Source organism: Novosphingobium sp. Sphag1I (genome assembly GCF_056279125.1).
Window position 1 is genome coordinate 1 of sequence record NZ_JBWBQS010000014.1, and the last position, 55721, is coordinate 55721.

The 55721-nt window shown below is 62.8% G+C and carries 55 protein-coding genes and 1 pseudogene (1 of these 56 running past the window's edge); 32 read left to right on the forward strand and 24 right to left on the reverse strand.

The window, feature by feature from the left end:
* Positions 1–202: 202 nt before the first annotated feature.
* Complete coding sequence (locus ACZ9HU_RS16070) at positions 203–757, forward strand: toll/interleukin-1 receptor domain-containing protein (protein ID WP_038575785.1); 555 nt, start codon at positions 203–205, stop codon at positions 755–757.
* Positions 758–773: 16 nt separating this feature from the next.
* Here the strand turns inward: ACZ9HU_RS16070 and ACZ9HU_RS16075 are convergent, their stop codons facing one another.
* Genes ACZ9HU_RS16075 through ACZ9HU_RS16085 form a run of 3 tightly spaced genes read right to left on the reverse strand, consistent with a single transcriptional unit; the run spans position 774 to position 3087 of the window.
* Positions 774–1430 carry an SLOG domain-containing protein gene (locus tag ACZ9HU_RS16075; RefSeq protein ID WP_038575783.1) on the reverse strand — a complete coding sequence of 219 codons (657 nt, stop codon included), beginning with the start codon at positions 1428–1430 and terminating at the stop codon, positions 774–776.
* Positions 1431–1432: 2 nt separating this feature from the next.
* On the reverse strand, positions 1433–2593 hold the full coding sequence (locus ACZ9HU_RS16080) for a toll/interleukin-1 receptor domain-containing protein (protein WP_292624075.1): 1161 nt from the start codon (positions 2591–2593) through the stop codon (positions 1433–1435).
* Between the two features lie 5 nt (positions 2594–2598).
* Positions 2599–3087 (reverse strand): TIR domain-containing protein, encoded by a 489-nt coding sequence (locus ACZ9HU_RS16085; protein ID WP_476106398.1) that lies wholly within the window; start codon positions 3085–3087, stop codon positions 2599–2601.
* 209 nt (positions 3088–3296) lie between these two features.
* Here ACZ9HU_RS16085 and ACZ9HU_RS16090 point away from each other — a divergent pair, with 209 nt between their 5' ends.
* The 14 genes and pseudogenes from ACZ9HU_RS16090 to ACZ9HU_RS16155 all read left to right on the forward strand — a co-directional run bounded on the left by ACZ9HU_RS16090 (position 3297) and on the right by ACZ9HU_RS16155 (position 13049).
* Positions 3297–4430, forward strand: a complete 1134-nt coding sequence (locus ACZ9HU_RS16090; protein WP_476106543.1) for a tyrosine-type recombinase/integrase — start codon at positions 3297–3299, stop codon at positions 4428–4430.
* Positions 4423–6240, forward strand: a complete 1818-nt coding sequence (locus ACZ9HU_RS16095; protein WP_476106400.1) for a site-specific integrase — start codon at positions 4423–4425, stop codon at positions 6238–6240. The genes ACZ9HU_RS16090 and ACZ9HU_RS16095 overlap by 8 nt, the downstream gene beginning before the upstream one ends.
* A 4-nt stretch (positions 6241–6244) precedes the next feature.
* The gene (locus ACZ9HU_RS16100) at positions 6245–8053 is read left to right on the forward strand and encodes a site-specific integrase (protein ID WP_476106402.1); all 1809 of its coding nucleotides are present in this window, start codon (positions 6245–6247) and stop codon (positions 8051–8053) included.
* Complete coding sequence (locus ACZ9HU_RS16105; RefSeq protein ID WP_476106403.1) at positions 8037–8495, forward strand: hypothetical protein; 459 nt, start codon at positions 8037–8039, stop codon at positions 8493–8495. The genes ACZ9HU_RS16100 and ACZ9HU_RS16105 overlap by 17 nt, the downstream gene beginning before the upstream one ends.
* Positions 8496–8598: 103 nt before the next feature.
* Positions 8599–9201, forward strand: a pseudogene (locus ACZ9HU_RS16110) (hypothetical protein); the annotation flags it as partial.
* A complete protein-coding gene (locus ACZ9HU_RS16115; protein WP_476106405.1) occupies positions 9198–9548 on the forward strand; it encodes a DUF3768 domain-containing protein in 351 nt (116 codons plus the stop codon). The pseudogene ACZ9HU_RS16110 and the gene ACZ9HU_RS16115, both read left to right, overlap by 4 nt.
* 45 nt (positions 9549–9593) lie before the next feature.
* Positions 9594–9788, forward strand: a complete 195-nt coding sequence (locus ACZ9HU_RS16120; RefSeq protein ID WP_476106406.1) for a hypothetical protein — start codon at positions 9594–9596, stop codon at positions 9786–9788.
* On the forward strand, positions 9785–10114 hold the full coding sequence (locus ACZ9HU_RS16125; protein ID WP_476106408.1) for a hypothetical protein: 330 nt from the start codon (positions 9785–9787) through the stop codon (positions 10112–10114). The genes ACZ9HU_RS16120 and ACZ9HU_RS16125 overlap by 4 nt, the downstream gene beginning before the upstream one ends.
* Positions 10115–10187: 73 nt before the next feature.
* Positions 10188–10508, forward strand: coding sequence for a DUF7673 family protein (locus ACZ9HU_RS16130; protein ID WP_476106410.1), 321 nt, complete (start codon positions 10188–10190; stop codon positions 10506–10508).
* Between the two features lie 163 nt (positions 10509–10671).
* Positions 10672–11184, forward strand: coding sequence for a DUF736 domain-containing protein (locus ACZ9HU_RS16135; protein ID WP_476106412.1), 513 nt, complete (start codon positions 10672–10674; stop codon positions 11182–11184).
* Between the two features lie 190 nt (positions 11185–11374).
* Entirely contained in the window at positions 11375–11638 is a 264-nt protein-coding gene (locus tag ACZ9HU_RS16140; protein ID WP_029993263.1) for a type II toxin-antitoxin system Phd/YefM family antitoxin, read from the forward strand.
* Positions 11638–12075, forward strand: a complete 438-nt coding sequence (locus tag ACZ9HU_RS16145; RefSeq protein ID WP_476106414.1) for a hypothetical protein — start codon at positions 11638–11640, stop codon at positions 12073–12075. Before ACZ9HU_RS16140 ends, ACZ9HU_RS16145 begins: the two co-directional genes overlap by 1 nt.
* Before the next feature lie 66 nt (positions 12076–12141).
* Entirely contained in the window at positions 12142–12327 is a 186-nt protein-coding gene (locus ACZ9HU_RS16150; RefSeq protein ID WP_476106415.1) for a hypothetical protein, read from the forward strand.
* 401 nt (positions 12328–12728) lie between these two features.
* Positions 12729–13049, forward strand: a complete 321-nt coding sequence (locus ACZ9HU_RS16155) for a single-stranded DNA-binding protein (RefSeq protein ID WP_029993262.1) — start codon at positions 12729–12731, stop codon at positions 13047–13049.
* A gap of 32 nt (positions 13050–13081) precedes the next feature.
* Here the strand turns inward: ACZ9HU_RS16155 and ACZ9HU_RS16160 are convergent, their stop codons facing one another.
* Positions 13082–13729: an AbiU2 domain-containing protein gene (locus ACZ9HU_RS16160; protein WP_476106418.1), complete on the reverse strand. Its 648-nt coding sequence runs from the start codon at positions 13727–13729 to the stop codon at positions 13082–13084.
* A 510-nt stretch (positions 13730–14239) separates the two neighbouring features.
* Here ACZ9HU_RS16160 and ACZ9HU_RS16165 point away from each other — a divergent pair.
* The gene (locus tag ACZ9HU_RS16165; RefSeq protein ID WP_476106420.1) at positions 14240–15214 is read left to right on the forward strand and encodes a DUF2493 domain-containing protein; all 975 of its coding nucleotides are present in this window, start codon (positions 14240–14242) and stop codon (positions 15212–15214) included.
* A 212-nt stretch (positions 15215–15426) separates the two neighbouring features.
* On the forward strand, positions 15427–16005 hold the full coding sequence (locus ACZ9HU_RS16170) for a hypothetical protein (protein ID WP_476106422.1): 579 nt from the start codon (positions 15427–15429) through the stop codon (positions 16003–16005).
* 73 nt (positions 16006–16078) lie between these two features.
* On the opposite strand, the gene ACZ9HU_RS16175 is transcribed toward ACZ9HU_RS16170, so the two are convergent.
* Positions 16079–16243, reverse strand: coding sequence for a hypothetical protein (locus tag ACZ9HU_RS16175; RefSeq protein WP_476106425.1), 165 nt, complete (start codon positions 16241–16243; stop codon positions 16079–16081).
* A 700-nt stretch (positions 16244–16943) separates the two neighbouring features.
* Between ACZ9HU_RS16175 and ACZ9HU_RS16180 the strand changes: the two genes are divergently transcribed.
* Both ACZ9HU_RS16180 and ACZ9HU_RS16185 read left to right on the forward strand, forming a co-directional pair.
* The gene (locus tag ACZ9HU_RS16180; protein WP_476106426.1) at positions 16944–17435 is read left to right on the forward strand and encodes a hypothetical protein; all 492 of its coding nucleotides are present in this window, start codon (positions 16944–16946) and stop codon (positions 17433–17435) included.
* A 373-nt stretch (positions 17436–17808) separates the two neighbouring features.
* The gene (locus ACZ9HU_RS16185; protein ID WP_476106427.1) at positions 17809–18033 is read left to right on the forward strand and encodes a hypothetical protein; all 225 of its coding nucleotides are present in this window, start codon (positions 17809–17811) and stop codon (positions 18031–18033) included.
* Between the two features lie 112 nt (positions 18034–18145).
* Here the strand turns inward: ACZ9HU_RS16185 and ACZ9HU_RS16190 are convergent, their stop codons facing one another.
* Positions 18146–18364, reverse strand: a complete 219-nt coding sequence (locus ACZ9HU_RS16190; RefSeq protein ID WP_476106429.1) for a hypothetical protein — start codon at positions 18362–18364, stop codon at positions 18146–18148.
* 658 nt (positions 18365–19022) lie between these two features.
* Here ACZ9HU_RS16190 and ACZ9HU_RS16195 point away from each other — a divergent pair.
* From ACZ9HU_RS16195 to ACZ9HU_RS16225, 7 genes are all read left to right on the forward strand, one after another.
* Positions 19023–19313, forward strand: coding sequence for a hypothetical protein (locus tag ACZ9HU_RS16195; RefSeq protein WP_476106430.1), 291 nt, complete (start codon positions 19023–19025; stop codon positions 19311–19313).
* Positions 19303–21597, forward strand: a complete 2295-nt coding sequence (locus ACZ9HU_RS16200) for a type IV secretion system DNA-binding domain-containing protein (RefSeq protein ID WP_476106431.1) — start codon at positions 19303–19305, stop codon at positions 21595–21597. Before ACZ9HU_RS16195 ends, ACZ9HU_RS16200 begins: the two co-directional genes overlap by 11 nt.
* A 3-nt stretch (positions 21598–21600) precedes the next feature.
* Positions 21601–24660, forward strand: a complete 3060-nt coding sequence (gene mobF, locus ACZ9HU_RS16205) for a MobF family relaxase (RefSeq protein ID WP_476106433.1) — start codon at positions 21601–21603, stop codon at positions 24658–24660.
* 46 nt (positions 24661–24706) lie between these two features.
* Positions 24707–24907 carry a hypothetical protein gene (locus ACZ9HU_RS16210; protein WP_298672322.1) on the forward strand — a complete coding sequence of 67 codons (201 nt, stop codon included), beginning with the start codon at positions 24707–24709 and terminating at the stop codon, positions 24905–24907.
* A gap of 45 nt (positions 24908–24952) precedes the next feature.
* Positions 24953–25591, forward strand: coding sequence for a hypothetical protein (locus ACZ9HU_RS16215; RefSeq protein WP_476106435.1), 639 nt, complete (start codon positions 24953–24955; stop codon positions 25589–25591).
* A 177-nt stretch (positions 25592–25768) separates the two neighbouring features.
* Positions 25769–27427, forward strand: coding sequence for a hypothetical protein (locus ACZ9HU_RS16220; RefSeq protein ID WP_476106437.1), 1659 nt, complete (start codon positions 25769–25771; stop codon positions 27425–27427).
* Between the two features lie 13 nt (positions 27428–27440).
* A complete protein-coding gene (locus ACZ9HU_RS16225) occupies positions 27441–29063 on the forward strand; it encodes a hypothetical protein (protein ID WP_476106439.1) in 1623 nt (540 codons plus the stop codon).
* Here ACZ9HU_RS16225 and ACZ9HU_RS16230 read toward each other — a convergent pair.
* Positions 29060–29575, reverse strand: coding sequence for an SOS response-associated peptidase family protein (locus tag ACZ9HU_RS16230; RefSeq protein ID WP_476106440.1), 516 nt, complete (start codon positions 29573–29575; stop codon positions 29060–29062). The two genes, ACZ9HU_RS16225 and ACZ9HU_RS16230, sit on opposite strands and share 4 nt — an antisense overlap.
* Before the next feature lie 57 nt (positions 29576–29632).
* On the opposite strand from ACZ9HU_RS16230, the gene ACZ9HU_RS16235 reads away from it, so the two are divergent.
* Entirely contained in the window at positions 29633–30250 is a 618-nt protein-coding gene (locus ACZ9HU_RS16235; RefSeq protein WP_066703426.1) for an SOS response-associated peptidase, read from the forward strand.
* Positions 30251–30254: 4 nt separating this feature from the next.
* Here ACZ9HU_RS16235 and ACZ9HU_RS16240 read toward each other — a convergent pair whose 3' ends face one another.
* From ACZ9HU_RS16240 to ACZ9HU_RS16250, 3 genes are read right to left on the reverse strand one after another with little or no spacing between them, the layout of a single operon-like run.
* Positions 30255–30866 (reverse strand): hypothetical protein, encoded by a 612-nt coding sequence (locus ACZ9HU_RS16240; RefSeq protein ID WP_476106443.1) that lies wholly within the window; start codon positions 30864–30866, stop codon positions 30255–30257.
* A complete protein-coding gene (locus ACZ9HU_RS16245) occupies positions 30835–31032 on the reverse strand; it encodes a hypothetical protein (RefSeq protein ID WP_476106445.1) in 198 nt (65 codons plus the stop codon). Before ACZ9HU_RS16245 ends, ACZ9HU_RS16240 begins: the two co-directional genes overlap by 32 nt.
* A gap of 52 nt (positions 31033–31084) precedes the next feature.
* Complete coding sequence (locus ACZ9HU_RS16250; RefSeq protein WP_476106446.1) at positions 31085–31999, reverse strand: hypothetical protein; 915 nt, start codon at positions 31997–31999, stop codon at positions 31085–31087.
* A gap of 128 nt (positions 32000–32127) precedes the next feature.
* Here ACZ9HU_RS16250 and ACZ9HU_RS16255 point away from each other — a divergent pair, with 128 nt between their 5' ends.
* The 3 genes from ACZ9HU_RS16255 to ACZ9HU_RS16265 all read left to right on the forward strand — a co-directional run bounded on the left by ACZ9HU_RS16255 (position 32128) and on the right by ACZ9HU_RS16265 (position 34641).
* A complete protein-coding gene (locus tag ACZ9HU_RS16255) occupies positions 32128–32664 on the forward strand; it encodes a hypothetical protein (RefSeq protein WP_476106448.1) in 537 nt (178 codons plus the stop codon).
* Positions 32661–34064, forward strand: a complete 1404-nt coding sequence (locus ACZ9HU_RS16260; RefSeq protein WP_476106450.1) for a hypothetical protein — start codon at positions 32661–32663, stop codon at positions 34062–34064. Before ACZ9HU_RS16255 ends, ACZ9HU_RS16260 begins: the two co-directional genes overlap by 4 nt.
* A gap of 79 nt (positions 34065–34143) precedes the next feature.
* Positions 34144–34641 (forward strand): GNAT family N-acetyltransferase, encoded by a 498-nt coding sequence (locus tag ACZ9HU_RS16265; protein WP_476106451.1) that lies wholly within the window; start codon positions 34144–34146, stop codon positions 34639–34641.
* Between the two features lie 79 nt (positions 34642–34720).
* On the opposite strand, the gene ACZ9HU_RS16270 is transcribed toward ACZ9HU_RS16265, so the two are convergent.
* From ACZ9HU_RS16270 to ACZ9HU_RS16290, 5 genes are all read right to left on the reverse strand, one after another.
* Positions 34721–35818, reverse strand: coding sequence for a DUF4238 domain-containing protein (locus ACZ9HU_RS16270; RefSeq protein WP_476106452.1), 1098 nt, complete (start codon positions 35816–35818; stop codon positions 34721–34723).
* A 17-nt stretch (positions 35819–35835) separates the two neighbouring features.
* A complete protein-coding gene (locus ACZ9HU_RS16275; RefSeq protein ID WP_476106453.1) occupies positions 35836–37989 on the reverse strand; it encodes a hypothetical protein in 2154 nt (717 codons plus the stop codon).
* Positions 37990–38216: 227 nt separating this feature from the next.
* Positions 38217–41486, reverse strand: coding sequence for an error-prone DNA polymerase (locus ACZ9HU_RS16280; RefSeq protein WP_476106455.1), 3270 nt, complete (start codon positions 41484–41486; stop codon positions 38217–38219).
* Complete coding sequence (locus tag ACZ9HU_RS16285; RefSeq protein WP_476106456.1) at positions 41483–43039, reverse strand: DUF6504 family protein; 1557 nt, start codon at positions 43037–43039, stop codon at positions 41483–41485. Before ACZ9HU_RS16285 ends, ACZ9HU_RS16280 begins: the two co-directional genes overlap by 4 nt.
* Positions 42960–43691 carry an ImuA family protein gene (locus ACZ9HU_RS16290; RefSeq protein WP_476106457.1) on the reverse strand — a complete coding sequence of 244 codons (732 nt, stop codon included), beginning with the start codon at positions 43689–43691 and terminating at the stop codon, positions 42960–42962. Before ACZ9HU_RS16290 ends, ACZ9HU_RS16285 begins: the two co-directional genes overlap by 80 nt.
* Positions 43692–43865: 174 nt before the next feature.
* On the opposite strand from ACZ9HU_RS16290, the gene ACZ9HU_RS16295 reads away from it, so the two are divergent.
* On the forward strand, positions 43866–44399 hold the full coding sequence (locus ACZ9HU_RS16295; protein WP_476106458.1) for a hypothetical protein: 534 nt from the start codon (positions 43866–43868) through the stop codon (positions 44397–44399).
* Here the strand turns inward: ACZ9HU_RS16295 and ACZ9HU_RS16300 are convergent.
* Positions 44385–44603, reverse strand: coding sequence for a hypothetical protein (locus ACZ9HU_RS16300; RefSeq protein ID WP_476106460.1), 219 nt, complete (start codon positions 44601–44603; stop codon positions 44385–44387). The two genes, ACZ9HU_RS16295 and ACZ9HU_RS16300, sit on opposite strands and share 15 nt — an antisense overlap.
* A gap of 172 nt (positions 44604–44775) precedes the next feature.
* On the opposite strand from ACZ9HU_RS16300, the gene ACZ9HU_RS16305 reads away from it, so the two are divergent.
* Positions 44776–44976: a hypothetical protein gene (locus ACZ9HU_RS16305; protein WP_476106462.1), complete on the forward strand. Its 201-nt coding sequence runs from the start codon at positions 44776–44778 to the stop codon at positions 44974–44976.
* Between the two features lie 8 nt (positions 44977–44984).
* On the opposite strand, the gene ACZ9HU_RS16310 is transcribed toward ACZ9HU_RS16305, so the two are convergent.
* The 8 genes from ACZ9HU_RS16310 to traU form a co-directional block, all read right to left on the reverse strand.
* Positions 44985–47804, reverse strand: coding sequence for a conjugal transfer protein TraG N-terminal domain-containing protein (locus ACZ9HU_RS16310; protein WP_476106464.1), 2820 nt, complete (start codon positions 47802–47804; stop codon positions 44985–44987).
* 17 nt (positions 47805–47821) lie between these two features.
* The gene (locus ACZ9HU_RS16315; RefSeq protein ID WP_476106467.1) at positions 47822–49276 is read right to left on the reverse strand and encodes a conjugal transfer protein TraH; all 1455 of its coding nucleotides are present in this window, start codon (positions 49274–49276) and stop codon (positions 47822–47824) included.
* On the reverse strand, positions 49276–50103 hold the full coding sequence (locus tag ACZ9HU_RS16320) for a conjugal transfer protein TraF (RefSeq protein WP_476106468.1): 828 nt from the start codon (positions 50101–50103) through the stop codon (positions 49276–49278). Before ACZ9HU_RS16320 ends, ACZ9HU_RS16315 begins: the two co-directional genes overlap by 1 nt.
* The gene (locus ACZ9HU_RS16325; protein ID WP_476106469.1) at positions 50090–50320 is read right to left on the reverse strand and encodes a hypothetical protein; all 231 of its coding nucleotides are present in this window, start codon (positions 50318–50320) and stop codon (positions 50090–50092) included. The genes ACZ9HU_RS16320 and ACZ9HU_RS16325 overlap by 14 nt, the downstream gene beginning before the upstream one ends.
* A gap of 65 nt (positions 50321–50385) precedes the next feature.
* Positions 50386–52251, reverse strand: a complete 1866-nt coding sequence (locus ACZ9HU_RS16330; RefSeq protein WP_476106472.1) for a conjugal transfer protein TraN — start codon at positions 52249–52251, stop codon at positions 50386–50388.
* Entirely contained in the window at positions 52248–52994 is a 747-nt protein-coding gene (gene trbC / locus ACZ9HU_RS16335) for a type-F conjugative transfer system pilin assembly protein TrbC (RefSeq protein WP_476106473.1), read from the reverse strand. Before trbC ends, ACZ9HU_RS16330 begins: the two co-directional genes overlap by 4 nt.
* Before the next feature lie 11 nt (positions 52995–53005).
* Positions 53006–54628, reverse strand: coding sequence for a group II intron reverse transcriptase/maturase (ltrA, locus tag ACZ9HU_RS16340; protein WP_476106474.1), 1623 nt, complete (start codon positions 54626–54628; stop codon positions 53006–53008).
* A gap of 596 nt (positions 54629–55224) precedes the next feature.
* Positions 55225–55721: the final stretch of a conjugal transfer pilus assembly protein TraU gene (gene traU, locus ACZ9HU_RS16345; protein ID WP_476106544.1), read on the reverse strand. 529 nt of this gene lie beyond the right edge of the window; only the last 497 of its 1026 coding nucleotides appear in the window; its start codon lies beyond the right edge, outside the window — the gene reads right to left on this strand; its stop codon occupies positions 55225–55227.

A 55721-nucleotide genomic window follows, 5' to 3' on the forward strand; every position in this document is an offset into this window, starting at 1 on the left:
CCGGATCGAGGTCACCCGCGAGGGATTTTGGATGGTGACTATCAGCCCAATTTCGACTGAGGGCTATCATTCAACCGTCGAAACCGGACGCTTACGATCAAAAACGGGATCGAGAGCTGGATTGAGGACGCGATAGCGATCCGCTCAAAGAACTGATGGAACTCCGTGAATTCGTGCGATATTCGATGATAGAGTTTCGATTATGATCGAATACATTACAAAATCCGAGCTTCGGAATTTTGCCGATAAGTTAAATGTTAGCGAACAGGCAAGTCTCAGAAAATCTGCTGCTTCTCGTAGCCTCTCAGGCACCACATTTCTTTCGCACTCAAGCAAAGATGATGATTTGGTCGTTGGCGCTATTCGTGTGTTGGAAGGGCACGGAGCCAGGGTCTATGTCGATGAAATCGACCCGGAAATGCCCCCATACACGACGGAGGAAACGGCGGGGCTGTTAAAGAGCCGTATTCGCCAGACCAAGCGCTTTGTCCTTCTTGCAAGCAAGAACAGCAAGGACAGCCGTTGGGTGCCCTGGGAGTTGGGCGTGGCCGATGGGTATAAAGGGCTGACGAAGATCGCGCTGTTCCCGGCATCCGACAGCTCGCATGAGCAAGCGTGGGCATCGTGGGAGTATCTGGGATTATACCGCCGCATTGTCTGGGGGGATCTACAGGGTCATCAAAAGCGTGTCTGGATGGTTCTCGACGAGAAAAGGAACACAGCTACGGAGCTCAGCGAATGGCTGGCTGGCGAATGATGAGTTCCCACCCCGTTTAAGCAGTGGCTGGGGGCTGCCAAAATCGCTCCTCAACGACAGCCGGTTGCAGGGCCGGGCTTTCGAAGCGCTCCTCTCGGACGGAAACGTCAAGGTGGCGGTGAAATAACGCAACATAGTCCCGGTCTTCCGCTAGGTCGGGCGCTAGAGACCCAACTTGCGCCCCCACTTCAAGCGTCGCGCCGCCCGTGGAGATTACTGGTATCACTGCAGCCTCTGGTTGCAGGCGTCGAAACATTTCGTACTCTTGTACGATCCCACCCATGCCACCAATGAATACCGCTGCTTTGAACTTGTGTTCGGAAAACATGCGCTCGCGCATGGCAAGCAGGCTCTTCTCCCGATCCTTCTCAACCTCGTCTGTATAAATCACGTTATTGAATCGCTCGTTGTCCTCGGGAAATTCATCCTCGAAATGGCGAGACTGATAGAGCCGTACCCAATGTCCGTAATTTACTCCGATGTCTTGAGAGACCACCCAGATCATCGGTGTGATTGCGGGTTGTCCACCCCAAACAAGAAGTCTGCGACCAAGTGTGACGTGCACCAAAGCGGAAACTGCGGCGGTAATCGCGACAGTGTCGGCGGTCGCCGCATATTGTGGCCCTCGCTTCGGATCTGGCACACCTGCCGATAGGAAAATGGCCTCAGCCATGGTCAATTCTCCCATGCTGCGAGAGCCCATCCGGCTTCGGAAACCTTAATCGCGCGGACCGCGAGAATATGCTCTCCAAGCCATCGGAGGTGGGCATTCCATGCATCACGGATGCCGATATGATCGTAGACCAGTACCGGTATCTCCTGCTGTTCCGCTCGTCGCGCCTTATCGGCCACATCGTTCAAAATTTCGGCCGTGGGGATTCCAACAATCGGATATGCCCAAATCTTTTGACCATCCAGCAATCGCACAGCGACGGCTCGGTGTGCGCCGACGCCTTCCACCGATGCTCCAATTTTTTCGACGTCAGCGCGAAGCTTGCCGGTTATCGACATATATCGGGATGCGATGCTTCGGCTTCGTAGCCGTTCCACCTCAAGAACGATTGCATCGGCCGTTTTTGCTACTATCGGTCCATCCGCCCCCTCGAGTTCTTCTGGATCAAGATAAATGGTCTCTGCAAGATCAGTCAGTTTGTTCGGTGTATGTGCAGGCCAAATGACACGAAGAACTTGAATTTCCTTTGCGCGTGCTCTTCCTATTTCTTGTCGCGTCCATCGGCTATCAAAATAAGTTGGAGTGTCGAGCATAACCATAACATCAGAATCGACGAGCCTGTGCCAAAGCACATCTTGGAACGGATCGCCGGGCCTAATATCGTGTGTGTCCAGGAAAACGTCGAATCCGCGGGATGCGAGGAGATCGTGGAGTTGCAACGCAGCTGCTCGGGATTCAACGCGTCGATAGCTGACAAATACCCGTCGCTGTCGGCGGAGCAGGCCAACGCATTCCAGCATCGCCGATGCGAGTTCGGTCATCGCTGGATCGTCAGCGCGCCGCGTTAGCCCGTTGATGGGCTGGAGAAACTGGGGGATGTGAACATTGAAGTCTGCGCCGGCAGCGATCGTGGGAATGATGGGCGCGCTCGCTCGGATGAGTTCTTGGGCCGCCTCCAGATCTTGTTGGGCGTTTCCTCCGAAATACGCACATGCGAATGCTGCTGGTTTGTGTCGTCCACTCAGCGTGTCCGCATTATGCACAACTACATCGTCGCCCAACGTCAATCCGAAGTCGGAAACGATATCGGCGAGCGTCGCGGTTAGTGTTGCGCGATCCCCGGGCGTTACGGCGCCAAGTATGGCCAATTCATAGATACTCATTGATGTCAGCGACCGGCCGCCTTTGCTGCAGTTTCAATCCAAGCCGGCATGTTGACATAGCCGTTATCCCGAACCCAATTATACGCCCCGTATAGGTTCGAAAGCGGAACATCCCGGCCATTCTGCTTAATTGTAAAATAGCTGAGTGGGTTGGTCCCCTGACGATCAATCCCAAGTTGCGGATCTTTTACGCTATGGATGTCGATGGCCAAGAGGCCTTTTCCAAGCTCGTAGCTTCTCTTGATCTCGTGCCGGACCCATTCACGGTCATACGTCTCCGCGCCAAACAGCACCACAGTCACGGACGTACCTTTGAGCTGCTCCTCGATCCATTTTTCTATGCCGCCCGCTCGTTTCTTCGCCTCTTCGAACTCTGCCTTGTCATAGAAGGGCTGGGCTTCACCACCGGGCCGAACCACCCAGGAATTGCGGACTTGCACGACCCGTCGAACGTCACGGTCATAGTGAAAGCTAAAGAATACCCGACGTGCCACCACTTACCCCCTCGATCATCGTTCACTCATATCAAGGCGGGAGCCAAGTGTCAGCAGCCACGGTGAGTGGTTGGTGTCGAGTCGCAACGACACCCTTCGACATGACGAGGAAACCGCCCATTCCATCGAAATGCGTCGGTCAAACCGGCCATATTGCGCTACTTTCGAAATCGCATCTGTGCGGGCGAGGGAGATAGCCCGTGGTATCAATGATTCGGGCATTTTCTGGCATGCCCCATGTCCCACGTGGCTTCCCGATCCTGTTCGACGCCGACATGGCGATCATCGAGCCTGCCTTCGTCTGGCTCATGGAGCACGCCGAACTGAGCGGCCGCGCGCAGGCGTCTGAAACCGTCCGGACCTATGGCGAACATCTCCACGACTGGTTCGACTCGCTCGAACAATCGGGGATCGAATGGCGCGAGGCCGACGAGCGTGTCATCGCTGCTTATCGCAACCGAATGCTGGAGAATCCCAGCACGCATACCGGGCGGCCCTATGCCCGGACCACGATCAATGCGCGCGTCTCGACCGTCTGCCGCTTCTACGGTTGGGCGCTCGACCGGGGGCTGATCGACCATTGCCCGTTCCGGTTGACCGAGAAGATGACGCTGATGCTTGACGGTTCCTATCGCCCAGGCTTGCAGCGGCGCCAGGTCAACGAGCTGATCGTCTCGCGCCCCGAAAAGCTGCCACGGCCACTGCGCGCCGATGAACTGGCGCGGCTGTTTGCGCATCTGAGGCCCACCGCCCGACTAGCCGCGCAATGGGCGCTCGGGGCGGGTCTGCGCCGCAAGGAACTTTCAGCGCTCGCCGTCGAACAGATCCCGGATAGCTGGCCGCTCGACCTCGACCGCGATCCGCTAGTCGGCGTGCCGCTGCATATCACCAAGGGCGATCGGCCGAGGACGGTCTATCCGCCGCTTCGGCTGCTCGATCACACACACTGGTATATCGGCGAGGAACGCGCCCGGATCGTCCGCCGTATCCGCCGTTCCGACCGGCGCTATCGCGCGCCGTCCAATCTCCTGCTGAACGAGCATGGACGGGCGATGACGCGCAAGCTCCTGACGGCGCAGCTTGCCGAAGCGTTTGCCGCTTCCGGGCTGCAGGGCACACTGCACTGGCTCCGGCACACCTTTGCGATGGCGATGCTGGCCCGTCTCCAGGTCCAGGCCCGCACCAATCCCGACCTCAACCCGCTCAAGGTCGTGCAGGTGCTGCTCGGCCACGCTTCGATCACGACGACGGCGATCTATCTGCGCTGTGTCGAACTGCACGAGCGCGACCTGAGCGAAAGCCTCGCCTATCTCTATGGCGAGCTGATCCCGGCCGATGGTTAGGAACCGCCTCGATCGGACGCTTCGGCTCGAACCGACGCCGACGGACCATCCGGCGGAGCTCGCCGAAATCCAGTTCCGCGACGAATGGGGCAGGATCGTTCAACGGTTTGACCCGGCGCTGCTCGGAATGCCGGACGACATCAGCGCAGCTATCTCGCGCGCCTTCCGCGATCATGATGTGGCGTCCAGCGCCGCCACCCGCACCTCACGCTGGTTCGCGCTCCGCGTGTTCGGCAGGTTCCTGTGCGAAGATGGGCGTGTCAGGCGCGCGGTCGATCTCGATACGGCGACGATCCGCCGGTTCATTACATGGCTGGCGAAGCCCACCAACGGGCGCAGGCGCGGCGTCCAGTCGCAATCCGGTCAGCTCGGTATGATCCGGCCGGTCCTTAAGCGCGCGATCGCGGACAATCCCGGCTTGTTCGCACCGGGCTTCGCCGTTCCCAACAATGCGATCCCGCTCGCCGGCGTCCAGCGGCTACCGCAAGACAGGCTGACGACCTCCGCAATGCGTGCCCTGCTGGCAGTCTGCTATGCCGAGATCGACACTGCCTGGGACAGGTTCCAGCACGGGCAAACCATCGTCGCTCTTCCGAACTTGCCGCTCCGTGGTGGCCGGACCGCCGAACGGGATCGCTGGATATGGAAGCTCCACCGCCTCGGCCACGGCGTCATGCCGCCCGCCCGAGGCTCGGACCTTAACAAGCCCGATCGGCAGCGGATCGCCGACGCAGGCGGGTTCCGTGAGCTGGAAAGCTATCTCCACCTCACGACCGACACGCTGGTTGCGTTCTATATCGTGCTGCTGGTCCAGACGGCGGCAAATGCCGGTCCGCTACGCCAGATCAAGCGCGACTGCCTGGTGCCCCATCCGCTCGAGCGGCATCGCGTCATGGTAGAGTGGGTGAAACCCCGCGCCGGCGGTAAGGTGAAACGCATGCAACGGCGGTCATTCGACAATCGCCGGCCCTATGCGGCGCCTCGCCTGATAGAAAAGCTCCTTGCGATGACGGCGCCGTTGTTGCCGCATGTGGAACCGTCCAGGCGCGATCGGCTGTTCCTGCATCGCTTCCTCATGACGACTGGCCGCCTCGAGCGTGATCATCACGCCGGCCATATCGTGCAGGCCACGTTGCGATCGGCAATGTTGCGCTTCTACGAGCGCCAGAACGCTGCAATCGCCTCGTGGAACGAAGCGCATCCCGAAAAGCCTCGTGCGCTGCTTCCCGACTTCTCGCCCAAGCTGTTCCGCAGCAGCATGGCAAGCGCCCATTATACTGCATCGCAGGGCGACATCATGGCGGCCAAGGCGGTCCTTAATCATGCGAGTGTCGCCACCACAGATATCTACGTCGACGGCGATGCCGTTCGCCGCCTCGAACGCGATACGATCGCCCGACTTCAGGCGCTGATGATCACATGGGTCCGCGGCGAGACAATCTCGGATCGCTCGCAACATAGAGGCGCGGATACCGGCGCGCCGGTGACGGCGCTGTTCGGCCACGACTGCCTTCGCCCGACTGACAGCGGACATGCCCATCCTGGTCGCGTGTGCCCGAAACTGGGAGGCTGCCTTGCCTGTCCGGGCCTGATCGTCCCGATCGACCCGGATCATCTCGCGCGGATCGTCCAGGCCACCTGGCATCTTGAAGCTGCGCGGGAGCGGATCGACCCGATCCGGTTCGGCCTCTTTTACGCGCCCAGCCTTCAGGTGCTGACGCAAGACCTGCTACCGGCATTCCCGCCCGAGATGATGCCAGACGCCGAACGGCTCATGTGCGCCCTGCCTTCGCTGCCGGATCTGGAATAGCCTCATGGCCTCCGTCCCGACATCCACGTTCACCCAGGTTCCGGCTCCATTGCTCGGGAACGAAGGCGTGCCCGCCGCGATGACGTTCAACTGGGGGTTCGAAATGCCGGACGGAAGCCGGTTCAGCGACGATCAGTGGACGCCGCTCCGGCACGCGGCCGAACTGTTCCTGCTCTCGCTGCGGCACGATCCACCCGAAGGCCGGATGCCGCTCCGAAAGGAAACGATCCGCGGCCACTTCAGTCATATCCGCTTCCTTGCCCGATGGATGGCGGCGGAAAACGTCCGACGCTTCAGGGATCTCGATCAGGACACCGTGGGTCGCTTCGTGGCGATGCTGCGCGCGCGCCCGGGCAGGAACGGCGCGTTGCTCTCGCTCAGCACCGCCGAAGGCCATCTCGGCACGATCCGCACCTTCCATATGCAGCGCGACAAGCTGGACGACGCGCCGCCGACGGCACCGCCTCGCGCCGCCTCGGTCGGGAAGCGGCACTGGAAGCCTTATGGCGGTCATCCCTATACCCCTGACGAGATCGCCGTGCCGCTGATCAGCGGGGCAATCGAGTTGCTCGGCGATCCGGCGGACCAGATAATCGCCCTGCGCGACCGTCTCGCAGACCTGTATGAACGGCTCCGACCACGGCACCAGGGACGAATGCTCCACTGGCATATCAGACGCGCGATGCTGGCCGAGCCATGTCCCTGCGCCGATCGGTATCCGAATCCGGAATGGCCACTGCGCCGCCTGGCGTTCATGCTCGACCGGCTTGGCGATGCCTGCTTCACCGTCATCGCCTATCTTGTTGGCGCGCGCGCCTCCGAGATACTCAGGCTTGAAGAGGGCTGCCTCGAACGGCGCGCGACCGACGAAGACGGCGAGGAACACGTCTATCTGGTCGGCACGATCACGAAGACGTCGCTGACGGAACATGGCGACCTCCACCGTTGGCTCGCGCCCGAGCCGGTCCAGCGCGCAATCCACATACTCGAGTGTCTCTCCGCTCCGCTCCGCGAACTCAGCGGCGAGAAGAATCTCTGGCTCCACCAGCTCGGTCGGGGACGATCACCGCTCCCGACGATGATGCCCGTCGCCCGACTGCGGTCACCCATGGTCAATGTCCGCTTGAACGAGCGGCTTGCGCCGTTCCTCGCCTTGCCGGACCACCAAGGCGGCACCTGGCGCCTGACCACCTATCAGGGGCGCAAGACGTTCTCGCGGTTCATCGGGCGGCGCGACCGCACTGGCCTGACGGCGCTGCAACGCCATCTCGGGCATGTCCACCGCGCGATGACCGACCGGGCCTATGTCGGCACCGACTTCGAGCTTGCCGAGTTGATCGACGAGCAGGCCGCCGAAGAAACCCGCAAGGCGCTGGAAGACCTGCTCCTGGCTCCGCACGTTGCGGGGAAGGCGGGCGTCATGCTCTCCGAGCGATCGCCGTTCCGCGGGCGCGCGGGATCGGGCGATGTCGATGCCTATATTACCGAAATCCTCGCCGAAACGGATATGCGCCTCGGCGTCTGCGACTGGGGCTATTGCCTTTACCGCCGGGAGACATCCGCTTGCCTCGGCGGCGAGCGCGAGCCGAACCCAGTGCTTCGCACGCAAAGCACCTGCTCAAGTTGCGCCAACTTCGCCGTGACTGACCGGCATAGGCCGGTCTGGGAGGCGCGCCTTGAACGTAACACCGTGCTGACCCAGCGCGATGACCTCGATGCCGAGAGCCGCGCGCTTGCCGAAGCACGCATCCAGGAATCTCTCCGCATCTTGGCCCAGCTCGACAAAGGAAATGCCGATGGCGTCCGAGACTGATCTGTCCACCCCACAGGCCCGTCGGCGGGCGAACACCGATGCACGCCTGCGCGAAGCCCTTGGCGTCCTCGCTAATAACGCGTCCACCGCGCCAACGGTCGCCGGGCTCGCACGAGCAGCCGGGGTCGGTCGCAACATCATCTATACCCACCATGCCGGCGTTCTCGACGCCCTGCGTGAGCTTCAGTCGCAGCGTGAGGCGGCCACTGAAACGGCCGCAGGCGAGGCTGATCGCATACGCTCTGCTCTTCGCGATGCGGAAGCCAGGAACATCGCCCTTGCGACACATAATGCCAGCCTGCTGAAGCGCGCTGTCGAAGCCGAGCAGCGGGCGGAACGGCTCGAACGCCGCAATGCGCAGCTCGTGCAGGAACTCGATCGGATGCGCCGGCCCGTTCCGATCCGCACCAACGCCGAAGCGCCCGATCCCTCTGCTGCCTGAAGGCGGTCACGCCCTAATCGGGCGTCATGCAAGGGGAGAGGGTGAAGGAACGACGGAAATGCGAGCTTTGCGAGGCCAATAAGACAGGTCGATCCAGACCTAATGCAGCCTCAAATGGAAGGTCGCGCCGCAGGACGCCTTCCTGAAGACATGGGCGCCGGCGCGGGCCGCATGGGCGAACGGGCAGAAGGTCGTGCGCCTGATCGGTTACGACACATCGCCCGCCGATTCCCGGCGCCATGCCCATGCGTCGGCGCTCGACGACCCGCTGTTCGAGTGCCGCTATCCGCTACGCGAATGGAATTGGACGCGCGATCGCTGCATCGCCCGGATCGAGGCCGCAGGCCTCCCGGTGCCGCCCAAATCGAGCTGCTTTTTCTGCGGCGCCATCCGACCCGATGAAGTGCGCGCCCTGCCGGCCTGGTGTCTTCGCTTGATCGTCCTGATCGAAGCCCGCGCCGAGTCGCGGCTGCGCACCGTCGAGGGATTGTGGCGCCGATCGACCAGGACCCGGCCCGGCAGGATCACCGATTTCATTCGCGCCGAGCGGCTGCTCCCCGAGGCCGAGATCGACGCGATCCGGCGCGATGCGCCGACCGATCTCATCCGCTTCCAGGACGCCGCCAGCATCGTGCCGATCGCCGAGCGGCCGACGATGGAAGAATGGATCGCGAGTTTCAACGCTGGCTTGATGGAGGCAGCATGACCAGCACCATATCCCGGATCGCCGAGCTTAATGACCGCGTGCGGCTCGGCCTCGATCGAAATGCGCGCATCGTGATGACGGCGACCTGTCTCGCCACATTGGCAGGCGACGACCGCATCGTCAGCGAAGCCATCGCCCAGGCTGCGGTGCTCGCTGCCGTCCGGCGCTACGAATTCAAACCCACCGACGGCCCGGAGCGCAATTACGGCCAATTCGAAATCGAGGGTCACGTCGTGCGCTTTCGCATCGATTATTACGACCCCTCACTCGAATGGGGCTCGGAAGATCCTGCCGATGCCGCGGCGACCGTTCGTGTCCTGACGATCATGCTTCCCTGCGACGACTGAGCCGATCAGTCGCTTCGCCAAATTCAAACCAGAATGGAGGTAATCTTGCGCCGCATCACACCCGCGACGTCCGAGGACGGACAAGCCATCGCGATTGCCGTTGAACGCCTGCGCGAAGCCCGTACCCTGCTGCGCAGGGCAGGCGCGCGCCGCGCGGCATCGGCAGCAGGTCAGGCCATCAATAGCGCCGAAGGCGCCGCGCGGCATGTCGCGCATAGAATGCGGAGGACATACGCATGAGCAGGCACATTCTCCCGCCCAAGGCCGGACATCCCGAGGTCGTCTGCGCGGCGGTAGGCTGGGACCGGCCGCTGCAGACCTATTATGCCCAGGTGTCTTTTCGCACCGATGATGAACCCGATGAGGGGGAAGCCCTGATCTGGCGGGGCACGGAACCGGGCGACCTTCCCACGCCCGAGGCCGCGATCGCCGTGGTCGCGCCCTATGCGGAAATCCCGTCGGGGCTCGCCGAGCAGCTCCTCGCCGACATGACCGCAACGATCGGCGAGAAGGACGGCCTACACCAGGTCGAGGTCAAGCGGCGGCTGTTCGGCTCGATTCACTAAGACCCGCGCCTTCAAGACAGAAACGCTTGCGCCGGGGTGTCGCCTCGATACCCTCACACCGAGGGGAAAGCCGATGACGTCCGTACCGACAGATTATGATTCCGCCCGTGCGGCGCTGACACGGCTCATCCCGCTCGCCATGAGCGACACCGGGCAGGCGCGCCGCGTCGCGAACTTCCTGATGGCCTGGTGGAATGGTCCGGAGCTTGGCCATTTCGAAATCGCCGACATGTTCGGCCTCGACGTCGACGTGGCCAACGACATCACCAGCGTCATCGGCTTTCTCGGCCAGAACGACCGCGGCGCCGTCTATATCGACAGTCTCGGTTTCGCCGAAGAGATGCAGGACGTCATCGCCCTGTGGCGGCCATCGGCAGGCGTCCCCCAGACCTGACGCGCTGCGCGTGATTGCGCGGGCCTGAAGCACCCGACGGCGCCGAAGTGGCGCGTCGGAGCGGCGCTGGCGCGCCTTACTCGGCCGAACGGCCGAGGAGAGGAGCGGGAGAGAGATGGTGTTCGGACAAGGGGTTCGAGCGCACTTTCTCAGGAGACTTCCCATGAACATCGGCACCATCACCCAGAACGCCAGCGGCACCTACACCGGCAAGATCTCGACGCTCACGGTCGCGATCGTCATCGCGCTTCGCACCATCCATTCCGCCAATCCGCGTGCGCCCAAGTTCGAGATCCTCGCGCTCTCGGCGGCGCGCCAGTGGGTCCAGGTCGGCTCGCTGTTCGAGCTGGCGTCCAATGCGACCGGCGAAATGTTTCTCAACGGCAAGATCGAGGACCCCAGCCTCGACAAGCCGCTCTACATCTCGGCGTTCCGTCAGGACGACGGCTCGTACAACATCGTCTGGTCGCGTCCGAACCGCCGCCGCGATGCGCCGACCGACACCGCGCCGGCCGATGACAGCCTGCCGCCGCTGCCCGGCGCGGACGAACCGGCCAAGCCGAACGGCCCCGCTGGCCCGGACGGGCTGGGTGAATCCTCGGCCGAGGGCGCGTTCGGCGGCGAGCCCGCGCAGGGCAACGGCCGCCGTCGCCGCACGCCCGAAATGGCGGACTGACGATCCTCTCCCCCGGCCGCGCGTCTCCCCCTGGCGCGCGGCACCCTCGCAGGGCTTGTTTGCCGCATGGCAAGCGGGCCCTGCCTTCGTTTCCCTGTGACCGTGACCTCAGCTATCGTCCTCGCGCGCGCGACACAGAGGACTTGAAATTTGTCCGGAAACTCCGTACTTTCCGGATAGGAGAATCACTATGCCCCAGACTGTCAGTTCCGTTGAGGCGTCAAAGGCCTTCGGCCGCATCAGCCGCCAGGCGCTGGTTGCGCCCCTTACCATCACGCATCATGGCCACGATAGCCTCGTGCTGATGTCGGCCGCCGAATATCAGCGGCTCAAGCGGCGCGATCGTCAGGTGTTGACGTTGGCCGACTTCACAGAAGAGGACCGCGCAGCGGTCGCAGCGTCGCGCGCGCCTGCTGAGGCGGCAGCTTTCAACGACGAGATCCAGGATAATTGATGCCATTCCCCAAGCCGGTTCCAGGCCTCGTTCTCCGCTACTCGTACCTTTGGGGACATGAAGCCAAGGCCGGACACGAAGAAGGCAGCAAGGATCGCCCCTGTGCCGTCCTGCTCACGATCGTCGCCAAAGACGGACGGGAGATAGTCACAGTTCTGCCTGTAACACACACGCCCCCAAGCGACCCGAGATTAGCCGTTGAAATACCAGCGGGTACGAAGGCGCGTCTTGGTCTCGACGATGACCGCTCCTGGATCATTCTCAACGAGGCCAACCGCTTCGAATGGCCAGGCCCTGATCTCCGTCCTGTCCCGGGCGATAAGGACGCAAACGTCACCTATGGCATGCTCCCGATGGGGATATACGATCTCGTGCGGACGAAATGGCTGGCTGCATTCGACGCAGGCCTCGTTGACCAAGTCATTCGCACATCCTGATGGTGTTAGGTGTCCGGCTCGCCGAAAACGCGGCGTCGCCGGCTTCGGCAGCGGGAATAGATGCCAATGACTGAACAGAGCGGCAATCGGACGGTGATCACGGCCGAGACCATGAGCGACGAGCAGAGGGCCGAGCTTGCGGCATCGAGACCGACGGCCGAGGAGATCGCCGCCGACCGATGGGCCGACGAGCCTGCCATCGCGCCTGAAAAATCCCGCCGGGCGAAGCTCCGACTTCCCTTCCGAACCTGAGGCCGTCTCGGCCGGGCAGCATCGCCGATTGACCTCGGACACGGACGTGGCGTTCCGCACCCGTCAACCCAGAGGTGCCGGCCTGCCTGATTGCTGTTCGAGCAGCGCCATGCGTTCTCTCCGGCGTGAGATCGGACCATCGGCAGCGCGGCGCGACATTGTCCACCGGATAGAGCCGCGCTGCGACCTGCGGCCTTCCTCCGCCATGTTCCTGACACCTGCGGCGAGACGAAGACGTCCCGCAACCCCATCCGGTCGCCCGTGTTGCCGCTGCGCGGCTGCCCGCGCCAAGCTCCCTCCAGAGGTTCCCCTCCGCTGGCGCTCCGGTGCGGACCGTCTCCGCACGCCGCTCTTCGGTGTCACCGGCGGGAAGGCCGCTGGACCCAACGAGGAGCACCACCATGAACAACGTCAATCTCGCCGGCCGCGTCGCCAAGGACCCCGAAACCCGCGGCGCCGTCACCACCCTCATCGTCGCGACCGATCGCGTGAAGCTCAGGGACGGCAAGACCTATGTCGACGAGGCCACCGGCTACACCGCCAAGGAGACCGAGTTCCACAAGGTCACCTGCTTCAACGGTCTCGGCAAGGCCGGCGCGTCGCGCAAGAAAGGCGATGTCGTCGCCATCACCGGCCGGCTGCACTATTCGAGCTGGGAGGATCGCGACGGCGTCACCCGGTACGGCTGCGAGATCATCGCCGACAAGATCGACTTCTTCTGACCCGATAGGGCGGCGCCTGCGGGCGCCGCCCTTCAGCTCAACTGGCCCGGGAAGTTCGCGCGTCGCCCGGTCTCGAGATTGCGGACCATGTTGTCGACGGCGATCGCGTAGAACTCGCCGACATGAATGCTCGCCACCTCCCTGAGCTTCCACTCATGGCCGGTGACGATCTTGATCACGCTGTTCACCAGGGCGATCACGTCCTGCTCCGCCAGCGGATAGTCGGTATAAATGCGCGCCGGATCGCGCAGATATTCCTTGTCGAGATGGGCGAAGAACTTGTCGCGGCGGCCCATGATGGCGTCGATCGTCGCGCGCCGCGATTCCAGCTCCTCGATCTGCCGTTCGAACTCGCCCGCCGGCGGCGTGCCGGACTTCCAGGTGATGCTCGTCCGGTTCTTCACGCAGAAATCCAGGAATGCGAACAGGCTTCCCTCGGCGCGCCGCGATTTTTCGAGCAGCCGGGACACGGCCAGGTGCAGGTCGATCTCGGCGGACAGCGTCAACGGGTAGAGGATCGGCTCGATCTGCCACAGGCGGTCGCCATGAATATCACGCTGCCGCAGGAGCTGCTGATAGACGGCGAGTTTCGCCACCAGCCCCGGTGGCTCATTGCCATGCAACAGCGCAGCATATCGCGATAGACGCTCCTCATAGTTCGCCTGAATTTGGGCCTTCACTCTTCATTCCTTCAACATTGCCTGCGGCGTCGGTGCTCGATCATTTGGCGCATCCCGGGCCTTCGTCAGGCTCAGGCCGGGACCGGCGCTCTACTCGCCTGCGGCTCCCGGAGCCACGGCCTTGCCGCGTCTCCGCCCTGCCGGGTTACGATCACCTTGCGGGGATGATGGGGAGGGGGTTTCTCCTGGGACAGTCTGGAGCGATTTGCTGTTAACCCGGCCGCCGCGCGGCCGGGGCAAATCATTCTCTCTCTAACATCTCGGTATCAGACAAGCTTCATCGCCGTAGTGTGATGTGCCTTGGGGGGCTTTCTCAAGGATGCGCGGTCCCCCCAATTTTCCCGGGACCGCCGCTGCGCTCTGGCCCCAAGAAAATCGGTTCCCCCACGCCCCGCTGAGGCGGCGCGGGGACTTGTCCCCGCGTCCCTGACAAAGCCCCGTCGGCCCATCCGATGAGATTTCATCTTTCATCCAATCCCGGATGAGAGATCGACTTGTTCGGAGGCTTTTATGACTTCTTTCAACAACTTCGCCGACCTTGCCAGCTTCGTCGCCGCGTCGCGTGAAAACGACGGACTGACCCAGACCTACGAGGGCGCGTTCATCGAACATAGCGAGATGGCCAAGCTCAGCATCGTCGAGGCACCCGAAGCACTCGACATGCCCGATCCCGAGCAGGTGCGGGCCGCCACCGAGATGATGATGCAGACCATGTTCGACGTGCTGCGCGACAGCCGCATGGAGCCGTTCGCGGCCGATCTGGCTTGGGGTTTCGCCAACAGCTTCCATGTCGTCGCGAAGCGCATCGAGGGCCGCGAGGATGACGCCGCCAAGAAGCTCGGCGATCTCGCACGCAGCTACGATCCGTCCGAGATCTACGCGACCGAACTCGAAGACACGCAGCTTCTCTGCCAGACCCTCCAGGGTTGCCGCGAGGCGATGGAATGCATGCGCGACCATGCCGCCGAGGTCTATCGGGTCGAAACCGGCAAGCCCTTCTCGCCGGTCCGGGGAAGTCGGGTTTCCAGCGCCCTCAACGCGTCGATGATCGAGGCCCGCGACTATCTCGCCTCCCGCGCCCGGGAGCGCCGCGAGCAGTTCGCACCGGAAGGCCCGGTCGTGGCATTCTCCGGCGGTCAGGTGTGGGAGGACGCGGACCTGCTCTGGAACGGTCTCGACAGCATCAAGGCACGCATCCCGGAGATGATCCTCGCCACCACCGCGCAGGCGAAGGGCTGCGATGCCGTGGCGCACGCATGGGCGGCATCGCGCGGCGTCAAGGTCATCCAATTCCGCCTCGATCGCAGCCAGGGCAACCGCGCTGCCTTCGTCCGCAACGACCGCATCCTCGGTCTCAAGCCGGTGGAAGCCGTCATCTGCGAAGGCTCGGGCATCCAGCAGAACCTCGCCCAGAAGCTGCGGCAGGCCGGGGTGCCGCTGCACATCGTCCGTCTCGCGCACCAGCGCACCCAGCGCAGCGCGTGAGCGCTCGCTTGGAGGGGCTCCGGCTTCGGCCGGGGCCTCTCCATCTTTTTCTGCGTGGAGATGCGGCACTCAGGGGCATCGAGCCCCTTCGCGCCGCCGGGGACTGAGCGCTGGCGCGCTCGCTCAATGGCCCGCTGATCGCACCGACCTCGCCCCGCAATGCGGCCAGAGGGGAGAGGGAATGGGCGCTGCGTTCAGCAAGGGAGGACGAGATGTCCATTGTATTTCGCATCACCACATCGGCCGACCATCAGGAACGCCAGACCGCCGTCATCAACGCGCGCCAGCTCGCTGCCTTCCGGGAATATCTGCGCCGCGAGGGCGAGCATCTCAACATGGTCCTGCTCGACCCGGATTTCGTGGAGGACGACTATCTCTCCTATCGGTTCGAGGCGCGTGTTTGCCCGCTGGCGCTCGCCAGCATCGCGCGCATCTTCGACTATCAGACCGATGTCATCACGGTGCTGGACGAGGCCCAATTTCGCGGCCGCCGCGTCAACGTCTATCGCGAGGGCGACACTGGGCCGATCACCCTATCGGTCGGCCTGACTTCCGATCTCGGCCTCGAACTCGATCTGGCCTATCAAAACGCCTTCGCGCTGCTCGAAGGACTGGGGCTGCGACCGGACAGCGTCGGAGAAATCCCGATCGATACTGTCCGTTCCCGCCTCGCCGATCCTGCGGTCCGCCGCAGCGTCCAGGCGCAGGGCGCGGCCCAATATCTGTCCCGGCTCGACCGCCTGATCGCGACCGGGAATCTCGACGACAGCTCCCGTCTGGAATGGGCATAGCCTCCGCCCGGACCAGATGTCGGGAAGGGGCGCGCACGCCTGCGCGGCGCGCCCCTTTTCGCGCTGCTCTAGATTAGGCCGCGACCGGCGTTCGCGGCGTCAACAAGGTGTCGATCGCGCATTGCAACTGGTCGGCAGCGTCAGCGTCCTTGGTCGCAATCAGATATTCCTTGGCCTGCCGCATCAATGCCAGCGCGAGTGCCCGCGTCACCGTCGGATCCGTCTCGGAGAGGTCCATATCGCTACCTCGAGCGCGGTCTATCCTCGCGAGCCTCCGAGCCGTCGCTCCTCCCCGGAGAGCTCCCGCGCCGTGCGCGGGAGCCGGGGCTGGTAACACGTCGAGACATGCGCCTACGCTTTTAGTGCCGAGGCACCTGGACATGTGCGCAGGCACCCCGGCGTGAGACCACACCGAGCTGCCTTTCTCGACGGGATTACCAGTCCCGGCGCCGCGGCCTTCGCAGCGCAATCCGGCGCCTAACACAGACCCTTCCCGGCACCAAGGCGAAGTGCGTTCAGACCCTTGCGGCGGTCCAAACGAAGCGCCAGCGTGTCCATCAGTTCGCTGGCTGACGTCGATCTCTAAATGGTCCGTGAAGATCGGTGGCGCAGGGCCCGGAAACCATGCCGCGCATTCGTGTCGCGCCTATGACACGAGGGCGGCCGGTGAGCACAACCAGCCCCTGTCGCACCCGCATCTCGGCATCAGACGGAGCTTCATCGCCACATCATGACGCTGGGTGTCGATCGGCTGTCAAGGATCAGCGGTTCCCCCGATTTTGCCGCCACTCCGCTACGCGTCCCGGCAACAAAATCGGCTCCCCCGCTGCCCGCTGCGCGGCGGCTTCGCCGTCCCTGACCGCCTCAACACCGCGTCCCGATGCGACCATCCTCATCGATGCAAGATGGGGAGCAACCACAATTCTATCGGAGGCAATATGACATCGCTCGACCAATTGCTCCGCCAACTTTTCTCCACGCCGGTCTGCCCCAATTGCGCAACGCTCTATGACGACGAGCAATTTGATGAAGTCGACGAGTGCGCGCGCTGCTCCCACTGCGGCACGACCTACCAAGTTCCCGATGGCTTTCGGCCTGCCCATCCGGAAGACGCGCTCGAATATGCCGTTGAGGACGCCTCAGCCTCCACCTCTCTCGCGCAATTCCGCAAGGACGCGGATCGTCTTGCCGCCGCCGCAATCCAGGAGACGAAAGGCGCGTCCTACGAACTCTACGCCCAGCGTTTCACCGAAGCCTGCGAGCCCTATATCGACGCCCTCGATCCGGCGCTGCGCCATCAGGCGATCAGCATCGCAAATTATCACGGCTTCATCGAGGACGCGGCCGGACTGGAGGCTGGCTTCGGTCCGGGGCGCTGCTCCTTCACGGGCATCGAGGAGGATTATTGCCACTGCGGCCGGCATCCCTGAACCAGAGTGGGATCGGGTCTCGCGCCCGGTCCCTTTTCTCTGCTGCCCGGCGTCAAGATGCCCGCTCGCTCGCGTGCCGCACGGACCCTTCGGTCCGCGCGCCGCTACGCCTTGCCGTTGCGCTCCCCCGAGAGGAAAAATCTCTCACAGTCTTCCCATTCTGTCGGGCGGACGAGACCGTCTCAAGCCCGGCGGGGCCCCACCATTTTCTTCGGCGGAGCGGGCGCTGCGCATCATCGGCGGCCGGGGTGGCCGCCGAAGAAAATCGTGACCCCCACCGCCGCTTCGCGGTCGCCGGCAAGCCGGCGAGGCCTGACACGGTCCCGCCCGCCCGACGCCATTCCCCTGTCATTCAAGACGACAGGAGACGAACATGCAGACGATCTCGAACATCATCACCGATCACAATGCCGCCTACTTCGCCGCCGTCGCCAATGCCGAGCGCCGCGCGATGCACAGCTACTTCGACCAGCATGTGGTCGAGGACGATGAGCTGGGGTTCCTTGCCATCGACGAGGGCGATTACGGCGCGCTCGGACAGGCGATGATCGACCGGATCGTCTACACCGCGCCGGGCGGCATCATCGACGAATTCTGAACGACAGGGGAGGGGCTGCGGCCTCTCCCTTTTTTTGCTGGGAGAGGAACGGTCACGGGGGGCATCGAGCCCCCCATGACCGTGCCGCGGCGTTGCCGCGGCGGGGGATGGTTCAGGCCTTGAGCCGCTTCTCGACTTCCTCGAAACCCAGGGTCTTGATGCGGCCCGTGAGATCGGCAAGCCGCTTGGGATCAAGCTTCAGCAGTCCGGATTTCTCGATCGTCGCGATCGCCTGCTCTCGCTCTTTCTCTTCGAGCTTCCTGCGCCGCTCTTCCAGCCGGCGCTGATCCTCTTCGAGAGCCTGTCTCTCCTGTTCCAGTGTCTTTGCCATAGGTGCCTCTTGTGAAGGCTAATCGGGCTATGAACAGGGCAAGCATAGCGCTGATTGGTGAGGGCAGGAAGAAGAAGATTCATAGGGCTGGGCGCATCGGGCCTGCGCCCGATGACGGCTCTATTCGCTAGGGCTCCCGATGCCCTTCAGGCAACGGCAGCCCAACCTCACGGAGCCAAGGCATGCGCCTTGTCTCCGCCCTTCGGGTCACGATCCTCGCCTTTCCAACGCGGCCTATGGGCCGCCGTTGATGCTGCGCTTCGGGGCTTTTCCTACCCTGATCGGATCGGTGACGCCCGCCTCGCGCGTTCCGCCTTACGGCGGCGCGTACCTCGCCGGACCCGGCAACCGGCTCCTCTTCGATGACATCCAGACAGACCCAGGGACAGGGGATCGGGCTCTTGGGATTAGCACACCCTACGCACCTGAAGGTGCATGAGTTCCGTTGTTTCACAACGGGTTAGCGCGGAAGGGAAGGAGACTACGTTGTAGTACGGGATGACAGGCGGGCAAAAACGGCGGAAATCAGCCATTCGCGCGTAGTCTGTGAGACTACGGCCTGCTGGCCCATGACGATCAACTTGCCGGAGCCGGGCCGCTCGGCTATAAATAGAGCCATTCTTCAGTCCCCACCAGCCTCCCTGCTAGGAGGTTGGTTTTGGCTACCAGTTACCGGCATTACAACGTCCGCCTGGAGCGCGCCCAATGGGACCGCCTCAGCGTGATCGCCACCGAGCAGAAATTGAGCGTCGCCGACGTCATCCGGTCGGCCCTCGATGTCTTCCTCTCATCCTCCGACGTGCTGACCGCGAGCCAGCGGCGTCTCGCCCGGATCAGCGAGTTCCAGCAGCTCGTGCTCGACGTCATTCTGCGCGAGCAATATCCCGAGCTTCGCGACCGCCTCGTTGCCGAAACCGACAAGCGCTTGGTGCAATATCATGGCGCGTGAGGACATCCGCTCGAACGGGAAAAACATCCCGCTGACCCACCACTCCGCGCGCGGCCGCGTGCAGCGCAATTCGGGCAACTTCACCCGCGGCTCCCAGCTTCTCACCCACGAGATGCTGATGTGGTTTTCGGGCGCGCGGCTGCCCATCATGGTCTGGTTCTTCGCCTTCCTCGCGGCCTGGTTCGTCATCCTCTCGATCCGCCTCGACGAGCATGGATTCCAGCTCGTCTGCATGAAGATCTATTCGGCCCTCTGGAACTGGGTCGACCTCAATCCCAACAAGCGCGTCAATGTCACCCTGCCCAATGGCGAGATCTACAAAACGGTCATGCCCGTGGTCCCCTATATCCCGGCCGTGCAGCAGGCCTGGGAGACCACCATCCGGGCTCTGATCGGCTCGATCCTCGTCTCGGTTTTCGTGGTCGCGCCGCTCACCATCTGGTTCGTCGACATCTCGCGCCGCCGCGGGCGTTCGATCCTTCAGGAACGCCATGAGCGCGGCGCCATGCTGGTCGATCGCGCCGTACTGATTTCCGAAATCGCGCAGCACAATGCCGAGAAATTCGAGGAGGACGCGCGCCAGTTCTTCCCCGGCCGCTCGCCCGCCGCCGTGCTCAGACTGCCGTTCGCGACGCGAAAGGCAGGCGGTATCCATCATCCCTATACGCTCGCCGGCATTCCCTATCCGCACCGCCTCGAGCAGTCCCATTCCATGCTGATCGGCACCACCGGCGCGGGCAAGACCACCGAGCTCAGGAGCCTGGTCAGCCAGATGCGCCAGCGCCAGGACAGCGCCGTGATCTTCGATCTCACCGGCGCCTATGTGGAAGCCTTCTACGATCCCATGCGCGACACGATCCTGAACCCGATGGACCAGCGCTGCCCGGCCTGGTCGATCTTCAACGACTGCTCGACCTACAGCCATTTCACCTCGGCCGCCGCGGCGCTCATTCCCTCTGATGGCGGGTCGTCCGAACCCTTCTGGGCGCTTGCGGCCCGCACCCTGTTCATCGAGATGTGCGTGCGGCTTCAGGAGCGGGGACAGACCACCAACCTCGCGCTCGCCGAGAACCTGATGACCGCCGATTTGAAGCGGGTGCATCGCTTCCTCGCGAACACCATTGCCGACCCGCTGACCGCACCTGAAGCGGCCCGCATGGCGGAATCGATCCGGGCGGTCTTCAACACCAACGCGCAGGTCCTGCGCTTCCTGCCCGACGAAGGCGAGCCGTTCTCGATCCGGCACTGGATGACCACCGAGCGCGCGCCCGGATCGATCCTGTTCGTCACCTCCGATTACGACGATCTGGAGATGAACCGGCCGCTCCTGACCTTGTGGATGAACATCGCCATCACCAGCCTCATGACCCTGCCGCGCACGCGCAGCTTGCGGACCTGGTTCATGTTTGATGAGGTCGGCGCGCTGCACCGCCTGCCGGCGATCGAGAAGGGCCTTCAGACCGCGCGCAACTTTGGCGGCGCAATGATCCTGGGGCTCCACAGCTTCCAGAAGCTGGTCGAGGTCTATGGCGAGGAAGGCGCGCGAAATCTCGCCTCGCTCGCCCGCTCCAAGCTCGTCCTCGCGACCAGCGAGTTCAAGACCGCCGAGGAGTGCTCGCAGTATATCGGCAACCGCGAAGTGCGGCAGATGGATGAGGCCTATAGCTACGGCTATAACAACAACCGCGACGCCTCGACCCTGACCCCGCGCAAGCAGGTCGAGCCCCTCGTGATCCCCGACGACATCACCAACCTGCCCTCGATGCACGGCTTCGTGAAATTCCCCGATGGCTTCCCGGCCGCGCGCATCCTGCTCGAATGGAAGGACTACCCGACCGTCGCGCCGGGCTTCCTGAAGCGCCCCGTGATGCAGCCCGTTCGGTCCAAACGCGGGGAGGAGATTTTCGAGGAAGACGGGGGTGAGGCCGGCGGCAGGGACGGCGCGGTCCAGATCGTGGATGAGGTGGTCGAGCCGACCAATCTCGCCAAGGAAATGGCGGCGCGGATCTTGCAGTCGCCGAGCGAGGACCAGGCCGCCGAAACCGGCCGTACCGCCCCGCGTAGCGATGACCGCCCGGTCCCCCAGCAGGCAAAGGGGTCAGGCGGCGGAAAGGAGGATGGCGCGCGCGGCCGGGACGCCCAGCAGGAGGCCGGCCAGCGGCCCGCCGACGATCGGCGGGGCCCCTCTCCGCAGGCGCCGCTGGTCGAGGATCAGACCCTCATCGAACTGCGTCAGGGCTTCGCCGCGGGCCGTGACCAGGACGATCTCGACATGGGGATCTGATCCATGCTCTCGGTCGCCGCCGTCCGCTCCGCATCAGGCGCCGCGAACTATTTCGCGAAGGACGACTTCAAGGACAATTACTACACGGCCGATGGCTCGTCCGAGGTCAGCGCCTGGGGCGGGGCAGGGGCCGAAGCCCTCGCGCTCGAAGGCGAAGTCAGCCGGGAAAGTTTCGAGCAGATTCTGAGCGGCGTGCTGCCGAGCGGGGAGGGCGTCGCCCAGGTCGAGAACCGGCGCAACGGCGTCGATCTCACCTTCTCGGCACCGAAGTCCGTTTCGGTCATGGCCTATGTCGCCGGCGACAAGCGCGTGCTTGCCGCCAACATGGTCGCGGTTCAGAAAACCATGGCGTGGGTCGAGAAGAATCTCGCCGAAGGGCGCAAGGACGTCGAGGGTCGCAAGGTGCCGGTGCCGACCGGCAAGCTCGTCTATGCGCTGTTCCAGCACGACACCAGTCGCGCGCTCGATCCGCAGGCCCATGTCCACTCCGTCATCGCCAATCTGACCCAGATGCCCGACGGCAAATGGCAGGCGCTGCACGCCGATAAGATCTGGTCGAACAACGCGGTCATCGGGGCGATCTACCACGCCTACCTGCGCGCCGGGCTGGAGAAGCTCGGCTACCAGGTCGAGCTCAAGGGCAAGCACGGCACATTCGAGATCATGGGCGTGCCCAAGGCGATCATCGATGCCTTCAGCCAGCGGCGCGAGGCGATCCTCGAAAAGGCTGCCGAACTTGGCATCGTCTCGGCCAAGGGGCGCGACGGGGTGACCACCACCACCCGCGATCCCAAGCTCAACGTCGAGGACCGCGACGGGCTCCTTAAAGGATGGATCGACAAGGCGGCGGAGCTCGGATTCGACGGCAAAGGTCTGCTTGCCTCGGCGCTCGCCCGGGCAGGGCAGGGCGCCGCCGACAACAAGCTGGAGCGGGGCTTCCGCGCGGTCACCGACGCGATCGCCAGCGCGCGCGATCTCATCGGCGGTTTCCTTCGCTCGCCCGATCCGCTGATCGATAGCGGCCTTGCCCGCGCCACGAAATCGCCGGCCGTTGCCCGCACGCAATTGGCGGTCGCCTCGGCCGTCCGCATCCTCGCCGAGCGCGAGGCGGCCTTCGACGTCAACAAGCTCTCGAAGACCGCGCTGGACCTCGGCCTGAAGGGCGTAACCATCGAGACGGTCGAGCATAGGATCGAGCAGCTCCACGACAATCGACAGTTGATCCCCGGTGTCGCCCGCGCCGGCGACAAGGGCATCCAGATGGTGACCACCCAGGAGGCGCTGCGCACCGAGGAGGCGATCCTCAAGGCGGTCGATGCGGGCGTGGGCAAGGCGGTGCCGATCCTTCCCGCGCAGGAGGCGCTCGCCCGCCTGCAGGAGGTCGCCGATCGCCCGCTCAATGCCGGTCAGCTTGCAGCCGCGACCCTGATCCTCTCCTCCGAAGATCGGACCGTGACGGTCCAGGGCGTCGCCGGCGCCGGCAAGTCGACCATGCTGCAGGCGGTCGCCCGGATCGCGGAAGCCGAAGGCAAGGATGTTCTGGGGCTCGCCTTCCAGAACAAGATGGTCGCGGACCTCGCCGAGGGGGCCGGGATCAAGAGCCAGACCATCGCCTCGTTCGTGCTCGCCAACGAGCGCTATCTGACCGAGCGCGATACGCCGCGCTACGAGGACGCGCGCGAGCGGCTCGGCGGCGCGATGCTGGTGGTGGACGAGACCTCGATGGTCTCCAGCGCCGACATGCTGAAGCTTCACAGCATCGTCGAGGCGCTCGGCATCGACAAGCTCGTGCTGGTCGGGGATCGCCAGCAGCTCTCCTCCATCGATGCCGGCAAGTCCTTCGCGATGATCCAGGCCGCCGGCGGCACGATGGCTCGGATGGACGAGAATATCCGCCAGCGGACCGACACCCTGCGCACCGTCGCCGCGCTCGCCAATGTCGGCAAGGCGGGCGAGGCGATGAAGGTGCTGGGCGATAACGTCCACGAAAGCGCGAACCCGCCCGAAGAGGCCGCCGACAGGTGGCTCGCGCTGGGGGCGGACGACCGCGGGGCGACCCAGGTGTTCGCCTCTGGCCGGGAGTCCCGCGCCATCATCAACCAGCGCATTCAGGACGGCCTTGCCGCCGAAGGCACCGTGCGCGGCGAGGGTATCCATCTGATCGTCTATGACCGGGTGAATCTGACCCGCGAGGAGCTGCGCTATCCCGCCAGCTATCGGCCCGGCCTCACCCTGGATGTCGGCCGTGGCGGCGCGCAGGACGTCGGGCTCGCGCAGGGACGCTATGACGTCGCCAGGGTGCTCCCATCAGGCAAGGTCGAACTGGTCGATGGGCGCCGCAAGATCCGTTTCGACCCGCAGCGTCTCTCGCCGACGGAGAAACGCGACCGGCTCGAACTCACCGAGAAGAAGGATCTGCATATCCGCGAGGGCGACCGCATCCGCTGGACCGCGAACGACAAGCCCCGCGACCTGCACAATGCCGCGCTCGCCCGGATCATCTCGGCCGACGCCTCGGGCATCACCGTCGAAACGGCAGGCAACCAGACCCTGACCTTGGCGCCCGGCGATCCGATGCTCTCGCGCCTGGACCTCGCCTACGCGCTCAACATGCACATGGCGCAGGGCATCACCACCGACAAGGCGATCACGGTCATGGACAGCCATGAGCGCAATCTGTCGAACCAGCGCCTGTTCAATGTCGGCGTGACGCGCGTGCGCGACGAACTCACCATGATCGTGGACGATAAGGAAAAGCTCGAACGCCAGCTCGACCACAATGCCGGCAACAAGACCTCGGCCCTGGAGACGGTCGGCCGCCTCGATATCGACGGCAAGAAGGGCGGCGCCAAGCCGGTGAAGTTCGATCCCGGCCCGATCGACGGGATCAACCTCGCGGATCAGCCGGACATTCTCGCCGATTTGCCGCCCATCCCGGACGGGCCGATCGAGCCCGCAGCGCCGATCAAGGGCGACGGCCTCAAGGCGCCCCCGGACCTCAAGCCCGAAAAGGCAGACCTGTTGCCGCCGCTGCCCGAGCGCAGCCTCGGCCTTGATCTTTGATGACGAACGGCCGGCGCGGTGCCGGTCCTATGTATGGAGAATGGCGATGGCATGGGATTTTGACGAAGGCGGCAAGTTCGGCAGCGAGAAGGCGGCCGAAGACTATGCCCGGCGTAACGGCCTCAGCAACGCGGACTTCCGCACCCGGCGCAAGGGTGATGAGGTCGAGTTGGAGATCCGCCGCTCCGCCGTCGACGGCCGAAACCTTCGCGACACGGGCGAAGGCCGCAAGGACGGTTGGTTTTGATCGGGACGTCATCGGCCCGGACATTCGGCAGGAGGCGGTTGTCCAATGGGCATCGATGATCGCGACTATATGCGAGCGCGCCACAGGCAGCGCGCCAACCGGACGAGATGGAACGAGGGCAGAGGGCGGATCGAGGCGGCCTGGCTTGATCCGCGCCACCAGCGATATCGCCGACAACCGTCTGCAGCGGCGATCGCTGTCCGCTTCGCCCTGCCGGTGCTGAGCCTGCTGCTGATCCTGATCCCATTCTATGGGGACGCGCAGCGCCATGGCTGGATTCCCGATCTCGAGCCGGCGCAGCCGTTTCCGGAGAGCGGATCGGTTACGGTTGCAGCCAATGTTGTAGGTCTGATCAAGCGCAGCAATCTCACGATTGAGGCGGCCGATTCCAACACGGTGGTGCAATTGATGGACCCGGATACGAACGCCCATGCACTGTCGATCTATGTTGCCGCTAATGACCGAGTGTCCCTGCCGGTGCCTGCCGGTACGTACCGGGTCCGCTTGATCGAGGGTCGGAAGTGGCACGGCGCGAAGCGCTATTTTGGGCCGAACACATCCTATGAGACGGTGGCCAAGCTGATGGAATTCACACCGGCGATGGGCCACATCATCGATCTGCATCGTCGGCCCGGGGGCAATCTCGAGACCCGGATGATGGGCTCACGACCAGCGCCGCTTTGACCGCAGCGGCCCGCCCCACCTGCACCTAAGATGCCATCAATGACACTTTACCCAGAAACGCCTGGTAGAGTGTCATTGATGACAATCATTGGGCGAGGGAATGTGCGTCGTTGATGCCTGAGCCAGGCAGGCATGTTAGCGAAGGCGTCCGCCATAACGACGAGAATCGCCACCTGAATGCCGCACCATATCTTCTATTCCTGGCAAAGCGACACGGAGAACCGGATCGGTCGCGGCTTGATCCAGTGGGCGCTGGATCGCGCCATACGCACCGTCAATGCGGACGCCGACGTCGATCCGGCCGATCGTGAGCTTCGCGCCGATCGCGACACCGTCGATGTGCCGGGAATGCCGCCGCTCGCGGACACCATCTTCGGAAAGATCGACCGGGCGGTCGCCTTCCTGTCCGACCTCACGCATGTTGCCACGCGCGCCAAGGGCCAGCTCTCGCCAAACCCCAATGTCCTGCTCGAACATGGCTGGGCGCTAAAATCGCGCGGGTGGGGCAGGATGATCGGCGTCATGAACACGGCGATGGGCCATCCCGACGAGCACCCCCTTCCGTTCGACCTCACCCATTTCAAACGCCCGATCCTCTTTCACTGTCCGGCCGATGCGACCGATGAGGACCGTCAGGCGGCGCGGGCAGGGCTTCAGAAGGACCTGGAGAGCGCCCTTCGCCTGATCCTCGACGATGAGGTTCTTATGGCGGCTGCGCCGCCGGCCGAGCCTCATCCCCACGATGTCGAGCTTTTGCAGCGCTATCGCCAGCAAATCCCGGAGCTGCTGCGCCAGTTCCTGCGAGACCATAATTTCGGAACGCCCTACCCGCGCAAGGCGCTCGATCCGCTCGATGACATGGCCGCCACCTGGGCGGGCGCAGCCTTCGATTTCGAGGACCCCGCGCTACAGGAGGCCGCCATGGCGGTCCGCGCGGCGAACACCTCTCTCATGGAACTGGTCTATGAACGCATCCATGTGATGGACCGGAACCCCAACATGGCCTGGCCGAAGACCGACTATGACGTGCGGCACGGCATGCAGCAGAGCACTCTGGACGCGATCAGGGAGCTCAATGCGCGCGCCGGAACGCTGATCGGCGCGATCGACGCATTCGAGAAGGTTGGGCGTTCCCGAATCCGTGTCGCGCCGCCGGCGCCAGCGGCGCCGCAGGTGGATCCCCGCTGGGAGGCCGCGCGGACCGCGATTTCGGAGCTGGCGGCGGACCGGATGCGAGGAGGGCTTCCCGAGATCGTCGCCATGCCCAGCATGACGCTGCGCATTGTGCCCTTGGCTGCGATGGATCGGCCGGCTCTCGATCCAAAGACCGTCCTCGCTGCGGCGCTCCGCTTTCCGCCTGACAGCCAGGTCCGGGTTCAGTCGGATTCGGACGAGCGCCAGTGGTGGAGCTATGGCCTGCCGCTCATTCAGACCGAAAATAACCCGGAGACCCGGTGGCGCACGCGCCTTGTTCGACCCGGCCTGATTGAATTCGAGGCGATGATCGGCGCCCGGATCGACGACGATCCCGAAATCCTGGTGGATGGCCGCGAGCTGGAGGCATCGATCGCAGCCCACCTCGAGCGCCTTGCCGCCGTGCTCGCCGACGTAGGACTAGCCGGTTCCGGCCTCGTTTCCATCGCATTGCGCGGGGTGGAGGACGTCGAGTTGACGCGTGCCCGCGGTGGCGGTCGCAAGATCCGCAAGCCCGAGCTGTTCCTGCCTGAGCTTCAGGTGACCGATCTTGCCGCGCCGATGCAGCCGCAGCTGCAGGAGCAGTTCAATATCCTCTGGCAGGCGTCGGGCTGGGCCGACGGCTCGCCCTCGTTCGGCTGACCGGGCCCGCGCTGTGAAGCTCAAGCCCCCGTCACCGGAAGAGGGAGATGCCGGTCTTCAGGCGTTCCGTGAGGCAGCAAAGCTCCACGAGGATACGTTGCGGAGCCGGATGTCCCGCGAGTTCTATCGAAAGGACCTGGCAAAATGGCAGAAGCTCTATGCGACGCTCGCCGGAAAACGCGTGGCAGGCTCGGCAGCGGCCGTTCATTTCACTCGGCTATCGGTGCTCTGCGGTGAGCTGCTGACAGAATATGGTCCGGAAGGGCCGCCCAAGAAGCGGTCGCCCAAGGCGGTGACGCCAGTGCCGATGATCTATCCCGATTTCCCCGACGACATCACCCACCGCATCCACTTCCTCGAAGGGCCGGGGATCCGACGGCAGCGCGCCGTTGAGCTTTCGGCCCATGCCCCGGGCATTTCGAGGCAGACCTCGGCGCGCGGCCGCGTCCTTCTTTCGATCGGGGTTCGCCAAGATCAGGTCCGCCTGTTCGAACGCATCGTCGAAGCCATCGGCGATCTCGCCATGGCTGATTACGCCGCCGCAGGTTTCGACATCGGCTATGTGATGCGACCCGAAGGGATCGCCCAAGGTCAATCCTGGACGGCCAATCCCCTCGATCCGGCGCTGCCGATTGCCCGCGTGTGGGAGGATAATCAGCGGGCCCGGGGTTACGGATTGCAGGCGCGCCTGCTTGGCGACCAATGGCGCGGTGCTGACGGGACCGGCCTCCCAGGCGATCTCCCCGATCTCGATGGCGGACCTTGGGACCCCGATCCGCATTGGCAGCGCGTTCTTGAATTCACGGAAGCTGACCGCCTTGATGAGGCGCTCGCGCTTGTCGAGGCGGTGCCCGGCCGCGATCGTGAGCCCTTGTTCGATGAGGTTATCTATCTCAGGTTCCTGACTGGATCGCCGCTCCATGCGCAGGATGTTCGCGTGCTGGCGCGCAAACATGCGGAATCATCGCTCATTGCGGGGCGACTGCTTGAGGAATTCGAGGCCTTTCTAGGCCATCTTGATGCGCAATTTGCGCTGGAGCCGCCTGTCCTGGAGGAGCTAATCAGGCTTCGGCCGGATTTCGGGTCGACCATGATACCCCCCATGCCGCCCGCTTCGGATTGGGCTGCCTATCGGCGCCATATGGCGCAGTTCACGAACCATGGCGCGCGGCGCGGACGGATCTTCTCCATCAACATCGGCGCCGCCGATACCGGGGCATCGGCGTTCTTTGCGACCGCCATGGTCGCTGCCGAAGAGGCGTTCCGCCGCGAGCGGTCGATTCCCGAGATCGGACGGGGCTGGGTGTCCGAGGTGGCGCTGCTCGATCTGGTTCGAACCCTATGGCCCTCCGCGGTCCATCAATGGCGCCCGGCGTTCCTCGGCATGCAGTCCGTCGATATCCATGTGCCGGAGTTGGGTCTCGCCATTGAGTATCAAGGGCAGCAGCACTACGCGCCCGTGACGCTTTTCGGCGGCGAAGAGGGGCTCAAGCTTACCCAATTGCGTGACGAGAAAAAGCGCACGCTGCTGGCTCGCCACGGTATGCGGCTCCTTGAATGGCGCTTCGATGTTCCGATCACCAGGGCAGAGCTGATCGCTCAGATGGCGGCGATGGACATCCAGATCCCGGACTAGACGGCAAGCCTCGTCTGCCTCGGACCGCCGTTTATTTCCTCGACGATGAACGTGCGGGCCGGCGGTGTTTCGAGAAGGTCGATCTCTGGGAGCAGGTGGTCGAGCCATTGCATGCGTTGCCGGCGCAAAATGATCGCACCGTGTCGATCCTGATAGTGGCTGACTTCGGGGTTGGCTGCGACGGTGATGACCCGGAAGGACAGGGGCCACTCGGCCATGGCGGGCTCCCAGATCGCCGCGAGATAGAAGAAATTGCCATCCTCGAGCCGCACCCGATACTGCTTGCCGCCGCTTACGGTCATGTGGAATTCCGACGCGGGCACCAGGCAGCGCTGGCTGGGGAAGATCTGGCCCTCCGAGCGCACGAAGCGGAAGGAGGCGCCGCCGCTGAAGCGTGGATTGGAGCCCCACCGGGCCTCGACCATTTCTTGCATATCGTCCGGATTTCGCCGGATGATGGGCAAGAGCTTCTCGAGGGGGGCCTCGGAGTCGAACGGTGTTGGCATCGCCATTGCAAGAACATATATAGAACGACAATGAGTCGCAAGGACCAGTGGAACGGATGACCGATGTGCAATGATTATCGCCTGGAGGTCGATATCGCGTCGATCGTCGAGGATTTTGACGACCTCAAGATCAAGATCAAAATGCCCGAAGGGACGCCCAATGTCGCGGCCCGCGCGGACATCAACATCAGCGACGTCGCGCCGATCGTGCGCAGCGGCGAGGGCAGGGGATCGGGCGAGCTCGTCAATCGGCGATGGAGCTGGCCTGGCCAGAATGGGCGGCCGGTCTATAATTTCCGCTCCGAGGGCCGCGAGTTCACTTCGCACCGCTGCCTCATTCCGGCCGACGGTTTCTACGAATTCACGGCGCCGCTCGAACCGGGCCAGAAGCGCAAGACAAAATGGCTGTTCACGATGAAGGACCATCCCTGGTTCTGCATCGCCGGCATCTGGCGATCGCATCCGGAAATCGGCGAGGCGTTCACGATGCTGACGATGGAACCAGGCGAGGATGTCGCGCCCTATCATTCCCGTCAGATCATCCCGCTACCGCGCGACCGGTGGGCCGACTGGCTTGATCCCTCAGTGCCAGCAGAGGAGGTGCTTGGCCTCCTGCCGAAGGGTAGCCTCCTGCCGTTGCAGGTCTATCCACCGGCCGCGGCGCAAGCGTCGCTGCTTTGAGGTCTCAGGCCGCCGGCGGCTCAACATCCGGCGGGTTCATATAGACCCTGAATCCAACAAGATCCTCGTCGGTCGGATTCTCCATCTCGGGAATATAGCGGATCGTCTCCGCCACATCGCGGCGCGTAACATAGTCGATGATCGAGCCTCCGTTGGAGAGCTCATATTGCATCGAACCGCAATGGCGGTCGATCGTGGCGAGCCCGGGCGCGAAGGCGATGGGCTTCTTGTTCCCCTTCTTGCTCACCTCATGCTTGGCGAGGGCGACGCGCAGGAATTCCAGCCTGGTGAAGCCCATTTCCGTCCGGCGCAAATCGATCCGCATCTGATCGACGAGTTCGGGTCGCTCATGGGCATCGCGAAGCTGTTGGGCCCGCAGCTCCCTATCGTAATGCCGGTAGCCGAGATCGCGTTCGAGGTTGGTGGCCTTGAGATTGATCCCGCCATTCTCCGCGAGCTTGATGACCTCCTCGCACCGTTGGCGCCAGGTGCGGAGCAGTTCGTAGGCCGCATAGATCCACATGGGTGTCAGGGCCGACAGCTGCGCCATCCGGCCGCGCGGCGGTTCGTCGTCGAGTTGATGCTCAAGGATCTCCTGCTCGATGTGATTGAGCATGTTGGCGACCAGGCACAGCTGGCTCGCCTGCATCCTCAAAAATTGGATTCTCGCCGAACCCCGCCAGGGTCATCAGAGCTTCGTAGAGTTCGGCCTGTCCGATCTCCACCACCGGACGATACCGGGGCTCATCATCCACCTCGTCGGGATAGGGTTCGTAATCCACGGTCAGTCCTTTCGCGCCGGCCGCGATCGCGCCGGTCCGGGGGTGATAGTGCTCACGAGACCTTCTCCCGGAGCCAGGACGACAGTCCTGCGTCGAGGACCATCCGCGCGAGGCGCTGCGGCCCGAGCAGAATCACCCCTTCAGGGCCTTCATTCTCGGGGATGTTGCCGGTGTGCCATACGAAGAACATGCGATCATAGGCCTCCGCCTCGGCCAGCCGGCCGACATAGTCGTCGAGGGATGCCCGCGTGGCCTGAGATTTCACCTGCACGAAGGCGCGTTCGGCGGTGCTTGGAAGCATGAGTTCGAGGTCGATCGTCTTCTGGGTCCGACCGACCTGACTGAGCCGGCGCCATCCGCTGCTCGAGAAGACCAGATCCACCAGCAGTTCGAAATCCTGCCAGGTCAGCAGCCGCATCAAGGGGATGATCGCCGCGGTGAGGGCGCGTTCTGCCTCTTCCGCGGCTGCAACTTCCGGGGATAGTTCATCGCTCAGTCGGCGCAGCAGATAGTCTGCCGCGCGAACGTCGCAGATCGTTCCGCGAAACATCTGGACCTTGAGCAATCGTCCGGACAGCCGGTCGGCCGTCAGCAAGCTGCCGCCGATCGACGTGCTGTGCCAGCCATCTAAGGTCGCGCGGCGGTGGCTGTTGTCCGACAGGATCTCGATATCGCCTACCGGCCGACACCAATAGAGCAGGCCGCCGACGAATGTGATGAAAATGGTATCCTCGTCGCTCTCGTAGAATGCCCGGATTTGCTTCACATCGCGGGTGGCAGCGCCGGCGTCCCCGCGACGCTCCTTCATCGCTTCCCAGACGCCCGACCAGTCGCCCGCCACGCAGAGGTCGTGCGGCACTTCGCGATAGCCGAAGCGCAGAACGCCATCGCGGATGCTTTCGGCCTCCCAATCGCCGCCCCGGCCGAGCTTGATGTAAAAGACGTTCGCCGCCGTAACTGCGGTCATGGAATCCCCCGTTGTCAGCAGGGCAATTCCGATCAACCCGCCCCGCATCGCAAGCTATACCTTCATCGTAGAAAAGATATTGAAGAGCTTGCCCCGATCAGACGGAGGGCAGCAAACCAGGGGGGCAAATGACTAAGGCAGACAGCAACGCGCATCGCAAGAAATCGTCAAAGCCCTACAATGAGCGCACAGATCTCGAAAAATTGCAGTCACAATGGACCAAATTATCCGGCCTGCACCTTCGAGAAGAGCCATCCGCGGCGATCGTCCGTTGCGCGACGGCAGCCGAGATCGCGGCCAACTACGCCATTCGGACGGAATGGTCCCGCAAGACCGAATTCGATGACACCATCATCGACATGTTCCTGCGCTGGGCGAACGGCCTACCGCTCAAGGTAACCCGTCTGTTTGTGCCGGTCTATTTTGCGACCCCGGACGAGAGCCAGATCGGCAAGGCGCTCAAGGCATCGGCCGAGAAGATCAACACAGTGCGCAACGCGGTGGTGCACCAAGGAGCCTTCAGCAATGCCGAAGAGGCTGAAGCCGTGATCGCCGAGGCGAAAAGCTTCATCAACACAATCGTCGGCCTGTCGATCGAGAATTTCGATATCGAGGCTGCGGCGCAGGAATGGCAGGCGTCCCGCAAGAGCGAGGAGGCCGAATGACCTCGACGCTCGGCGGTCTGACCGTCACGCTCGGCAAGAAGCTCAAACAGTCCGACGATTTCCTGAAGGCCAAGCACAATCTGCTGACCCAGTTCGACAGCATCGATGATCTCGTCACGGACGAGACCAAGCTGTCTGCCAAGGACCGCCAGGCGATCGAGCATCATATCCTGCAGCTTCGGGCGGCGATCGCGCGAACGCTCTGGTCGAACGAGTTCTACGTCGGACGCTCGCTGCTCGACGATTATATCCTGCACACCGCCAAGAATGGGGGCGGGGATGTGCCCGCGCGGGTCATCGCGGGGCTCGCGACCGCCGGCGCCGACAGGCCGGGCTTCGTCCTCTATCCGCTGACAGGTTTCGGGATGGAGATGCCGCGGATCTTCGCGAAGGACAGCAAGCTCCGCTCCGAGGCGATCTTCAGGAAGGCGGGCTTCGCCGTGAGCACCCAGAGCAATTCGTTCGATGCGGCCGTCGCCAGCATTGAGCGGATGGCAAGGGGTCTCGGGGTGAAGCAGCGCATCGACAAGTCGGATTTCCGGCACTTCGCTTACTCGGCAAAGTGGTTCGGAAAGAACCCGCTCATGCTGGTCCGCCTCACGTCGTTCACTGGCGATATGTACGAGAACCAGTTCGTTTATTCACTCAAGATCAGGGTGGCAGCGGCGAACCTGCTGATGCTGCATTGCCTGTCGCAGGAGGCGGTCGGGCCGCTCGACCGGCACCGCAACTCGTCCTTCGTCAACAATTTCGAGACGCTCGACATCGCCCATTATATGATCGGTGAGGCAATCCCTGGCCGCCGGATGTCCACGCGCCGCGTACCCATGAACGTCTCCCAGCTCGAGCTGGCCAAGCTCTCCGACGTCGCCGCGACGCTTTCGACCAGCGCACTGGCGACGTCCCGCATGCGGCGGCTCGCGGCGAAGGTGACGCAGGCGTTGAACACGGTGGAGCGAGGCTATTTCCGTCACGTCAGTATCGCGACCCATTCGAAACCGGAGAGCCGCCTGTACCGCCGTCTGCTCACCGCCCTCGACTGGTTTCGGCAGTCGTTCAGTGCCCGCGCGAACGAGGCTGAGGCGATTGTGGCGCTAGCGGTGGCGTTCGAGACGCTGCTCACGGATCAATATGCTTCCGGGATCGCACAGCGTCTGCGGCGCCGGATCGGGATTTGCATGAAGGGGGTGCCAGGGGTGGCGCGCTATCAGGCCAGCGTCCTGGCGATCTATTACGCCCGCAGCGCAATCGTTCATACGGGCGAGCCCGATCATGCGACTGACATTCATCGTGGCCAGGTCGCCTTCACGCGCTGCTTCTGTGCGATCGCCGAGCGACTCACGACTTGGACACCGACCTCGAATAACGCCATGGGCGACCTGCTGGGCGATGTTACATGAGACCTCTATCCGGCTGAACCTATCGACACGCCGCCAGCGTACCGTTGAGGGCCTTCGACCCTTTGCTATGATGAGACCGATGCAGATACGACCCGAAAAACCTGAGGATGAGGAATCAATCCGTACCGTAACCACTTCAGCTTTCCTCGAAGCGGAACATAGTGACGGCAACGAAGCGGCAATCGTTAATGGGCTGCGAAATGCAGGTGCGCTGACGATCTCGCTGGTCGCGGCCGACGGTGGGAATATCGTAGGCCATGTAGCTTTCTCCCCAGTCATGATCGATGGCGTTCTCGACGGGTGGTTTGGGCTTGGCCCCGTGTCGGTTGACCCGAAATGCCAACGAGAGGGCGTCGGGAGTGCGCTGATCGAGGCGGGACTCGCCAACCTGAAGCGGCAAGGCTCGAAGGGATGCGTGGTTCTCGGCGATCCCGCTTACTACCGCCGCTTCGGCTTTGCCGTCGATCCTGACCTGCGTTTGGCAGGTGTCCCGCCAGAGTATTTTCAGCGGCTTTTGTTCGATGAGCAACGCCGCAGCGGTATCGTCACGTATCATCCCGCATTTGGCGGCGAATAGAGAACCCTACGCGCTATCGCTTGCATCGCGTTGAGAGGCTTGGTGCTTCAGCGAAAATCGCGCTATCGGCGCCCTCACGCTAGACCGAGATCTTTCGATAGCCGCTTCCCTGCACGAATTCCTGTTCAAGGCACCAGCGGCGGGTCAAGCCAGCGCCGGTGTTATTCGAGTAGGCGTGCGCGTTCGATCGGAAGCGCAGAAATGAGGGCCAGGTCGAAGGGGCTGGGTGGTTCGTCGCTACATGGACAAGCACCTTCTCCCCGCTTCGGATATCGGTGGGCTTCCTGACGGCGTAATGTTCACCCCAATCGTCGCTCTTTTCGAGGACGACCTGAGTGACCGTTTGCCGGCTGGCAGGCCGTCCGGGTTTTGCGGCCTCTACTTGCGACGCGATTGTATCGCGGTCATCCCATTCCCGGAAATACACGTTGGCCCAGCAGCCAAGAACCTGATGGGCGTTGAGCGCCTCGATATCCTGATGCCGATCGATGTCGATCCAATGCGCCCGGTGGCCAGAGGTATAGACAGCCCCGTCGTACAGGATTGCAAAGAGAGATGGTGAGAGTGGCAGGAAAAAGATGGCCCCCGCGGTTTTCACCCCGAAACTCGGTCGGACCTTGCGCGGCCGTTGGATATGCAGGCGGTTGGTCAGGATGGCCGGATCGTCGGAGGTGATAAAGGGGAGGCCTGTCCGGTTTCGCGCGATGCAAAGCGTGAGATCGTCGACGATCCGCATCGTGTCCTTGTAGTTCAGCATCGCGGCCTGGACGGCCTCCTTCGATGCCTCCTTCACCGTTGGCACGGGAAGGTCGGATCCAGGAACATCTTGCAGCGCCAGCGCCATTTCACTGGCTTTCAGCGAGGCGGCTTCCGTCCGGAGGTATTGAAGATAGATGAACCGCTTGAGGACGACCTTGACCGCCGAACCGACCGCACCGCCATCGGACAGGTGGCGGACGATCGGCCCATATGGGTCCTCGACGAAATTGATCGCGTTCTCGAGAAGCTTGTTTTGCCCATAGAAATAGTCGCCTGAGCATTGATTCCTGACGGGCGCGTTGGGAATGGCCTTCATGCGATCAAGATTGAACAGGTTGATCGCCAATCCCTCTCCGTTGACCGTGAACGGCCGAAGGTGGACCCGAGGGACGAAGTGCTGATTCTTGTTGTCGGCCATCTACCGGCTTGTCCGCGTCATGCGTGTTCAACGGCCGGGTAGCTTGCCACCATGATCTCCTGAAGTTTCAGAGGATCGAGGACATAGGTCGCGAGCGTAAGTCGCCTGTATCCCATCGCGACTTCCCAATCTGTGGGGTCGAGCGCCGCGAGTTGCTTTGCGGCGATAGAATCCCCCTCGAGATAGGTCACGAGATCGAGCGCATGGAATTCGCGTCCGGCCCAGATCGACAGACTGCGCTCCTCACCGCTCAGCTTGCCCATGGTCAGGACATTGATGAGTTCATGCGCCTGGCGAACCGGATGGCCGTTCAGGGCCGCACCATGAAAGATACGATTTGCGGTGACGATTCCGGTGTGGACTTCGGCAGACGGATCGACCGCCCAGCCAAGCTTCTTCAGCAATTGGCTCTTGTGGGTCGTCTCCGAAAAGACCCGCCGCCGCTTGTCCAGCTGGTCGCGCCCGACCTTGATGTGATCATAGCTGTTGCGCATCTCGTGGGGTGAGCACGGGTGGTAGGCGTTCTTGCATTCGAAGAAAAACAGATGGCCATCGCGCCAGGCGACGATGTCGAGTTCAAAATCGAGCCCGCCGGCACGCAGTTCCACGCCGGATTCAACCTTGAACCCCGCGGATTTGAGCGCGTCGATCACTGCGTTCACCATCTGGTCTTCGGGGCCGAGTGCGATCGGTCGCAGACCGTTGGCCACGATGGTGTTGCGGACGAGATTCGAGGCGGCCAGCACCTGAGGGGCAATGACGTAGTAGCCACCGAGGTCGATCAGCGGTCGATATTGCAGATCGATGTGACCGGTGCTGATGGTCATTTTCATCAGATCGATCAGGGAGCGCACCTTTGCTTCGCTCCTAAAAATCAACATCATCTGCATGAAGAGATTGTCGTGAGACATCACAAAGACGGTCGACGTGAAGGTGAGGAATGTGCGTTCGGCCTCGTCCTCGATCCGCGCCAAGGCCCTTTGGTACACACCGCTCAGGAAGGTGAAGTATCTCTGAAATTTGAAGATGTCGGTGGTGGTGACATGCTCATTCACATCGGCGATCAGATCGCCGACGTTCCCAAAGTTGTTGACATCGAGGAGGAGGAGGCTCTCCACTTCCTCGCGAAACATCTGGTCCCCAGCGAAGATCGAGAAAATTTCTGGCGCCGTCGGCAGCATCATTCGATAGCGTCTGACCGGCTTTTCCGCGAGTTCGAGCAAGCCGGGAAAGGCGTCACGTTCAAAGCCCATGTCGAGAAAGTCACCCATGGACATCGGCGGGTTTGAGTTCCGGAAACGGTGGATCCGGATCATCGCTTGATTGTCGCTCTGAATGTAACCCAAGCGGACGGAGCGCTCTATGTCCGGGTCGATCGATGAGATTGCGACGGTCTCGCCTTCGATGGTCGCCTGATAGGGCAACCCATCAATCTGGGTTTCCGCGTCCTTGAATTTTGTCAGGCGCACGGCCGCGAGGAGCAGTCGTTCATAGACCACCGCGTCCGTGGTGATGGCAGCAATATCGACGTGATTGCAGCATTCGTCAGTGATCGGGAACAGCGAGGCGTAGATCGAGAAGATCAGCGAGGCGCCGTCCACATATTCTTCGGTGGTGTAGCGGCGAGGCGACCAGGACGGCTGCGAAGGGTCGGCAACCCAGCCCTGATAGAACTGGTTATTGAGAATCACGAGCAGGGTCTTGAGAACGCAATCACGCCGGCTCCCGAGGATTTTGACGATTTCGTCGTAGAGCGCGCGCGCGTTGGAGGCCAGTTTGCTGAGCGCAATCACGGACTCGAAATAGCGTGCGCGTTCTGGAGCGTTCAACAACGGCCGTATCTGGAGTGCGGTCTTGGCGAGGGTGCCGATCAGATTGCCGGCGTAGCTGTAACGGGATGCACGCAGCACACCTGCCCGGCGCAGGCGGGGCACCACGTAGTCGGCGTCGATATATAGCAGCGCGAGCAGTGTCGCGATCGCCTCGCGGCGGCGTTTTGCTTCGATATGATCGCCGAGCATCTCGATTGCGGATCGGATCTCGGCGCCGAGCGCCTTTGACATCGCAGGCCGCTGCGCTTGGCCCAGCTTGGCAATCATGTCGGCCTGATTTCGCGTCGCAAGCAATGTGGCGATGAGGGCTTCAACTGTGGCGGCGGACGAAGATACCATGAAACGCTGCTTTCCTGCTCCGGCTGTTCCTGGCGCGCCTCGCTCACCTGCCCACACATACAATTGCGTGAGCAGAAGTGCTGTGACGCGTTGGCCGTAAGCTGGCCCCCGTGGGTAATATAGGGTTGCCCGGGCTCCCTGCCATGAGATGGAAGGATGTCTCTCGTCCGAATACCTATGCGCAGACCGGCGAGCCAATGGACACGCTCCGACGCGTTCCGACAAGATCAGCGGAAGTCGCGCGACCGGACCTTTATGCCGGGATCGGGTGGCGGCGTCAGCGATCTGCGATCCCACGAAACCAGGTCGCGAGGATCACACCGGAGCGGATGTTTGGCCACGTCGGCGCGACTAACGCGGTAGATATCGGCGACATCCGCGCGTGTGCCAACGCTGGCGAGGAGCGGCGATAAATCATCGAGCCGTTGGGCGACCACATGGATCACCTCGCCCTCGCGCTGAACCTGGCCGCGCACGCCCATCATCGACGCGCCCAGGACGGTGCGCCGATGCTTCTCGAACACGTTGGTCCATACTACCAGGTTGGCGACGTTCGTTTCGTCCTCCAGCGTGATGAACATGACGCCCTTGGCGGAGCCCGGCTTCTGTCTGACCAGCACGATCCCCGCGAGATTGATCCAGCGGCCGTCTTTCATGGACTGCAGATCATCGCAGGTGATCATCTTGCGATTGCGCAATTCGTCGCGCAGGAACGCCAGCGGATGGGCTCGGAGCGACAGGCCAGAGGCCCGATAATCCTCGACCACCTCCGCGCCGGCGCCCATCGGTGCAAGGATGATCGTCGGTTCGATCGCTTCCTGTCGGAGCGTGCCTTCACGTTCGTCCGCCGCAGCGAACAAGGGCAATGCTGCATTGCCGAGTCCCTTAACGCTCCACAGTCCCTCACGCCGATTGTTCCCCAATGAGCCGAACCCATCGGCTTCGCCGATCCGATCCAGAGCGCCGCGCCCCACGCCGGCACGTCGCTGGATTTCCTCGACGCTCTCATAATGTTGATCGGCGCGCGCCGTGACGATCGCCGCGGCATCGCGGTTGGCGAGCTCATTCACCATGCGAAGGCCCAGCCGAACGGCGAGATAGCGGCCGCCCGTTGGTTCAAGGGTGCAATCCCAGCGGCTGTGATTGACGTCGATCGGGCGGATCTCGACACCATGCTGACGCGCGTCGCGCACGATTTGGGCCGGGGCATAAAAGCCCATGGGCTGGGCATTGAGAAGCGCGGCGCAAAACACATCGGGATGATGGCATTTCACCCAACTGCTGGCGTAGGCGATCAGCGCAAAGCTAGCGGCGTGGCTTTCCGGGAAACCATAAGAGCCGAAGCCCTCGATCTGTTTGAACGTGCGCTCCGCGAATTCCTGATCGTATCCGCGCGCGACCATGCCATCGATCAGCTTGTCTCGAAAATGTGAGACGCCGCCTGTCAGCTTGAATGTCGCCATCGCCCGCCGAAGCAGATCCGCTTCGCTCGGTGTGAAGCCAGCGCATTCGATCGCCACGCGCATCGCCTGCTCCTGAAACAGCGGCACCCCCAAGGTCTTCTCGAGTACGCGCCGCAGTTCCTCGGTCGGATAGGTGACGGCCTCCTCGCCGTTGCGCCGGCGACGATAAGGGTGGACCATATCGCCCTGGATCGGCCCGGGGCGCACGATCGCCACCTGAATGACCAGATCATAGAAGGTGCGCGGCGCCATCAACGGAATGGACGCCATCTGTGCGCGGCTCTCGATCTGGAAGACACCCAAGGTATCGGCCTTGCGGATCATCGCGTAGGTCGCCGGATCCTCGGCGGGGATGGTCGCGAGATCGAGCTTCAGGCCCTTGTCATTCTCCATGAACTCGAACGCCCGCCGCATGCACGACAACATGCCCAGCGCCAGGACATCGACCTTCATGAAGCCCAGGAGATCGATATCGTCTTTGTCCCATTCGATCACCTGTCGATCTTCCATCGCAGCCGGCTCGATGGGCACCAATTCGTCGAGCCGATCGCGCGTCAGCACGAATCCGCCAGGATGCTGCGACAAATGGCGCGGCGTATTGATGAGCTGACGGGCCAATTCCAGGGTCAGCACCAGGCGCCGGTCGGCGAGGTCCAGATTGAGCTCTTCCGCGTGTTTTTCCTCGACGCCATCCTGGCTCCATCCCCAGACGGACCCGGCCAGACCCGCCGTCATGTCCTCGCTCAGGCCGAGCGCCTTGCCGACTTCGCGGACCGCGCCCCGCGCGCGATAGCGGGTCACGACGGCCGTCAGCGCCGAGTGCGTGCGGCCATAGGTCTCATAAATCCACTGAATCACTTCCTCTCGGCGCTCATGCTCGAAATCGACGTCGATATCGGGCGGCTCGCGCCGCTCGGCCGACACGAAGCGCTCGAACAGCAATTCCGAGCGCACCGGATCGATCGAGGTGATGCCCAGCACATAGCAAACGGCACTGTTTGCGGCCGACCCGCGTCCCTGGCAGATAATTTCGCGCCGCCGCGCCTCGGTCACGATGGAATGGACGGTCAGGAAATAGGGCGCATACTCAAGGTCCGCGATGAGCTTCAGCTCGTGGATCAGTTGCGAGCGCACCTTGTCGTCGACCCCGTCGGGATAGCGGTCGGGGGCCTTCTCCCATGTCAGCCGCTCCAGCTCCTCCTGCGGCGTCCGGCCGGGCACATTGATCTCATCCGGATATTGGTAACGGAGCTCCTCAAGGCTGAAACTGCACCGCGCCGCGATCTCGAGCGTGCGAGAGACGGGCGACGCATCCTTTAGATAGCGACGGAACAGCCGCTCCATTTCCTGACCGGTCTTGAGATGCCGATCGGCGAACCGCTCGCGCCGAGCGCCCAATTCGTCGATCGTGCATTTCTCCCGGATGCAGGTGACAACATCCTGCAGCATGCGGCGCTCTGGCGCGTGGTAGAGCACGTCATTGGTCGCGACCGTAGGAACGCGAGCCGCAGCCGCCAGGTTCGCGAGATCACGCAGCCGGATCGCATCTTTCGGTCGCCGCCGGATCGTCAGAGCCAGATAGGCACGGTCGGCGAAAATCCGTTTCGTTCGCGCAAGGGCGGCCTCGGTGCCGACGTCTGCCCGGTCAGGGCTCAGGATCGCGATCAGCCCGTCATTCCATTGTTCGACATCCGACCAGTCGAGATGACAGGCGCCCTTGCCGCCGCGTTCCTTGCCTATGCTGAGTAGTCGGCACATTCGGCCATAGGCTGCGCGGTCCGTCGGGTAGAGCAGTAGGGCCGTGTCGTCGCTCAGATCGATCCTGCATCCGATGATGGCACGAACGCCGGTGGTTCGTTCGGCATCCCAGGCCCGGACGATGCCGGCGACCGATCCTCGATCAACGACGCCGAGAGCAGGCAATCCGAGCAATGCGGCCGCGGCGAACAGCTCCTCAGGGGATGATGCGCCCCTCAGGAAGCTGAAGTGCGTCGTAACCTGCAGCTCGACATAGTTGGCGTCGACCTCGCTCATGCGAACGCACCGTGGATGAACCAGCGCATGGTGCCCGTAGCCGGATTTACGCCGTCACCGAGCCGGAACAGCCAGTATCGACCGCCTGTCTCGGTCTCGACCTGATAATAATCCCGGACGATCAGCGCCTTGTCGGCCTCATTGCCGCTCTCGCGCCACCATTCGCCGTGCAAGCGTTCCGGACCATCGCCTCGGGTCACCCGATAGCGCTTTCGACGCCACACGAAGAGGCGAGGGGCATCGTCTGGCAGCAGGGCAACCACGTCGATTGGCTCGGGTCGATCCAACATGCGGGCGGGACGAGGGAGGTCATCGTCCCACTGGGCGCCGCTATCTTTCGCAAGGGCAGGCATCGCGATGATCGAGCGCTCAGGCATACTGCTCGCGTGCGGCGCGGCGCGATGCAGGCTCCGTGGACCAAAGCGGTTGGCCAGCGCATCGACCAGAGAGGCGAGGTTCGGCCCGCGACGCGGGCTTTCCAACCCTTCGTCCTGTTGGGCCGCGAGCGCGTCAGCCAGCGGCGTCACGAGGGTCATTGCCTCAATGCCAAGCCCTGGCTCGACCGTCTCGATCTTAGCGCACAGCAATTTCGCGAGATGGCCTGCGTCGCGGGATGCGGTTGCGGTCCCGATGCGGATCGCCTGATTGTGGCCGTCCACACGGTGGAAATAGCAATCCAATCGGCGAGCGCCCTTGCCGATACAGGTGAGCTGCCCCACCACATCGGCAACGAGATCGCCGATCACCTGGGCGAAGGCTTCAGGTGTCGCGATCGGCTCCATGAAACCTCGACGGGCCCGCGGCAGATGTTCAGGGTAGATCGGCTCGATCGGCTCGGGCACGAAGCCGAGCGCCTGATCCAGCCGCCGATGCAATTCGCGGCCGAACCGTTTGGCGAGAGGGCCGCGCGGCGCACCGATGAGCTGTTCGATCCGCTCAAATCCGAGCTTGCGCAAACCTTCGACCTCGCGTCCTGGCAATCGCAACGCCGATATCGGCAGGATGGAAATGGCAGTGCGGTGTCCGCCCGGTTCGATCGTGACCGGCCGGCCGGCGGGTACATGCCGCGCAACGGCATGGGCGCAGCCCGCGGTGTCGGCCACAGCGATCTGGAGAGCCAGCCCCGACGCAGCAACACGGCGATGGAGATCCTTGAGCAGCGCCTTCTCGGTGCCAAAGAGACCCGCGCAGCCGGTGATGTCGAGCCAGATTCCGTCGGGCGCATCCGGTGATACGAAGGGTGAGTATCGGCGGCCCGCCCATAGCGCGAGATCGCGAAGTCCCTGCAGGTCGCCCTCCGGGTCGGCATCGACGACCTGCAATTCAGGGGCAAACGCTCGGGCCTTCGTCACGGTCATGCCGACGCGGATACCGAGCGCCTTAGCCTCGGCATCGACGGCAGCAATGACTTTCCTGCCGTGATCGGACACCGCGGTCACCAGCGGAAGATCAAGGACCAGGCCGTCACGGCACTCAGGCGACAATTTTGCGATCTTCCGCCGCAGCCGGTCGGTCGACCAGTGCGGCAGGAAGAGCGATACGACCCGTCGCATCGCACGCCTCCACGATCCAGGCGTGCGGATTACCACCGCGCACACGTTCCAAATCCACATGCCAACGAGGGCGACCCAGGCTCGGCAGACCGAGATCTTCGCTTGGTGAAGCGGTGATCCGCCAGCGTGTCATCGCTGCCGTCCCTTCGGCGACCTGTTCGGCCTTCGCCGCGCGACGAAACACGAAGGCCGCTACACCCGAGCTTTCCGCCGCCAATTGCAGGCGCTTCGATGCAGTAGTCGAATATTTCCCGACTTCGCCAACCACACCGGCGATGCAAGGGTGACGCAGGCACTCCTCCATCGCGAGCAGGACATTGGTGTCGCTGCCGGCCTCGACATAAATGACCCGATCTGGATGAAGACCGGCGAGATGAAGGGCAGGGGCAAACAGGTCGCGCCAGCGCAGGCACCAGAAGACGGGACCTTCCATTCGCGCCAGGATTCCCGCCAGAAAGACCGTCGCACTCGCCTCGTCTGCGAGATCGGGACTGCCCATCATTTCATGGAGAGCGCCTGCAGCAATGCCTCCGCCCGGCAATCGCTGATCCAGTTCGTCGATGCCGAACGGGATCGCTTCGCGCTGAACGCCTACGCCCTCGATACGCGCGATGCGCGCTCGCAAATCTTCAAGGACGGTTGATTGACGCATAGCATTCAGGAGACTCGGGACTCGTTGATTCGTTCCTTATTTGTTCTCGCTACCGGCAATGAGTCAAGCGGCTCGGATGGGCAGCTTCCGAAGCCTGTGGAATCTGCGAGAAAAATGTCGTCGTCCGTCCATTGTGGGATTCACATCTGCCCGAACGCAGCGTAGATTCATGCTATGTTCCATCAGGCCGACCTATTCGAAGCATCCGCCGAACCCGCCCGAGGGTTGGATACGCCAGGACTGTTGGCGGCGATCGCCGCTGCTTCGCCGCGGCCAAAATTCTCCTATCTGCTCCTTCAGCTCCTCGAGGAGGTGGCTGACGAAAAGGGCAGCGCCGGACCGAGCGTGGTGGTGAATGGCGACGCCGTGCCCGTCCGCGACTGGCTATGTGATGCCCTGGTCCCGATGGCCCAGCGTGCGCCTTGGCGCCGCTCGACGATCGAGACCGTGCGCGCCGCGCTCGAACAGGCTGATGAGTTACCGGCCGATCCGGCGCAGGCCGATCGCATGGTCAAGGAAAAGGTACGCGAGCGGGTTCGCCAATCGGGTCGCTGCAATGTCAGCCGTGCGGTGTCAGACCTGTGCCGCGGCGGCCTCCTGCGACGCCACTATCAGGGCTACAAGGTGGACCACCAGAACCGGGGCGCCCAGCGCGAGGCGGTCTACACGATCATGCCCGACGCCTTGGCCGCATTACGCCGGCGTTGAGTAACCTGTAATCGCGAGATCGGCATCCATCGCCGTCGCACGGACCAGGCGATCGGGCATCTGCAACAATTTCTCGGCCGCGGCGATGATCGCTTCGGCTTCGGTGGGATAGGATTCGGCCGAGCTGATCGATACCCCGTCGGGCAGTGCGATCGTTGCCTGAAATCCGTTGCCTTTAGGCGTCGCGCTCAATCGGACTTCCATGAAAGGTCTCCGCGGTGTATCGGGACTGATATTCCTATAAGATACTGATATTTAACATAATTCTTATTATCGCTCTACAAATTTCAAATTCCGGCACCGCCCCTAGTCGGGCCATTCTCGTTTGTAAAAGACGACACCAGATGATAATATTGCGGCCGGATGGAAGCCATCAATGTTAGACACAACGACCTACTTACTGACCCAGAATAACCCGGCGGGCCCGATCTTGCGTCCTGCCGAGCCGATGGCACATGAGCTTTTCGACAACAGCGATGACGATCTTAGCGAGCCCTCACATGGCCGCGTGATTGGTGGATTGATATCTCTCGTGCTGCTCGTGGCGACCGGCGCCTATTTTTATCTGACGCTCTAACCGCAACCTTATTTCCGCAAGTCCGGATCGGTGAAGAAGCCGCGATCGAGTTCTCGGCCCACCTCTGACTGGAGGTCTGCGTTTGCTCCTCCGCGACTGGTGCGCGCCGCCTGCGCTGCCCCCCGGTCGCCCTCAAGCCTGGTTTGACCGTCGGAAATGATCCGGGCCGCAGCACCGGGATCACCCGAGCCTCCGCCCTTCCCGATCCCGCTCACGCCATGGGGACGATACGATCCGCGCACACCGCCGGCGTCGAGATTGATGCGATTGACGTCGACCAGCGACGGATCCTTGACGTCGCCGCTGATCTCCGACCACAGACTGTCGCGCTTCTCCTGGGCCCATTGCTGGATCAGCTGATCGCGCACGGTGCGCTGCTGCGAGGTCAGATCGGTAGCCCAAAGTTCCGGCGCATCGAGGTTTGGATGGAGCGCCTGCTGTAGTCTGTACCACTGGGCGAGGTCCTGGCTCATATTCTCGCTGAGTTGCATGCCGTGGGATTCGGCAAAGCTCGCGTCGCGCGCCAGAGATTGCGACAATTCCTCCATGCGCCGCGCAGCTTCGGTATAAGATTTTGCCCGCGCCAGCGCATCCTCGGTGCTTACCGACGATGACGATGTCATGGACGATCGGCTGAAGGAGCCAGAGCGGACGTAGGTCCCATCAGACGTGCTCGCGCCGCTGCCGTTGGAATGCTCATCACGCACCCCGCTCGACGACGAACTGGAGCTATCCGACGACCGCGTTTGATCCGCACCATAGCGGAGGGTATCTTGCTGGCTGCCGGTCTTGCTGACCCCCAATGAACCACCGACATTGGGCAGGAGGCCCCCGGCGCCTGGACGCCCCCCGCCAGCCTTCCGGCCACCACCAGCGCCGCCGCCAATCCCACCATTGATCCCGCCGCTCACCTGGTCGAGCGTTCCGGCCGAACGATCATGACCCTGGGAAATACGCTCGCTGAGGCCGGTGGAGGACCGCTCCTCTATGCCCTGAGAACTCGATCCGGTGACGCGATCGAATTTTTCGACATTTGTGTTGGCCGACGCGCCGCTACCGGACTCAAAGCCCCTCGACCGTTCGGACGAGACGCCGAAGGCGGTGCGGTTCGTGTGCGTGCTGGTCAGGATATCCTGAGCCGCATTCTCCCAGGCCTCTGCCTGCCGATGGGCAGCGCTGGACATCTCGCGCCATTCGGCGACGGTGCCGCTGTTCATCGTCGGCGTGAAGCCAAGGCGCGAAATTGCGCCCGACATGTCGATGACATCCTGCCCATTGCCGAAACCCGACACGACGGCGCCATTGTCCTGACGCCAGCCCACGCTTGTCGCGCCGCCCATGAAACTCGGCGCCACGGACCACTGGTCGCTCTGGCGCATGTTCGACGTCGCATTTGCCCAGCTCACATTGCCGTAGGAATAATTCCCCGTGGTTTGCTCCAGCGCGGCAGCTTCTGCCGCGTTCTGCGCGGGCGCGAGCATCGAAGTCGCCTGCCCCGCGATCGACATCGCTCCCCGCGCAAGGCCGGCGGCCAGGAACGGGATGCTCATCAACATGAACCCGGCGATCGTCGCCGTCTCTCCGTTTACGGCGCCGATGCCGGCATAGGTGCCCAACGTGATCCCGCCGGGCGCGACGCCGGCAGCCGCCGCCTCTGCCCGCGTCATGCAGATCATGTGCAGGATGACGTAGAGCGGTCCCCATGCAGCAAGGTAGAAGAAGCCCATCGCATAGCCCTTGAGGGTTCCGAGACCCGTCTGCGGCATCAGGAACAATGGGAAAATCACCGGGAACATCGCGAAAAAGACTACGGTCAGCACGATGTTGAGGATCGGCACCCAGGCCATCGCCTGCTGCGCGATTGAGTTATAGGTGTTGCGCGCCTGGATGTCGGCGCGCGTCTGCGCGAAGGTGTCGATCGTCGCGGCGCCCGATCCCCCCGCCATGCTGTTGCGGGCTTGCATGAACGCATTGATCGCCGTGTTCTGCCGCATGGAATCGCTGTAGTTGCTGCCCGAGCCGGTGAAGGCTGCATTGGCGATCGGCAGATCGTGCTTCAGCTTATCGGCCGCCAGCGCATTGCTCAGCTTGGGATAAAGCTCCTTACCCCAAAACGGCGTGTTCGCCTCGATCATCGGCGCCCACCGGGCATTGAGCATGTCGTAGGCCTGACGGCAGGTGACGATCGCGCTGGTGACCGTGCCGTCGCCCTGCCGCTCAAGCCATTCCTGTGACCGGGCTTCCGAGCCGGGCCCGATCTCTGCCCAGAGATCCTTCGATTGCGCCAGTACGGTCAGCGACTTCCGGTAGAGCATCACGTCGCCGAATACGCATTTCTTGAAATGCTCCTCGAGATTGGTCGAAAACTCGGCGTCGCGGATGACGAAATTGCGGGTCGCGTCGAACAGACGCGCACCATAGACCATGCCATTGGTCGAATAATTGAGCTCGCTCGGCATCACGAAAACGGTCTCGGCCGTGCGCGTCAGCCAGTCACCGATCTGCGTGGTGAAGCTCGCAAGCACGCCCAGCCCAAGGGGCACGTTCGCGACGGTCGCCGGCGCCAGGGACGGATTGATCCGGTCGGTGACCTTCACGTCGATGGTCGGCACCATGAGGCAGAGATAGATGGCGGTCGACTGCAGGAACCAGTTCATCCAGACGCGGAAGTTCATCGTGAAGGCGACGACGAGCAACGAATAGATGAGCCCCATCACCATCACGACGCGGAGGAGCGAGCGATATCCCCCTCCCCCGGACCAGGCAGCGACGGCGTTGAACGTGTTGACGAGATACTCCCCGCCCCCGACCGTGAAGACCTCGAGCATCGCGCCGGCCCCCTTCCCTAGTTCAGCCCTTGTGCGTTCAACCCGCGCGAGAAATTGAGCGCGGAGGCCATGCCCGGCGTCATCGAATTCTGGAGCGTGGACTCGAGCATGATGCTGCGATCGATGATCTGCATCGTCACCTGCAGCTTGTTCGACAGCTTGACGTCACGCTGCGAGAATTTTTGCCGCGTGGCGGCGATCTGCTGTTTCCACTGGGTCGCCGTCGCCTGGTCGAAGGTCTGATAGTGGGTCTGCGCCTGCTCGACCCGGTCGAGCATGTTGTCCAGCATCGCCGCCAGCAGGTCCACCGCGACGATCTCGGACAGCGTCTCAATCTCGCCGTCAGTCAGCGCATAGTGAGCATAGGCCTGGACCGAGAGGATCTTATAAAGTGGGACGGTCGCGAGATTGAGGAGCTGCCTTTCCGAGGCGTCGAGCGCGGTATCCGTGCGGATCTTGCTGCTCATCGAGCGGATCATGCTGGCAATCCGCGGCCGTAACGCGGAAGATGCGGGCACCGACAAGGTCTGCTCGCCGACGTCATAGCAATCGGTGTCATTGCATTTCAGCATCTTCACGGCGGGCGCTCCCGCAGTCCCGTCGAGCAGCGCGGTGACAACGGCTTCCTCCGCGGGGCCGAACATCACCACCTTCCCGCCAACGCTCGGATCAGACGATGGCGTCGTCACCACGGTGCCAACCAGGGTCATGATATATTCCGAGAATGACTGGTCGAACGCCCCGAACTTGGCGGACTTCTTCAGGGCCTCCCAGGTGTAGTTGTGCGGCTCGCCGACGAGCTGGTCCTTCATATTGGCATCCGTGTTGCCAGCTATCGTGCTGTCACGGCGGTTGCCGTTGTTGCAGCCTTGCCGCGACGCGGCCCAGTCGGAAAAAACGCCCTGGCTGTTGCCCACCGCTTCGCAAATGGTCGACCGGGTCGTTTCCATCTGCGGCCAGATCCCGCCGACCAGCGCCTGCGCTGTCTCGCAGCTCGAGATGTTCATCTGGTTGAGCAGCTGAGCCTTCTGGCTGAACTCATCCATCACCTTGCCGATCTCCGGCGACACGGAGTCGATCGCGAGCTTGAAAGCGAAGCCCAGTGCGTTGTTGGCAGTCGCCTTCAGCATCGCCACGATTTCAGAGGCATTGATGAATGAGAAACTGCCGGCGAACAGATCGATACCGCCGCAACCGGCCCGGGCGCTGGGAAGCTGCAGGTTGAACGGCGAAACGCTCTTCTGCGGGAAGCGCGTCCAGACGTTCCCAAGCGAATAATAGCCGGCCGACTGGCCCTCGAACGCGGTCGGCCCGGTGACGTTTGCGGCGCCGCCGGCGTCGTTGAAAAAGCCGTTCATCTGGGACGCAACATCGGCGCGCGCGACGCCAACGATCGCAAAATGCGAGGCTGCAACCAGCGCCATGGCGGTGCCGAGCTTCCGGCGCAGCGCGCCATTCTTTGCCTGTGCCATCAGTAATCGCTCCCGACCTTCGTGTTGGTCAGCATGAAAATGCGGTCCATGATTTCGTCGGCGCTGAGCACGCCATAGCCAACCGGAATGGTCCGCTTGGTCTGTGTGTCGAACAGGACCAGCGCCGGCGTCTCGTTGCCGGGCACGCCCATCCGCGCGCGCTGCCCGGAGTCGACGACATAGTTCGGGAAGTCCTTGCTCGGGCCGCCGTCCATGGACACGGCCATCACCGTCATCCGGTGACTGTCGGTCACCGACCGCAGGATCGGCGCGAACACCTCGCAGGCGCCGCAGCTTTGGGCGTAGAAATAAAACAACCCATAACGCTGGCCGAGGCTCGTAAGGACCGTGTCCCGATCCGCCTTGCGATTGTCCAGCCAGAGACGCTTGCCCACCGTCGAGACCGGGCGTTGCAGCGTATAGTCGAGATCCGGGTTCTGCCACAGCGCACGCTGCCAGGTATCGGAGAAGGTCGATGCGCGATCGAGCTGCTCTCGTTGGAAGCGGATATAGTTGATGACGTTGGCTTCGGTCGGATCGAGGATCGCCTTGGCCTTCAACTCATCGAGCTGCCTGGTGATCGCGGCGATACGATCCGAGGCGCGTTCTTCCTCGATCGGCGTGGCAGGTTTGGCATTGTCCGCCGGCTTCGGCTTTGCGCAATAGAACCACTGCCCCAACCTTCGTTCGCCGCAGTAGAAATCATCCGGCCTGTCCTGGTCGATCGCCTCATTCCGGGCTGACGGGACATCCTGAGCAGCGACAGGTGGCGTGCCGATCATCGCCGCCAGCGCCGCCAGAATTGCGCCCATGTCAGAGCGCCGCATGGTTCGCCCTCCCCTCGCTCTCCTGTGCAGGGAGCTGTTGCGGCACCCTGCTGGCCCGATCGACGTGCACCTGGTCCTCGCGGAAGTGGACGCAGCAATCTGCGATCGTGGCTGGATGCCGGGAAGCGCACGGCATCGGCCGCGACGGTGGTTGCTCTGAAGGATGCAGCAGGAGCGCGGTCGCGATGACGGGCACCTCAAGAAGCGGCAGCGGCATGGTTCGTCTCCCTGTTTTCGGAGCCTACTTCGCCTTCCCGCGAGGCGGGGGCCATCAGGACCCCCTCACTTGCCATGGAGGTCGTAGTAGGATTGAATCTTGGACTGGATGTCCGTCATGGTCTGGACTTCATCAGGCAGCTTGGCCGCATCCATGAAGTCCGCGTAGACCTCCGTGAAATTCATGACCGACAGATCGAGCCGGGCAAATTCCTCGACGGTGAAGCCGGCGCACTGTTCGTTTTTCGGTGAACCCCATCCCTTGCCCAGTTGGGGCCGACCCTGTTCCTGAAGCACGCGGCTGAGTTTGCTCTCGAAGCAGCAATAAGCCGTCCGCTTCGTGGTGCAGATGCCCAGGATCTTCGACGAACAGTAGGTTCCGAGATTGTGACACAGGCCCATGCGGTCCTTGATGTCGAGCTTCATCTCGTCCTGCGAACAGGCGAAAAGGGTGAGGAAAGGCGTCGCCAGTGCGGCGATCGCTGCAGGCCCGCCGGCCAGTGCGGCTGCGCCTGCGCCGACCGTCAGCAGGCCTGACGTCTTGCCGGCGCAGCAGTTGATCAGGCCGAAGACGGGCTTGTGGCAGCTCTCACGATTGCCCTTGAACACCGTGAAATTGTTCTCGTCGAACTCCTTGCCGGCCTGATCGATCGAATGGAGTGCGACGAGCGCATCCTTGAACTCGGTCGACGCTTTGCGGACGATCGGCTCGCAGTCGCCGTTGATGCAATATACGTCGTTGCCGCAGATATATTGCGGCGCGTCGGTGGTCCCACCCGATGGTGTCGGGCATTGATAGACGCGGTTCTCGACCTTGCACGGCCCGCCGCTGCCATCGTCGTCCAGGCATTCGGTGCGAAGATAAGTGCAGCTTCCGTTCGCCTCGAGCTCACCGCAATCATTGGCCGCCGAGACGCGATTGCATTGATAGGTGCGCTGCCAGGCCCAGCAGGGTTGAGTCACGGACACGCCATCGATGATCCTCGTGACCGGGTCGCTCGACGTGCAGACCTCGGTTTCGAGCGTGCAATTGGCATCGGCAGCATTCGCCGCGCACAGACCTTCGTTCCGCGTGATCACCGGCACCGCCGGCTCTTCCTGTTTCGTGAGCCAGTAGTTCCCGGTCGAGATCACATAGCCCGGATGATATTCTCCGGGCGTGATGCCCTGTGCTTCCGCCGTACATTTGACCTCGACGGCGGTGTGACCAAGGCTCTTGCAGGTCGGCGCGGCCGTGTAGCCGTAGGCGCCCATATTGTCGCAATAGTCGATCGGCCGACTTTCCCAGCAGACACCGGACGCGATCTCGTCGTCGAAGGCGGCTCGGGCCGGATAAGGTCCCCCGTCTGTCGGAAGAAAGCTCAATCTGCCGGTATAATAGGTGTAGATCGTCCGCTTCTCGGCCCGCACATCGAGCGTGACGGCACAGGTGCGTGCTTCAGGCGTGACCTTGCTGCCCGCATTGCAGCTCGCTTCGTAATAGCCAGCGCCGCCGGTCGCGGGCGGCAATGGCACGCAGGAACCGCCGCTGCCAGTATATTGCTCGCCGGCGAGATATGCCGACGGATCATTCTCAATCGACGTCGCCCGCGTCGTGGTCGCGAGGATCTCCGAATTGCTGAACGTCGCACGGCTACGATCGGCATCTGTGGTGATGCGATATTGTTCGTTGGAGGATTTCGAGGATTGGGCGGCTGATTCCAGTCGTTCAGGATCGTCAAAATAGGACCCTTCGGGCAGATTGGTGCCGGAATAGCCTGGCACAGCCGCCGCCTGCGCCTCGCTGGAGGGCACCAGCGTCGTATCGCTGCGCTTCTCCGTTCCAAATGCCTTACCCTGCTGCCGCGCCTCCTCGATGGTAGTCTGGGCCAGAACCGGCGGCACGACCGGCAGCGCAGCAAGCGCCGCAGCAAAGGCGAGGATCGATCTCACGGATTGACCTTGCGCATGTTGGAAAGGCCGACCGCAGCGACACGCGCGCCCGGCCCATTCCCCTCTGCGAACTGTTCGAGCGCATATTGCACCGACACGTTGCCGACCATGCGGTCATAGGGAGGAACCTTGGTCTGGCAGGAAAATCCCGCGCATAGATCGAAATCCGAGGAGACCGCGACGTAGGTCGGTACTGCCTGCACATCGAATGCGCGAAACAGGCGCGGATCGATGCCCACATTGGCAAAGTCGTCCTGCCGATCGACGATCTTGCCGAGAGCGGTGGCAAACTCCTTCATCGAATTATTGGGAAAGCCCCGGAAAACCACGACGCCGCCGGCTTTGGCGGTGTCGCCGATCAACGTCTTGAGCGACTGCGGCGGCATGGAGAGGCTGGCGAAGACGATGAACTGAGGTGCATCGCCCTTACCGGCCGTGGCATTCGATGCCGCGCCCGCGACGATCTCATCGAAATCGACCGGACCAGCTGGTCCCTTGGGCAAATCGCTCTTCGCCACCCGCTGCATGTTCGCCATACCGGCGTCGTTCGTGTTGGAGGCATCCTCTCGGAATGCGTCGCCCCGATCCTTCACCTGGTTGACGAAGGCCTCAGCATCGGCCTGGAGCTCGGCGGAGCGCTTCTTGATCGCCTGCACGTCGATCCCGTCGACACTCTGCGCGAGCACCGCCGATATGCCGGCGATCCCGAGGAGCGCAGCAGAAGCCCAAAGAAAAGCGCGCATCGAAAGGCCTCCTAGAGTAGAGTCAGACGTGGGCGCTGTGGGGTGTCTCCACCGCCAGTTTCCCACGCCTGCTCTCCGAACCGGACGTGCACCTTTCGTTGTGCATCCGGCTCTCCAGAAGCCTTGGCGAACTCGGGTTTCTTCATCCATTTGAGATCGAACCTCCGAACCGGCACGTAGCTCATCAAGAATTGCTCCGTGCCACCTTCGGCCCAGACCGAGCTGCCCGGATGGGCGGTGCTCGGCCTGCGCCACGATGCGATTTTCCTCCCGGGTACACGTTGGTGTTTGGCCCGCAGCCACAGCCAGAGGCGTTGGCGCACATGCCAGTCGAGACTGGCAAGAATGCGCTTGGCCCCTACGCAGTAGCGATAGTAGGCGGACCACCCCCGGAGGTATGGATTAAGTTCCTGAAGCATGGCCGTGAGTGAACGCCGAAGCGTTTGCCTACGCGCCAGTTGATTGACCCGTATGCGGAAGCCCTTGATCGGCTCGCGGGGGATTTCGATGCGGGCATGAAGCCCGAACCGCTTGTCCCACTTGAGCCGCACACGGCATCCCAAGAACCGACAGCCCTTGGTCAGCGCAGTGATGCGCGTCTTTTCGGGCGATAGCGTCAGACCCATCGCCTCGTGCAGGTAGGTCGCCAGCGCCTGCTTTTCGGCAAGAGCGTCAGCTTCCGTCCCCGACACGAAGATCAGAAAGTCATCGGCATAGCGGACAGGGTAGAAGACCGTTCGACCGGCCTTTCGATCCTTGTCGCGCTTGATCGCCGCGAGCCTGATCCCATCGGATTTAAGCTCCGGGCTTTCGGGGCGGCGCACCCAGTCCCGATACCGTTCCTCGATCACGCTCAGCGCAATGTTGGCCAGTAGCGGTGAGAGCACGCCACCTTGCGGCGTGCCGGTGTCGGTGGGGCTGTACGTGACATGCTCCAAAACCCCGGCCTTGAGGAACTGCACGATCAACCGGTTCACCTTGAGGTCCGCGACGCCGTGGCGCACACGTTCCATTAGTGGGTGATGGCCGATGTTGTCGAAGCAGGCCTCAATGTCGCCTTCGATTACCCATTGGTACGGCGCATTGTGTCGGTAGCCATCTGCCGCAGGCTTACCCCGCGACTGTATGGTCACACGGATATGTTCGAGACAGGCCTGACTGCCCCGTCCGGGCCGGAACCCGTATGAGACAGGCCAGAACCGGGCCTCGAAGATCGGCTCCAGAACTTGTTTGACCGCGCACTGCACCACGCGATCCCTGACCGTAGGGATACCAAGGGGTCGGAACTTCCCCGGTTTGCCCGGCTTTGGAATCCACTTCCTTCGTGCAGGAGACGGACGATAATCGCCCGCCCGGAGCTCCTCGCGGAGCTCATGAAGGAATCTGTCGACGCCAATTCCGGTGGCAATTTTCTCTACGGTCGCCCCGTCGATCCCCGGAGTGCGCTTGCCGCGATTACCGGCCATCGTCCTCCAGGCCATGTACAAGTTGCGGGGATCGGTCACCCAATTCCACAAGTCGCAGTATGGTTCTTCGGGGTTTTCCCGACTCCACTGGTAGAGCTTTCTCTGAACGCCGAGGAGCCAAGCCTGTGGGGCTTGATTACCAGAGTCCACTGGTAGTTCCTCCGTCATAAAAGCCCACCGACTTCCTGCCCGCCTTCGCCATGTGGACGGCTTTCCCGCCCTCGGACTACTACGCAGGCTCCGCCCCACCAGCACCCATCCCCGGTCTCCGCGGATAGCCTGCTCCGAAGCAGGCGGACGATGGTGGTTCCCGTGTTCCGACGATCAACCTTGGACCCGTAGGTGTGACGCTTAACCCCTTGCGGCTCGGGCGTGCGGGCAAGAAAGGACGACCCGCACACGAATGCTCGACGAGCATTCACCAGAAGGCAGCACAACAAACCAACCGGTTCACACCGCGATCTCCCCACCCCGTCAGGTGATCGGGAGTTCAACTGTAAATAAAGAGGCTTCAGACACGTCATTCGCTTGTATCTCACCTTAGGCCCTGTGGTAGCCCGGCATGCGGCTGACGGGCCGCATCCGGTACATTTAAGGTCTCCTGCTCTGAGGCCGACCGCCGGAACGCGGCAAATCTTGGAGACCCCCTTCCGCCCCGACTCCTTCCGCCGGGTGGGGTGGCATCGCAGCCACCGGTCGATCGTCAGCAAGACGATCGAAAGGAACATGATGTTAAATTACATACATATTTCCTTTCTGCGCCGTCACGGCGCTCGCACGCAGCAGTTGCGCTTGCGCCAGACCAGGTAGCCCATGTCCTCGCCACCGGCGGGATAGGCGCGACCTGCGTCAGGCGGCATGGTGGATGCCCCGATCGCGGAGCAGGCGAAGCGGCCGCTCACTGTCGGGATCGGATTGACCATCTGGAAGCGATATTGCTGCTTCCGCATGATCGGCATGAGGTACTTCTTGCAGAGACCCGCCGACCCCATCGTCCCCCAGGCAAGCGCCTCGCGGTGCATCTTGTAGGCAAACCGCGACAGCGCGAGCCGCGAGGATTGGACATGGCCGATCGAGGACGGCACGTTTCCGTTCAGCGGATACATGCTGCCCTGACAGCCAGCGCACCAGAACAGCGGATCGAGCGGCAGGTGGACGGTGCCCGCTATGCAATCACCTGCACAGGCCACCTGCGCGATAGGATTAGCGAAGACGATCGCCTCGGGATTGATCAACGCCGTCAGCGAGTCATCCTGCCAGA

Excerpts from the sequence above, each read along its gene's own strand:
- ACZ9HU_RS16190 (WP_476106429.1), bottom strand. The coding sequence starts at position 18,364 with ATGGCAAAGACACTGGAACAGGAGAGACAGGCTCTCGAAGAGGATCAG.
- ACZ9HU_RS16130 (WP_476106410.1), top strand. The coding sequence starts at position 10,188 with ATGACGTCCGTACCGACAGATTATGATTCCGCCCGTGCGGCGCTGACA.
- ACZ9HU_RS16325 (WP_476106469.1), bottom strand. The coding sequence starts at position 50,320 with ATGCCGCTGCCGCTTCTTGAGGTGCCCGTCATCGCGACCGCGCTCCTG.
- ACZ9HU_RS16315 (WP_476106467.1), bottom strand. The coding sequence starts at position 49,276 with ATGGCACAGGCAAAGAATGGCGCGCTGCGCCGGAAGCTCGGCACCGCC.
- ACZ9HU_RS16105 (WP_476106403.1), top strand. The coding sequence starts at position 8,037 with ATGGCGTCCGAGACTGATCTGTCCACCCCACAGGCCCGTCGGCGGGCG.
- ACZ9HU_RS16240 (WP_476106443.1), bottom strand. The coding sequence starts at position 30,866 with ATGCTCAATCACATCGAGCAGGAGATCCTTGAGCATCAACTCGACGAC.
- ACZ9HU_RS16305 (WP_476106462.1), top strand. The coding sequence starts at position 44,776 with ATGTTAGACACAACGACCTACTTACTGACCCAGAATAACCCGGCGGGC.
- ACZ9HU_RS16135 (WP_476106412.1), top strand. The coding sequence starts at position 10,672 with ATGAACATCGGCACCATCACCCAGAACGCCAGCGGCACCTACACCGGC.
- ACZ9HU_RS16125 (WP_476106408.1), top strand. The coding sequence starts at position 9,785 with ATGAGCAGGCACATTCTCCCGCCCAAGGCCGGACATCCCGAGGTCGTC.
- ACZ9HU_RS16210 (WP_298672322.1), top strand. The coding sequence starts at position 24,707 with ATGGCATGGGATTTTGACGAAGGCGGCAAGTTCGGCAGCGAGAAGGCG.
- ACZ9HU_RS16290 (WP_476106457.1), bottom strand. The coding sequence starts at position 43,691 with ATGCGTCAATCAACCGTCCTTGAAGATTTGCGAGCGCGCATCGCGCGT.
- ACZ9HU_RS16150 (WP_476106415.1), top strand. The coding sequence starts at position 12,142 with ATGACTGAACAGAGCGGCAATCGGACGGTGATCACGGCCGAGACCATG.
- ACZ9HU_RS16270 (WP_476106452.1), bottom strand. The coding sequence starts at position 35,818 with ATGGCCGACAACAAGAATCAGCACTTCGTCCCTCGGGTCCACCTTCGG.
- ACZ9HU_RS16320 (WP_476106468.1), bottom strand. The coding sequence starts at position 50,103 with ATGCGGCGCTCTGACATGGGCGCAATTCTGGCGGCGCTGGCGGCGATG.
- ACZ9HU_RS16175 (WP_476106425.1), bottom strand. The coding sequence starts at position 16,243 with ATGGACCTCTCCGAGACGGATCCGACGGTGACGCGGGCACTCGCGCTG.
- ACZ9HU_RS16295 (WP_476106458.1), top strand. The coding sequence starts at position 43,866 with ATGTTCCATCAGGCCGACCTATTCGAAGCATCCGCCGAACCCGCCCGA.
- ACZ9HU_RS16215 (WP_476106435.1), top strand. The coding sequence starts at position 24,953 with ATGGGCATCGATGATCGCGACTATATGCGAGCGCGCCACAGGCAGCGC.
- ACZ9HU_RS16090 (WP_476106543.1), top strand. The coding sequence starts at position 3,297 with ATGATTCGGGCATTTTCTGGCATGCCCCATGTCCCACGTGGCTTCCCG.
- ACZ9HU_RS16180 (WP_476106426.1), top strand. The coding sequence starts at position 16,944 with ATGACATCGCTCGACCAATTGCTCCGCCAACTTTTCTCCACGCCGGTC.
- ACZ9HU_RS16070 (WP_038575785.1), top strand. The coding sequence starts at position 203 with ATGATCGAATACATTACAAAATCCGAGCTTCGGAATTTTGCCGATAAG.
- ACZ9HU_RS16075 (WP_038575783.1), bottom strand. The coding sequence starts at position 1,430 with ATGGCTGAGGCCATTTTCCTATCGGCAGGTGTGCCAGATCCGAAGCGA.
- ACZ9HU_RS16255 (WP_476106448.1), top strand. The coding sequence starts at position 32,128 with ATGACTAAGGCAGACAGCAACGCGCATCGCAAGAAATCGTCAAAGCCC.
- ACZ9HU_RS16285 (WP_476106456.1), bottom strand. The coding sequence starts at position 43,039 with ATGCGACGGGTCGTATCGCTCTTCCTGCCGCACTGGTCGACCGACCGG.
- ACZ9HU_RS16310 (WP_476106464.1), bottom strand. The coding sequence starts at position 47,804 with ATGCTCGAGGTCTTCACGGTCGGGGGCGGGGAGTATCTCGTCAACACG.
- ACZ9HU_RS16185 (WP_476106427.1), top strand. The coding sequence starts at position 17,809 with ATGCAGACGATCTCGAACATCATCACCGATCACAATGCCGCCTACTTC.
- ACZ9HU_RS16095 (WP_476106400.1), top strand. The coding sequence starts at position 4,423 with ATGGTTAGGAACCGCCTCGATCGGACGCTTCGGCTCGAACCGACGCCG.
- ACZ9HU_RS16300 (WP_476106460.1), bottom strand. The coding sequence starts at position 44,603 with ATGGAAGTCCGATTGAGCGCGACGCCTAAAGGCAACGGATTTCAGGCA.
- mobF (WP_476106433.1), top strand. The coding sequence starts at position 21,601 with ATGCTCTCGGTCGCCGCCGTCCGCTCCGCATCAGGCGCCGCGAACTAT.
- ACZ9HU_RS16275 (WP_476106453.1), bottom strand. The coding sequence starts at position 37,989 with ATGGTATCTTCGTCCGCCGCCACAGTTGAAGCCCTCATCGCCACATTG.
- ACZ9HU_RS16265 (WP_476106451.1), top strand. The coding sequence starts at position 34,144 with ATGCAGATACGACCCGAAAAACCTGAGGATGAGGAATCAATCCGTACC.
- ACZ9HU_RS16165 (WP_476106420.1), top strand. The coding sequence starts at position 14,240 with ATGACTTCTTTCAACAACTTCGCCGACCTTGCCAGCTTCGTCGCCGCG.
- ACZ9HU_RS16140 (WP_029993263.1), top strand. The coding sequence starts at position 11,375 with ATGCCCCAGACTGTCAGTTCCGTTGAGGCGTCAAAGGCCTTCGGCCGC.
- trbC (WP_476106473.1), bottom strand. The coding sequence starts at position 52,994 with ATGCGCGCTTTTCTTTGGGCTTCTGCTGCGCTCCTCGGGATCGCCGGC.
- ltrA (WP_476106474.1), bottom strand. The coding sequence starts at position 54,628 with ATGACGGAGGAACTACCAGTGGACTCTGGTAATCAAGCCCCACAGGCT.
- ACZ9HU_RS16115 (WP_476106405.1), top strand. The coding sequence starts at position 9,198 with ATGACCAGCACCATATCCCGGATCGCCGAGCTTAATGACCGCGTGCGG.
- ACZ9HU_RS16155 (WP_029993262.1), top strand. The coding sequence starts at position 12,729 with ATGAACAACGTCAATCTCGCCGGCCGCGTCGCCAAGGACCCCGAAACC.
- ACZ9HU_RS16220 (WP_476106437.1), top strand. The coding sequence starts at position 25,769 with ATGCCGCACCATATCTTCTATTCCTGGCAAAGCGACACGGAGAACCGG.
- ACZ9HU_RS16200 (WP_476106431.1), top strand. The coding sequence starts at position 19,303 with ATGGCGCGTGAGGACATCCGCTCGAACGGGAAAAACATCCCGCTGACC.
- ACZ9HU_RS16170 (WP_476106422.1), top strand. The coding sequence starts at position 15,427 with ATGTCCATTGTATTTCGCATCACCACATCGGCCGACCATCAGGAACGC.
- ACZ9HU_RS16235 (WP_066703426.1), top strand. The coding sequence starts at position 29,633 with ATGTGCAATGATTATCGCCTGGAGGTCGATATCGCGTCGATCGTCGAG.
- ACZ9HU_RS16100 (WP_476106402.1), top strand. The coding sequence starts at position 6,245 with ATGGCCTCCGTCCCGACATCCACGTTCACCCAGGTTCCGGCTCCATTG.
- ACZ9HU_RS16280 (WP_476106455.1), bottom strand. The coding sequence starts at position 41,486 with ATGAGCGAGGTCGACGCCAACTATGTCGAGCTGCAGGTTACGACGCAC.
- ACZ9HU_RS16250 (WP_476106446.1), bottom strand. The coding sequence starts at position 31,999 with ATGACCGCAGTTACGGCGGCGAACGTCTTTTACATCAAGCTCGGCCGG.
- ACZ9HU_RS16260 (WP_476106450.1), top strand. The coding sequence starts at position 32,661 with ATGACCTCGACGCTCGGCGGTCTGACCGTCACGCTCGGCAAGAAGCTC.
- ACZ9HU_RS16145 (WP_476106414.1), top strand. The coding sequence starts at position 11,638 with ATGCCATTCCCCAAGCCGGTTCCAGGCCTCGTTCTCCGCTACTCGTAC.
- ACZ9HU_RS16080 (WP_292624075.1), bottom strand. The coding sequence starts at position 2,593 with ATGAGTATCTATGAATTGGCCATACTTGGCGCCGTAACGCCCGGGGAT.
- ACZ9HU_RS16230 (WP_476106440.1), bottom strand. The coding sequence starts at position 29,575 with ATGGCGATGCCAACACCGTTCGACTCCGAGGCCCCCCTCGAGAAGCTC.